The sequence below is a fragment of the Arcticibacter sp. genome, assembly GCF_053551015.1.
This window is the reverse complement of record NZ_JBMQOB010000022.1, coordinates 288,357-345,419: the sequence shown is the minus strand read 5'-3', so window position 1 is coordinate 345,419 and position 57,063 is coordinate 288,357. Positions and strand designations below refer to the sequence as shown.

The window sequence follows — 57,063 nt, the reverse complement described above, 5'->3', positions numbered from 1 at the left end:
TTGAACTTCAGTTTGAGAAAGGTGAACTTGTTGCAGTTAATGGCAGCAGATTCGAACACCCTGTGGATGCTATCCAGGCTATTCAGGAAATCGCAGCCCCTTTTGGAATTGGCCGCGATATTCATGTTGGAGATACCATTATCGGAATAAAAGGCCGTGTAGGTTTCGAAGCTGCTGCTCCAATGGTGATCATCAAGGCACACCATGCATTAGAAAAACATACTTTGACTAAGTGGCAGCTTAGCTGGAAAGATCAATTAGCTATGTTTTATGGTAACTGGATGCATGAAGGGCAGTTCCACGACCCAATTATGCGCGATATCGAGGCTTTTATGACCAGTGCTCAAAAGACAGTGAACGGCAAAGTATTTATTCAGCTGCTCCCTTATCGTTTTGTGGTTATTGGAATTGAGTCAGAAAATGATCTTATGAGCAGTAAGTTCGGAAGCTATGGAGAGATGAACGAAGGTTATACTGGGGAGGATGTTAAAGGCTTCTCTAAGATCTTCGGAAACCAGGTTTCTATCTGGCATAAAGTTAACGAAGGTATTTCTTAATTCTTCGATAGTGAGCGCAACGGACGGCCTTTGCAGGCTCGTTCTTCATTAAAGAATCATATAAATCTAGCTACATGCAGAAGATCAAAGCCGGAATTGTTGGCGGCGCTGGCTATACAGGAGGCGAATTACTTCGCCTCTTGATTAATCACCCTCATGTCGACATTCATTTCGTCCATAGTAACAGTAACGCAGGCAATCTGATATCTGACGTTCATACTGACCTTACCGGAGAGACATCTATCGCTTTTACAGATACATTGTCGCAGGATATAGACGTACTATTCCTTTGTGTGGGACATGGTGACGCAAAGAAGTTTCTCGATAAGAACTCAATAGACTCCAGAATTAAAATTATCGATCTGAGCCAGGATTTCAGGCTTGCTGCAAGTGCAAGTTACAGAGAAGGCTTTGTGTACGGCTTGCCTGAGCTGCAAAGGGAAAAGATAAAAGAGGCTCGAAACATTGCGAATCCAGGATGCTTTGCAACATGTATACAGCTTGCGTTGCTCCCATTAGCGGCTTCGGGAAATTTAAAAAACGAAGTTCATGTATCCGCAACTACCGGATCGACAGGAGCTGGACAAAGCTTGTCATTGACCTCGCACTTTAGCTGGCGAAATAATAATTCGTCCGTCTATAAACCTTTCGGGCATCAGCATCTCAATGAAATTACTGAGTCTCTGAGTCAGGCGGGTTCATCTATATCGAAAGAAGATATCAGCTTCATCCCTTACAGAGGAGATTTCACCAGGGGCATCATTGCTTCTTTGTATACTGATTCGGACTTGAGTCTGGAAGAGGCGACTGCAATTTTCTTCGACTATTATCAAGATCATCCCTTTACACATGTTCTTAAAAAGAATATAGATCTGAAACAGGTTGTGAATACAAACAAGTGTTTCGTGTATCTGGAAAAACACGGGAAGAAGCTACTCATAGTAAGTATTATTGATAATTTGCTGAAAGGTGCTTCCGGACAAGCCGTACAGAATATGAATTTGCTTTTTGGTTTTGAAGAGCAAGCAGGTTTAAGACTGAAAGCTACAGCTTTCTAGTAAGTTCTTTTGGAGTGATCCCAAAAGGATTGAACATAATATAAATCAAGATGAAACTATTTGATGTGTACCCCTTGAATCCGGTGGAGATTGTAAAGGGAGAAGGAAGTCTGGTCTGGGATAATAATGGACAGGAATTCCTTGATCTATACGGAGGACATGCCGTAATATCAATCGGACACAGTCATCCCCATTATGTTAAAAGGCTGACCGAGCAATTAAATAAAATAGGTTTTTACTCTAACTCTATACGTATCAGAGGACAGGAAGAATTGGCTGAGAAACTGGGAACGGTATCTCAAAAGGCGGATTACCAATTGTTTCTCTGTAATTCAGGCGCAGAAGCGAATGAAAATGCGCTAAAGCTAGCTTCTTTCTATAACGGAAGGAAGAAGGTAATTGCATTTAAGGGTGCTTTTCATGGTCGTACATCGCTGGCAGTTGCTGCTACAGACAATCCCAAGATTGTTGCTCCTGTAAATGAAACATCTAACATTATCTTTCTTCCTTTAAATGATGCGAATGCGCTCAATGAAGCATTCGCAGAATACGGCAATGACATATGTGCTGTAATTATCGAAGGCATTCAGGGAGTGGGTGGAATTAAGCCAGCTAGCCAGGAGTTTCTCCGCCTTATCAGAAACCTTTGTGATTCGCATAACTCAGTTTATATAGCTGACTCTGTACAATGTGGCTACGGAAGGACCGGAAGCTTCTACTCGCATGATTATGCGGGCGCGAATGCAGATATTTATACCATGGCGAAAGGGATGGGTAATGGCTTCCCTGTTGCGGGTATCTCTATAGCCCCTAAATTCAAGCCTTGGCATGGAATGCTTGGAACTACATTCGGGGGGAACCACCTGGCGTGTGCAGCGGCACTTTCTGTACTGGAGGTAATCCAGGACGAGAAGCTACTCGATAATGCGTCTGAAGTTGGTGCATACCTGATCGAAGAGCTTAACAAGTTTGAAAAAGTCAAGGAAGTAAGAGGCCGTGGCTTAATGATTGGAATAGATCTTCCAGAAGAACTTTCTCACGTAAAGAAGGATTTATTATTTAAACATCATATTTTTACTGGAGAGGCGAAGCCAAACGTGATTCGCTTGCTTCCTGCTCTTAATCTGAATAAAGCGCATGCAGACAGATTCCTGGAGGCATTCAGTAAAACTTTAAACTCTTAAAAGAAGCCACACAATAAAAATGAATTTATTTACTTCTGTTAACGACGTTTCCGATGTAAGTCAACTGGTCAAGGAAGCTCTCGATATTAAAGCCAATCCCTACGATAGTCAAAGCCTCGGAAAGAATAAGACCCTTGGGCTAATCTTCTTAAATCCTAGTCTGCGTACCCGGCTAAGCACCCAGAAAGCGGCGCTTAATCTGGGAATGAACGTGATGGTGATGAACATGGACAAGGAGGGCTGGGCGCTGGAAACCCGCGACGGAGTGATCATGAACGGGACAACAGTGGAGCATATTCGCGAGGCGGCAGCCGTTATCGGAGAGTATTGCGACATCCTCGGGATACGGTCCTTTCCGGGTTTAAAGGATAGAGAAGAGGATTATAGTGAAGATATCTTCAACAAGTTTATCAAATACAGCGGAATCCCCGTAGTAAGCCTTGAAAGTGCGACACGACATCCGCTTCAGAGCTTCGCAGATTTAATCACCATCGAGGAGCATAAGAAGACGAGCCGTCCGAAAGTTGTACTATCATGGGCTCCTCACATCAAGCCTTTACCTCAGGCAGTTCCCAATTCTTTTTCTGAATGGATGTGCCGTGCGCAGAAGGAAGGTTTACTCGACTTTGTGATTACACATCCTGAAGGATACGAGTTAGCTGAAGAGTTTACAAACGGAGCAGAGATCACTCATGATCAGGACGCAGCATTGAAGGACGCGGACTTTGTTTACGTGAAGAACTGGTCGAGCTATCAGGATTACGGAAAAATTATCTCTGATGGTGACGGCTGGATGCTTGACCTTGAGAGGTTGAAGATGACAAATTCAGCGAAGGTGATGCATTGTCTTCCCGTGCGCCGCGATCTAGAACTCTCATCAGAGATATTGGATAGCGAAGAATCACTGGTTATTCAGGAAGCAGGAAACCGTCTTTGGGCAGCTCAAACCGTTCTGAAGAACCTGCTATCATCTTTATAAATCAACCATAATGGACCTTAGTAAGAAATTATACGTTATTAAGATCGGCGGAAATGTTATAGATAACTCAGAGAACCTTCATTATTTTCTGAAAGACTTTTCCGCTCTCCCGGGAGATAAGATCCTCATCCATGGCGGAGGGAAGATAGCAACAGATCTTTCTCACACCATGGGAATTGAGCCCAAAATGATCGATGGAAGACGTATCACTGATATTGATACGCTGAGGGTAGTGACGATGGTATACGCGGGGCTCATTAACAAGAATATTGTTGCTCAATTGCAGCGCTATAGCTGCAATGCTATGGGACTGACAGGAGCCGATGGAAACTTGATAAAAGCAACCAAAAGACCAGTTAAAGATATCGATTATGGGTTTGTTGGAGATTTAACACCTGCCTCGGTTGATAGCGAAAAATTGAGTGCAATTCTCCAGACGGGAATTGTTCCTGTCTTTTCGGCCATCACGCATGATGGCGAGGGGCAGCTCCTCAATACGAATGCGGATACAATTGCTTCGACGCTGGCGATCGCCTTGTCAGGTCTCTACCAGGTAAGTCTCGTTTATTGTTTTGAAAAAAAGGGAGTGCTGTTAGATGTTGCTGATGATAATTCGGTACTGAGGGAAATCAGTTCATCTGAATTTGACAGGCTTAAATCTGATAATATAATCGCAGGCGGAATGCTGCCTAAACTTCAGAACGCTTTTCAGGCTATCAACAGTGGAGTAAGTGAAGTGTATATAGGCAAATCCGAAGAGCTCCAGATGTTGGAAAGCGAGCAATTTGGCACGCGTCTTTTTGCTTAATCTCAGTATTCATCATCAACAACATATCAAATGAAAAGTATAATTGGGAATATAGCCGTATTGGGGAGTGGTAACATAGGGCTGTCTCTAGCCTATGGGTTGGTAAAATCAAACTATCAGAGTGCCTCTTCTATTATCTTGACCCGTCGGAATATCTCAGGCCTTTCTGAACAAGCAGCTTTAGGATATCAGATCTCGGGAAATAATGCCGAGGCAGTTTCCAATTCCTCTATTATCATTCTGGCAGTTTTACCTCAGCAGCTGAACAACTTGCTTGCGGAGATTAAGCCAGTGATTGATGCGAGAAAGCATACCGTTATCTCTGTTATCTCAGGAGTATCATGCAATGATATTAAGGCCAAGCTTGGTCCGGATGTAGAGGTGGTACGTGCAATGCCGAACACCGCTATCTCTATTGGCCAGTCGATGACCTGTATAGCTTCAGAACATGCCACCCCAGAAAATGTAGAGTTAGTGAAAGCGATGTTTGAAACGGTTGGTTCAGTCGTTGTCATCAACGAAGAGCTGATGACATCTGCTACTGCACTCTGTGCATGCGGAATTGCTTTCTTTCTAAGAGCAATCCGGGCTGCATCGCAAGGGGGCGTGGAGATCGGTTTTCACGCTGAAGACGCCTTGAAAATGGCTGTGCAGACTGCTAAAGGTGCGGCAGATTTGCTTTTGCTACATGAGAGTCACCCCGAGAGTGAGATCGATAAGGTTACCTCGCCTAAAGGTTGTACCATTGCCGGATTAAATGAAATGGAGTATCACGGCTTCAGCTCTTCTCTGATTAAGGGGATAAAGCTTTCAGCACTGAAAGCCGGTGGCTTATACACAGAAGAAAAGGGATGATGAGCCAGCTTTCAGACGACAGTATCGAGCTACTCAGAGAATTGATCGCGACGCCTTCTCTCAGCCGGGAGGAAGATAAAACCGCTGCGTTAATCAAAGGCTTTTTTAACTCACATCATATTCCCTTCCGGGAGAAAGACAATAATGTCTGGGCCTACAATGCTGCGTTTGATCCTTCAAAACCAACCATTCTCCTGAATTCTCATCACGATACCGTAAAGCCTAATCCCGGATACACGCGTGACCCATTTGCTGCAGATATTGAAGACGGGAAACTCTACGGACTCGGTAGTAACGACGCTGGCGGTGCCCTGGTATCGCTGATTGCAACCTTCAGATACTTTTACGAAAAAACTGATCTCAAGTATAATCTTTGTCTGGCGGCGACAGCGGAGGAGGAAATCTCAGGACGCAACGGCATAGAATCAATTATCCCTGAACTGGGTCCTCTTGACTTTGCTATCGTAGGTGAACCTACCGAAATGCACCTGGCAATAGCTGAGAAGGGACTCATGGTGCTCGACTGTGTGGCGGTAGGTACTGCCGGACATGCAGCACGCGACGAAGGGGATAACGCCATATATAAAGCCATCCAGGATATCGAATGGTTTAGAACGTATCGTTTTCCTAAAGAATCGGAGCTATTTGGACCGATAAAGATGTCTGTGACCGTTATAAATGCCGGCTCTCAGCACAATGTGGTTCCCGCAACCTGCCATTATACTGTAGACGTTCGTCTTACGGATGCTTACCGGATGGAGGAAGTACTCGATATGATCAGAGAGCATGTATCAAGTGAGGTAACGCCCCGTTCCATGCGACTTAAGCCCTCATCCATTGATAAGAATCATCCTTTCGTGCTTGCCGGCTTGGAGATTGGAAGAACGACATACGGATCGCCGACCACTAGTGATCAGGCGCTCCTGGATATTCCCTCGCTAAAGATGGGACCAGGATTTTCGGGACGTTCTCATATGGCTGACGAGTTTATCTACGTTAAAGAAATCGAGGAAGCAATATCCATTTATATCAAATTACTGAACAAAATAATTACCAATGAAGCTTTGGCAAAAAGATAAAGAAGTAGCAGGATCAGTGGAACACTTCACTGTGGGGAAAGACCGCGAGTTAGATCAGTTCCTTGCTGAAGCTGACGTTCTGGGCTCACTGGCTCATACACGAATGCTGTCGAGCATAGGCCTGATGGATTCGGAAGACCTTGAAGCTGTACAAAAAGAACTTAAGGCTATATATCGGGAGATACTGCGGGGTGAGTTTAGAATCGAAGAAGGAGTTGAAGACGTTCATTCCCAGGTGGAACTTCTGCTAACTAAACGGATCGGAGATGCCGGAAAGAAGATCCACAGTGGCCGTTCAAGAAACGATCAGGTACTGGTTGATCTGAAGCTGTTCTTCCGCACAGAAATAAAGAATATCGTTAAAAATACCACTTCTCTTTTTGACTTACTCGTAAGTCTTAGTGAAGAGCATAAAGAGAAATTACTTCCGGGGTATACGCATCTTCAGATTGCTATGCCTTCCTCTTTCGGATTATGGTTCGGCGCTTACGCTGAAAGCTTGGTTGACGATATGGAGCTGATGCTTGCAGCATGGAAGGTGTGCAACAAGAATCCGCTGGGTTCTGCCGCTGGATACGGATCATCCTTCCCGTTAAACCGGACTATGACCACAGAGCTTCTTGGTTTTGACTCTCTCAACTTCAATGTAGTGTATGCCCAGATGGGCCGTGGCAAAACAGAGCGTATTCTTGCGCAGGCAATGTCGTCTGTTGCTGCTACCCTGGCTAAGCTGGCTATGGATGCCTGTCTGTTTATCAACCAAAACTTTGGCTTCATAAAGTTCCCTGACGAGCTGACTACTGGCTCCAGTATTATGCCTCATAAGAAGAACCCTGACGTATTCGAGCTTATTCGCTCCAGGTGCAATAAGATTCAGGCTCTGCCGAATGAAGTTGCACTCATGACGACCAATCTCCCCTCAGGCTATCACAGGGACCTGCAGCTTCTGAAAGAAAGCCTTTTTCCGGCGTTTATTTCACTAAACGAATGCCTCGAGATGACTACGTTTATGTTGAAGCACATTTCCATAAAAGACAATATCCTTGAGGATCCAAAGTACGCATACCTATTCAGCGTAGAAGCCGTTAATGAGGAGGTGCTTAAGGGACTACCTTTCCGGGAGGCTTATAAAAAAGTTGGACTTGAAATTGAAAGTGGTAGCTTCAAAGCACCTGCATCAGTGAAACATGTCCATGAAGGTAGCATTGGGAATTTATGTAACGATCAGATTGCTGATGCCTTCAGATCCGTTGTTTCTAATTTTAATTTCAAAAAAGTAGAAGACGCTGTAGATGCCCTGGTATCTTAATAGCATAAACAGAATAAAATGAGTGTATCACGTTTAGCACAAAAGTTAAAAGGTTCGGAGATCATCAAGATTGCTGGTGAGATCAATGAGCTGAAAAAACAAGGTCAAAAAATCGCTAACCTGACTATAGGTGACTTTGATCCTGCCCTGTTTCCGATTCCGGAAGTTTTGAAGGACAATATAAAACAAGCTTACGAAGATCATCAGACTAATTATCCCCCTGCTGATGGCATCCTTCCACTACGTCAGCAAGTAAGCAGTTATTTGTCGGAGTCTTACGGTCTGAACTTTAATACCAACGAAATTCTAATTTCCTGTGGTTCGCGTCCATTGATTTATGCCGCTTACCTGGCACTTGTTGATCCTGGAGATACCGTAATTTATGCCGCTCCATCATGGAATAACGACCATTATTGCTCACTTACTGGTGCGAAGGCTGTTCCGGTAACTACAAGTCCTGACAATAACTTCATGCCAACGGCAGATGATCTACGTCCTTATATCAAGGGGGCAAGCCTGATTGCACTTTGTTCTCCCCTCAATCCAACAGGAACAATGTTTTCAAAGAAGGATTTAGAAGAGATATGCGACCTGGTTCTTGAGGAAAATAACCGCCGGACTGCGGGTGAGAAGCCATTATACGTTATCTACGATCAGATCTATTCTATGCTGACTTTCGGTGAGCATGCACATTACGACCCGGTATCCCTCCGTCCAGAGATCAAAGATTATGTGGTGTACATTGATGGTGCTTCCAAATGCTTTGCCTCTACGGGCGTTCGTGTCGGTTGGGGGTTTGGTCCCGAACTGATCATCGACAAGATGAAAACCCTCGTCATGCATATGGGCGCCTGGGCTCCAAAGGCTGAACAATTTGCCATGGCCGCTTTTCTTCAGGATTCATCTGCTGTTCAGTCCTATCTGAGTTCTTTCAAGGTGAAAATCCAGGATAGCCTGAACGCGATCTATTATGGGTTCAAGCAATTCAAAGAAGAAGGCTTACAGGTAGACGTCATTGAGCCTATGGGGGCCATCTATCTCACCATCAAGATTGATTATACTGGTAAAAGAACGCCCGATGGTCAGATCTTACAGAATAGTGAAGACATCAATTTTTATCTGATAAAAGAGGCCAAAGCTGCATTTGTTCCTTTTTCTGCGTTTGGTGCAGATAGCTCTGTAAACTGGTTCAGATCTTCGATCGGGGCATGTTCCCTGAATGATATCCAGGAAATGCTTCCCAGGATAAAGGAGGCTCTCCTGAAGCTAACATAATCAATAACAAAAAATGCGGGTACTAACCCGCATTTTTTGTTATTGATTATGTTAATCCTTATCCCTCCAGGAGGAAGACGATAAATTCTTTCGGCCCGTGTGCTCCCAGCACCAATGTTTTCTCAATATCGGCTGTCCTGCTTGGACCCGTCACCGTCGATATCATAGAAGGAATATTGCCGTCATATTTTAGCTTCAGCTGTGTAAAAGCATCTTTTAAGTCCAGTACCAATTGAGAGGTATAGGCCACCACAATGTGGCAATGCGGATAAATACTCAGCCTTCTTCCGGCAGCCCCGGCATTTGATACCAAAACACTTCCATTACGGGCAATCAGAGACTCACACAACGTAATTCCCACCTCTGCACCCATAAAGTCTGTATCGGTGCTGTAAAACGGAAATTCGAAGTGTGTAAGTAACTCCTGCAGCGGCTGCTCCCAGCAGTATATCTTACGCCAGCCCTTCTCATCTGCAAGAAGCAGCAGATTCTCCACAAACTGCATTTCATCCTCGCAGAATATAAATTTACCCGCCACAAGGCTCAGCTGCTCAGCGAACAAGACGTCAAGGTAGCCGGTATAATCTTCATATAATGGAGCTTCTTCGAGGTTGGGGTGAGGATTATCGCGTTTTTCAAGCAAAGCCTTCCTTACTTTTTTGAGCATTTTTTCTTTAGAGGTAGTCTCTTTCATTCTTATCCGTAGTGAGGCCAGTAAAAACCGAAGATATGCATTATCCGTATGAAAAAAAAAGCTCCGTTTCTGCGGAGCTTTGAAAATTAGTTATTAGGATCGCTTTTCTGAAGAGGTTCAGTAGAATCTCCGAACGGTTCCGGATGCAGATTCTCAGCAGCAACTTTCTGATTGCCCGTATCATCGCCATTCACGAACTCATCGTATGTAGTCCTGTGGTTAAATGGCCTTTTCCCTAAGATCTCTTCCAGATCACTTTGGAACAGAATTTCTTTTTCAAGAAGTTTAGAAGCAAGCTTCTCCAAACCGTCACGTTTCTCAATTAGTAAGGCTTTGGTACGATCATAAGCTGACTTGATGAGAGAACGAACTTCAGTGTCAATTAACTCACCTGTTCTCTCAGAATAAGGCTTTGTAAACTGATCCTGTTGGTTAAACGAAATATTCCCAACCTTGTCATTCATTCCGTATATCGAGACCATCCCATATGCCAGATTGGTAATTCGCTCCAGGTCATTCTGTGCTCCTGTAGAGATCTTTCCAAACACAATATCTTCAGCAACACGGCCACCCAGTGTCATACACATGCTGTCTGTCAGTTGTTCTGTGGTATATAAGAATTGCTCCTTCGGAAGATACTGCGCATAGCCTAATGCAGCTACTCCACGTGGAACAATTGATACTTTTACCAGAGGATCAGCATGTTCGAGGAACCAGCCTGCAATTGCGTGACCCGCTTCGTGGTAAGCAACGATCTTTTTCTCTTCAGGTGATATGATCTTATTTTTCTTTTCCAATCCACCGATAACACGGTCGATAGCATCCTGGAAGTCGTGCATGTCAACCGCTTCCTTATTTCTCCGGGCAGCGATAAGTGCTGCCTCATTACATACGTTAGCTATCTCAGCACCTGCAAAGCCCGGGGTCTGTGCAGAAAGCTTTTTCGGATCAACTTCTTCAGCAAGTTTAATAGGCTGAAGGTGAACCTTGAATATCTGCTCACGTCCAACGAGGTCTGGCTTATCAATAGAAATTTGTCTGTCAAAACGTCCGGGACGAAGCAATGCTGAATCCAAAACGTCCGGCCTGTTAGTCGCAGCCAGGATAATAATACCTGAGTCGGTGCCGAACCCGTCCATCTCCACCAAGAGCTGATTCAACGTGTTCTCACGCTCGTCATTACCTCCCACAATATTGTTCTTACCTCTGGCACGTCCGATAGCATCGATCTCATCAATAAAGATTATACATGGAGCCTTGTCCTTTGCCTGTTTGAATAAGTCTCTTACTCTCGACGCACCTACTCCCACAAACATCTCAACAAAGTCAGAACCTGAAAGTGAAAAGAAAGGTACTTGTGCTTCGCCGGCAACCGCCTTAGCTAATAAGGTCTTTCCTGTTCCCGGAGAACCAACGAGCAGTGCTCCCTTAGGAATTTTTCCTCCGAGATTGGTGTATTTCTTTGGATTCTTAAGGAAATCAACAATCTCCATGACCTCAAGTTTCGCTTCTTCCAATCCGGCTACGTCATTAAACGTCACAGAAACCTGGGCCTCCTTGTCGAATAATGTTGCTTTAGATTTCCCGATATTGAAAATCTGTCCACCAGCACCACCACCGGCACCACCTCCCATTCTGCGCATGATAAATACCCAGAATCCGATAAGAAGCAGTACAGGAAGTATGATTGACATGAACCAGCTGGCCCAGAAGTTTTCTCTGGTATCGAAGTTTACAGGAGTGCGCTGATCTGCTGGCAAGTCCTTCTCAGCCTCTTTAATCTTTGCCTGAAGTCCATCGAATGACCCGTCCGTAAATTGAAACTGCGGACCTGCAGCGTTTCCCATATTCAGATTGTCCTGATTCTGGACATCCTTATACTTGGGATCCTTTAACCTGTCTTTCTTGATATATACCTCAGCTACAACCAGGTCATTGCTCTTATAAGCAACAATCTTCTCCACGTCCCTCGGGCGCAGATATTCAGTTTCAAACTGCTGATAGCTGATCTTTTTGATCGTCTGGTTGTTGAAAAACCATTGAACTACAAAAAGTAGCAGGATAATCCCGGCATATACCCACATGATATTAAAGCGCGGTGGTTTGGGAACCATCTTCTTCCCTGTCTTCTTGATAAAACCTTTTTTATTATCGGTATTTACGTCTTTCATTCTCAGTAATATTATTAAAGTAGTTTTTATGCACTCTGATAGTGCACTGTCTCAGCATCTCCCCACAGATCTTCAATACCGTAATACTCACGTTTATCAGTTTTGAAAACATGAACCACGACATCTACATAGTCCAGGAGAATCCATTCGCCATATTCAAGACCCTCAACCCGGGCCGGCCATTCTCCTGTAACCTTATAAACCTCTTCTTCGATACTTCTGGTGATTGCCCTAACCTGGGTGCTTGACTCTGCATGGCAGATGACGAAATAATCCGCCACAGAACTATGAATATTTCTTAAATCCAGTCTCACAATCTCGTTTCCTTTTTTTTCCTGAATGCCGAATATAGCTAGCTCAGAAATGTAAGCGGATTCATTACGTCCTTGGTTTTTTATCATTAAAAAAAATTATGTTTGGCTAAAATTAGTCAATTAACGCTTTGCAAAATAACACATTTTCAGGATTATTTGTCGGTCAAAATATTGTCTCATTAAAGCGCATTGATTCTACAAATGATTATCTAAAGAAACAATTGGCAAAATCTAAGCCACTGCCAGAAGGAACTGTTATTATGGCAGAAGAGCAGTTTGCGGGCCGTGGGCAGTTCGACAATAAATGGATAAGCCAGGCAGGTAAAAATTTAACATTCAGCATTCTATTTTCTCCTTCGTTTCTACAGCTTTCACAGCAGTTTTATCTCAACATGGCTGTAAGCTTAGCTATTAACGATGTTCTGTGCTCTTTTATTGGCTCAGAAACTAAGATTAAGTGGCCAAATGATGTATTTTTTGGCGACCGCAAGCTAGGAGGAGTCCTTATTGAGAATATGGTGCGCGGTAAACAATGGAAACATGCGATTGTTGGTATTGGATTGAATGTAAACCAGGACGTGTTTGTTGACGGTATCAAGAATATTACCTCTATGTCTGTCGTTGCCGGTAAGCAGTTTAGCCTTACTGACATGCTGAAGCAGTTTTGTGCCGCAATAGAGAAGAGATACTGTCAGCTTAAAAACGCCGAATTTGAGCCCTTACACATGGAATATCAATCTAGCCTTTACCGTTTGAACACCCTATCCAAATTTGAAAGAGACGGAAAAGCCTTTCTCGGAGAGATCACGGGAGTGCTGGAAAGCGGCTTGCTAGAGCTCAGAACAGAGGAGGGTATAGATCATTTCGGTTTCCGCGAGCTTAAATATATTTGACTTATTATCGCAAAAAATTTTACAATGCCAAAAAAAGATCAAAACTTTGGGCGAATTTAGGATACAATGATGGAGAAGAATACAATTAAGAATATCGGGGTATTTACCTCAGGAGGTGATGCACCCGGAATGAACGCGGCAATCCGCTCAGTTGTGAGAACCTCGCTGTTCTATGATATTCAGGTAACGGGTATCATGAGGGGGTTTGAAGGCCTTATTAGTGGTGAGTTCATCCCGATGAACAGAAAGTCCGTTGCTAACATCATCCAGCGTGGCGGAACTATCCTAAAAACTGCCAGAAGCGATGCGTTCTATACCAAAGAAGGTCGTCAGCAGGCATATGATAATCTGAAGAAAAACAACATCGACGCCCTTGTTGCAATAGGCGGGGAAGGTACTTTTACGGGTGCCAATATATTCGCTAAAGAGTTCGATATTCCCGTTATCGGCATGCCTGGAACGATAGATAACGATTTGATCGGTACAGATTTTACCATCGGATATGATACAGCCATCAATACCGTTATCGATGCTGTTGATAAGATCAGGGATACCGCTGAGTCTCACGACAGGCTGTTTATCGTGGAAGTAATGGGAAAAGACTCCGGACTGATAGCCCTTAGAAGCGGTATCGGTGTAGGTGCTGAAGCAATCCTCATACCTGAGTCGCGTACCAATATCGATCAGTTGTTCACCAGGCTGGCAAGTGGCCGTAAGGACAAGTCCTCTAAGATTATTATTGTTGCAGAAGGCGATGAGATCGGTGGATTTGAAATTGCCGAACTGATCAAACAGAGGTTCCCGAATTACGACACCAGACTTTCTATTCTTGGACATATCCAACGTGGAGGAAGACCTAGCTGTATGGATCGTGTATTGGCAAGCCGGCTTGGAGTTGCAGCGGTTGAAGCCCTGCTCAATGGAAGAAAAAGTATGATGGTTGGTCTTGTAAACCATAATATTCACTATACGCCGTTCTATAATGCCGTTAAGCATCTTTCAGAAGCAGACCCAAGACTTCTTAAGATTGTAAATATACTTTCACTATAGCCGCCAGATAGGTTAACTACTAATGGAATCAGTTAAGCAGCATTTTCTGGAGGCCCAATCGGTCCTAAGTACTTTTTTAAACGACGATACCAACTTTCAGAAAATTGAAGCTGCAGGACGTTTGTTATCCGATGCGATGGCATCGGGTAACAAGGTATTGTCTTGTGGCAATGGGGGGTCTATGTGTGACGCGATGCATTTTGCTGAAGAACTGAGCGGTCGCTACAGACACGATCGTAAAGCTCTTGCAGCGCTCTCCATTTCAGATCCTTCACACATCTCCTGTGTGGCCAATGATTATGGTTATGCCTACATCTTCTCGCGAATGGTCGAAGCCATAGGTAGCCGGGGCGACGTCCTGCTGGCGATCAGTACCAGTGGGAATTCAGAGAATGTTTTGAACGCAGTTCATGCTGCGAAAGAGCGGGGAATGAAGGTGATCGGACTCACCGGAAAGGATGGAGGTAAGATAGCCAGTCTCTGTGATGTAGAAATCCGCGCACCGAAATCGGAGTTCGCCGACCGGGTGCAGGAGATCCACATCAAAGTCATCCACTCGTTGATCGATTTTGTCGAGCGCCATCTATAGCATCGTTTTCCTGCTGAAGCATATAGCTTTTGTCAACAATCTTATGTAGCACTCCGTCCAGTTGAAGAGCCAGGTTCCTGACATGGTTAATGATCTCAGCGTTGAACGGATCATGCGGTTGCAATGCGTTAAACATAGGTACAATCCCCATCAATGAGGCAACAGGCCCGCGAATATCATGTGAAGCGAGTTCCACAATCTCTCTTAATTCTTCATTTTGCTTCTGCGTGCGTAATGCTTCGTCTAATGCCTCCTGTACATCTCGTCCCTGGCTTACTACCCCAATAATCCGGTCATCAAGATAGATAGGATACATCTTGATCTCGTGCGTATTTGCTGAGTCAAAGATCTTTGTCTTGAAAACAACCACCTCACCGGCAAGTGCTCTGTCGAAGAACAATTTCCATCTGTCTACGCTCGACTGATCGACTACAGGAATAAGAATTGAGCGGCCGAGTTCAACATCGACGTTATACTTGCTCTTGAGCATGTTTCTGAATGCTTTGTTAGCGGAAAGCAGCCTGTATTCCCGGTCAATAGACCAGATGATGTTGTCAATGTTATCGATCGAAGCATCCAGGTTTGTCTTGGCAATGATCATCTCTTCCCGCGCCTTCATCATCTCCGTTACGTTGTGTACCATAATGATCTCACATTCGCGGTGATTGTAGATAATCCCATGACCCGATATGATCACGTCCAGAATCTTTCCATCTTTGGTACGGTGTTTCCATCCCTCGGTCCGGCTATGCTTCTTCTCCACATCACGAACCGCTTCCAAAAGCCGCGGTACATCGTCGGGTGGTCGGATATCGGTAATTTTCATGGAAAGAAATTCCTCCTCCGTATATCCGTACTCCGTAATAGCTGTATTGTTCACGGCAAGGAAGGCCAGCGTCTCCCGGTCATATATCCATAAAGGATTAGGATTGTTTAAGAAAAGGTACCTGTATGTATATTCAGAATGCTTCAGTTCAAGTTCTGCCTGTTTCTTCTCTGTAATGTCGGTCGTGATGCCGGAAACTGCAAACAGTTGCCCCCTTGAATCCAGCACAGGAGACTTTCGGTCGCTGATCCATCGGATCTTGCCGTCTACAACGATCCGGAATTCAAGCTCAATGCTTTCCTTCTGATACAAACGCTGCGTTTCCCGGTACACATAGTCATAGTCGTCCGGATGAACCGTTGTTCGCCACTTGAAAGGCTGGGCCTCCAGCTCCTCTGGGGAGGCGTTGAATATTTCATTATATCGCCGGTTGACATAGATGTGTTTCTGCCGGATAACATCGAAGCTTGAAATAGCATCTTTTAAATTATCCAAAACTGCTGCCAGTGTCTCAAATTCGCGCGAATCCATACCTTATATTGTTAGTTCCTCTGACTTAACTTTTCCCTAATACCTATTAATCACTATTCTTATACAGAGCAAACAGCTATAATGCGCCTGGCTGAGGTTTCTTTTTTTGGTTAGTTCTACTGTAGCCAGGCCTTGTAGCCTAAAAAACAACGTAATATGTTTTAAATATAGTCTTATATTACTATCTTTGCGACCCCGCAGAAGGATACTCCGGGAACTATGTTGTATACATAAATATAAATTAAAAAAATGGCAACTAAAATTAGATTGCAAAGACATGGTAAAAAAGGTAAGCCTTTTTATTATGTAGTAGTGGCAGATTCACGTGCACCAAGAGATGGACGTTTTATCGAACGTGTAGGTTCTTACAACCCAAACACCAACCCTGCGACAATTGACCTGAACTTTGAAAAAGCATTAGACTGGATCAACAAAGGCGCTCAGCCTACTGATACCGTTCGTACACTTCTTTCAGATAAAGGTGTTCTTTATATGAAACACCTGAACGGTGGTGTAAAGAAAGGTGCTTTAACCGCTGAACAAGCTGAAGCTAAATTCAACGAGTGGGTTCAAAGCAAAGAAGAGAAAGCCCTTGGTAAAAAAGAGAGCTCAACTCAGACTAAAGAAGCTGCTAAAAAAGCTGCTCTAGTTGCTGAAGCGAAGAAAAAGGAAGAAAGAGCTGCTGCAATAGCTGCTAAAAATACTCCTCCTGCAGAAGAAGTAGCTGAAGAAGTAGTTTCTGAAGAGACTGCATCTGAAGAAGCTCCTGAAAGCGCTGAATAGTTTTTCTTTTAAAAACATCAAATGTCATTTTGACAGACAGAATCGCGTACAACGTGGAACTGTCTGTTGAAGTGACATTTTCATTTCAAGACTATGACCTTAGAAGAAAGCTTTTACATCGGATATATTACCAAAACCAAAGGTCTCAAAGGTGAAGTGCAGGTGTACTTCGAGTTTGATGATTACGAAGATCTCGAACTCGATTCCGTATTCATCGAAATAAACAAGAAGCTCATTCCCTTTTTTGTTTCAACCTATAAGCTGCATGCAAACTCTACCGGCTATTTCTACTTCGAAGATATCGACGTGATAGAGAAGGCTGAGAAGCTCCTGAAAAAGAAGCTCTATCTGCCTCTTTCCAAGAAGCCCGAAAGAGAAGATGATGAATTCTATTATACCGATCTCAAAGGTTATATCGCCTATGATGAGAAACTCGGAGAACTCGGAGAGATCATCGAGGTGCATGAGTATCCGCAGCAATTCATCGCCGTAGTATCATATAAGTTCAGAGAGATCATGTTCCCTTTGAATGATGACCTGATCGAATCAATTGACGAAGATGAATCTGCTCTTCATGTGAAGTTGCCCGACGGGCTGCTGGACGTTTATCTAAGCTAAGAATAATGAGATTCGATATCATATCAGTGCTTCCCGGTTTGCTCGAAAGCCCTTTTGCCCATTCCATCTTGCAGCGTGCACAGAAGAAAGGCATAGCTGAGATTTACGTGCATAACCTACGGGACTACTCTAGCAACAAGCACAAGAATGTAGATGATTACCCATACGGGGGAGGAAGCGGCATGGTTATGTCCATTGAGCCTTTTGCTGCCTGTATTGAGAAGCTGCAGGCTGAACGGAAGTACGACGAGGTGATTTTTATGACGCCCGACGGTGAGACTTTAAATCAGACCATTGCCAACCAGCTGTCTTTAGGAGAGAACATCATGATCCTGTGCGGTCACTATAAAGGTATTGATCAGAGAATTCGGGATTTGTTCGTGACTAAGGAGATTTCTATAGGTGACTATGTCCTCTCTGGTGGTGAACTTCCCGCAGCTGTACTCGTTGACTCTATCGTGCGCCTTATTCCCGGCGTTCTGTCTGACGAAACTTCTGCATTGTCTGATTCCTTTCAGGGTGAGTTGCTCGATGCACCCATTTATACCCGCCCGGCGGAGTGGAGGGGTATTCGCGTCCCCGATATACTCTTGAGCGGCGACCAGGCAAAGATCAACAACTGGAGGCATGAAAGAGCTTTAGAACGTACAATGAAGCGTCGTCCCGATCTTTTGGAATGAACAGGGATCTAAAAACCGAAATATCTTATGATCAGTCATATACTATTCGGAGCTAAGGAAAATGACTGATTTGAATTTTTTGCAATTATTTGAAAATCATTCTTTCAAATGTTAATTATTATACCTAATATTGCACTCCGAAAAAAGGGGCGGATATTAAGGTTTAATGCCGTTTAATAAATAAAATCATGGATTTAGTTAAATTTGTTGAAGAGCAGGCTGTAGCCAGGAAAGAAGTGCCTGCATTCAAATCTGGCGATACAGTAAGCGTTCACTATAAAATCCGCGAAGGAAATAAAGAGCGTATCCAGATCTATCAGGGAGTTGTTCTTCAACGCAATAGCGTTGGTAACAACGAAACCTTCACTGTAAGAAAAATGTCTAATGGTGTTGGTGTTGAGCGTATATTCCCAATCAACTCACCTAACATTGCAAAAATAGAGGTTCACAACGTTGGTAAAGTTCGCAGAGCCAAATTGTTCTACCTACGTGCATTAACTGGTAAGGCTGCTAGAATCAAATCTAAGAGAGTAGCTAAGTAATTCACTTAAAGAAATTGTAAATCCCGATCATCTCCTTGATGATCGGGATTTTTTTTGTCCTATCATCTCGTCCGGATTCTCTATCATCCCTTAAAAAGAAAAAGGCTTAAAAGAGCAAACTGCGCTGTTTGCTCTTTTAAGCCTTTTTAAGAACTTCTGATTTGAGAGCCTGGTGGAATTCACCCAGCTCTTGTGTTGCGTTTATATTGCTCCTGTGAGCTTCTGAGGTCGGAATGTCTCCCGGTGCTCTGAATGTCTTTTAACCTTCTACTTCAGTTGTTTTAGTAACGTCTGCCAACACGGTGATTCCACCGGTTACAACCTGTCCCAGGCTCACCTTAACATCCGTTCCAAGCGGAAGATAAACATCCACCCGGGAACCGAATTTGATGAATCCGAATTGTTCACCCTGCTGTACCTGATCGCCTTCTTTTACATACCACACAATCCTCCGCGCCAAAGCGCCGGCAATTTGTCTGTATAGTATTTCAATGCCGGTTTCATGTTCAACTACCGTTGTCGTACGCTCGTTATCTGTAGACGACTTCGGGTCCCAGGCTACCAAATATTTTCCGGGATGATATTTGAAATACTTCACGATACCCGAAATTGGATTACGGTTAACGTGCACATTAATAGGCGACATGAAAATAGATACCTGTAAACGACGGTCCTGGAAGTATTCATTTTCCTGCGTTTCCTCTATTACAACGACTTTCCCATCGGCAGGGCATATAATATGCTCGGTATTTACAATGGTCCTTCTTGTTGGATGCCTGAAGAACTGCAGCACCGTAACAAAGATCAAAACCGACAGGATATAGATAATCCACTTCAATATGCTTAGATCCGGCCAGTAATAGTGAGCAACGGCGTTCATTATAAAAATCAGCAGAATGGAAAGCGCTATTGACGTATAGCCTTCTTTGTGGATTGTCATTTAAACTCAATTTTAACCGCAAATATGCTAAAAATGTAATTAAGTTTCCGACGGAACAGAAATTGCCCGGTAGATATCCCTCAAGTTCCTTCCCAAACCTTTATAATCAAGACCATAACCTACTACGAATTCATTGTTTATCTCAAATCCTACATAGGCAATCTCATCAAATTCGCGCTGCAAAGAATCTGGTTTAATAAGAAGTGTGGCTACCGCGACAGAGGCTGGTTGCTGTTCTCTCACCTGTTCCAGCAGGTAGGATAAGGTGATGCCGGTATCGACGATGTCTTCAACAATAATCACGTCCCTGCCTTTTAGGTCAATCTCCAGGCCGATCATTTTCTTAACAGTTCCGGAAGTGGATTCTCCTCCATGGTAAGATGATAGCTTCACAAATGCGATCTCAACAGGTATGCTCACTTCCTTCATGAGGTCTGCCATGAACAAAAAGCTGCCGTTTAATACCGCGATAACTACAGGCAGCTTACCGTCATAATCAACATTCATCTGGATCGCCAGTAGCCGGGTCCGCTTCTTTATCTGTTCATATTCAAGAAAGCAGGTAAATTCTTTGTCTTCTATTTCAATCTTCATGTGGTTATTTTGACTTCATTCTACGATAGAAACGGTATTTAGTTACCTGCCTCTTTTGCCTGCCGCTTCAACTCCCTCTTCAATCTCCTCTTCTCGGACCTTGTCAGAGTAGTATCCTTGTTTATCTCTTTCGTCCGGTCTGCAACAGTTTTTACTGTATCTGCTTTCTGGATCTTGAATATGTCCCGCAGCAGGTCTCCTCCTTCCATGTCATCCTCCGCCTCAAAAAGTGAGTCAACTTCTACAGAGTCGACAACCGGTGCCTTGGGCCGTAAGGCCTCTCTTACGCGTACCCCATAAAAGCCGTAAGCGTTTGTATCCCGCGATGTATATCCCCGCTGGGCCATCAGGTTGCCGATAAGCTTGAAATATCCCCGCAGACTCGTTCGCAGACTTCCATCATGGGTAAAGTAATATAAAGAAGACTTAGGCTTCGGTACTATGCTGGCGAGGTAGATTCCTTCCCCAATCGTAAGTTCAGAAGGATGCTTGCTGAAGTAGTAGCGCGCAGCCTCACCAATGCCGTATACGTTGCGGCCCCATTCAATAATATTGAGGTACACTTCAAACATTCTTTTCTTCGTCGAGATCCGGTTATTTTCAATGAGCCACACAATTAGCATCTCCTCAATTTTTCGTGCAAGGGTCTTTTGCCTGATGAGGAATACGTTTTTTACCAGCTGCATCGATATCGTACTCCCGCCTCTCTTAAAGGCCTTTTCCTTAAAGTTCGTGGCAATGGAACGCTTGATAGACATCTCCACGAAGCCATTATGTGAGTAGAAGGATGGATCCTCTGCCGTAAGAAGGGCATTCCGCAAATTAGGTGATATCTGGTCTATAGGTGTATAATCGGGGTTCTCAGGCCCTACTATGATGTCGCGCATCGGCTTGCCATACTCATAAGGCGTGTACACAAATGGGCTGTTTATCTTCGCCAGGTTGGTCTTGCCCCATTTGACGATCTTAAAGCCTGAAGGGTTCATCGACGAGCTAAACTGGACGCTGTCCGGTCTGCGCGTGTCCAGGAAGAAAGCCATCTCATACCGAAGCTTACCCTCTACCTGGATTCCTTCAAGCGACTCGAATAAGCCGATTGGAAAAGAGTTGAAAAATTCCTGAGCATCCATATCGCCGGTTTTCAGCTTTAGGGCATAGCTCTTGTTCTTTCCCATGGTGTACTTGATATACGGATTGGCTTGAATATTCTTCAGGTGGATCACAGAAGAGCTGTCAATCGCCAGAAAATCCTTACCGATCAGCACATCTGCATCTATCGATCCGCTGGGCACAATGATATCATTCGCCGCGATCCGCGGATGGTTAATCAGCAGGTTCCTGATCGCCCATGAGCCGTAGATATGAAACTCGTCACCCTTTTTCCGGGTGTTCTTCAGCTGTGTGTACACCGTATCGAAGTTGATCTTGCCGCCCAGCTTCTTCTCCAGCATCGGAAGCTCCACCTTCTTATTGTCGGCGTAAAGCTTAATGTCCAGCTTCTTGTCGTCTGCATCCACCTCCCCGTCTACGTGCCATACAGACTCATTTCCGTTTACCAGAATGGTCGACTTCAGCTCTCCGCCATCAATACTTGCGGAAGTGGTATGGAACGACAGCTGTTCTTCATCCCTGATAATGCTCAGCCGGAAGTTCTTCACGTCCATTTCATCAGGAATCTTATACAGAAGCTGATTGAGCAGGTTATTTGCCAGTTCCGCATAGTCGGCTTTCCCCTTCTCTTCGGAGGTTCGTTTCTTCTTCCGGAAGAGGAAATCGTAATTGCGTACCGTATCCCGTTTGATAAGCTGGATTTTCGCATTATTCACCTGAAGGCCTAACAACTTGATGTCTCCAAACAGCAGAGGCATCAGTTTTACCCCCACATGCAGATCCTGCACCGAGAGCAGACTGTCCCTGTTTTCCGGAACAATAGAAACGTCCGTAAAAGCGATGGTCCGCAGTCCTTCAAACCGTGGATTCTTAATAGTGAGGTTTAAATTATAGTCTCTTTTTGCCTTTTCTTTCGCTCTGGCAACAACCTGTTGTAGGAGACTTTCCCTTTTGGAGTAGGCGATGGCGCCAAGGATTCCGGCAATGACCAGCAGGATGAGCAGAACAATACCGGTGATCTTCAAGTACTTTCTATAATTCGTAGGAATACGCATGTATCCGGACATATTTAAAATTTAGACACTTTTAGAAAACGTCAATCCAAACGATTAGTTTCTAAAGTGTAAATATCTGTAAAAACATAAAGAAACAGGCAGTTAAGCGGGCAGGTTTCATTAATTTTGTTTTTTAATATTCATCAGATGATTACAAAGGAAAAGGTATTACATGCCTTAAGTCATGTCGAAGAGCCAGATCTTAAAAAAGATCTGGTAACCCTGAACATGATTGAAGATATAATTATTGAAGGCGACCATCTTACATTCACGGTTATTCTTACAACTCCTGCATGTCCGCTTAAAGGCCTAATCGAAAATGCCTGCCGCAACGCGATCATGCACTTTATAAGCCCGGATGTTAAGGTGGACGTAAAGATGACTTCCCGCGTAACCGCTCAGAAGAATCAGCCACTCAGCAATATCAGCAACATCATTGTTGTCGCATCAGGGAAAGGTGGTGTAGGAAAGTCTACGGTATCAGCCAATATCGCCTTAGGACTGGCGAAGAAGGGTGCCCGCGTAGGACTTATCGACGCAGACATATACGGACCGTCTATTCCCATTATGTTTGGTGTAGAAGATGCAAAGCCCGAAGCTATTCAAACGCCTGAAGGCAAGACCCGCATTCAGCCAATTGAGAAATACGGAATAAAGCTCTTGTCTATAGGCTTCTTTACCGATCCGGAGCAACCTATTCCATGGAGAGGACCTATGGCATCAAACGCCGTGAAGCAGCTGTTCAATGATGCTGATTGGGGCGATCTCGACTATCTCGTGGTTGACCTTCCTCCAGGTACCGGCGACATCCATATTACCCTGGCACAAACCTATCCGGTTGCCGGAGCAGTGATCGTCACTACCCCTCAGAAAGTAGCTCTTGCAGATACGAAGAAAGGAATCGGCATGTTCATGATGAACGCCATCAATGTTCCGGTACTCGGAATTGTTGAAAATATGTCCTATTTCACGCCTGCGGAACTTCCTGAAAATAAATATTATATCTTTGGAAAAGGCGGCGGAAAGTCCCTTTCCGATAAATTTGATGTTCCGTTCCTGGGAGAGATCCCATTGGTACAATCCATCAGTGAAGCAGGCGACGGTGGTGAACCGGTGATCATGCAGGATGAAAACCCAATGTCAGCAGCCTTCCTGGAAGTGGCTGAACGGGTGGCACAGCAGGTTGCCATACATAACGCAAAGCCAGCTTCGGTGTAATTGGAGATTATTGTGTAATTTTATAAAAATATTATTATGGATTTGTTGCAAAGAGTGGAAAGTGCGTTAGATAGCATTCGGCCGTATCTGGAAGCAGACGGTGGCAATGTCTCAGTGGAAGAAATAACTCCTGAAAATATCGTGAAGCTTCGCTTGTTAGGTGCATGTGGTTCTTGCCCCATGAGTCTGATGACTTTAAAGGCCGGTATCGAACAGGCGATAAAAAGATCTGTTCCTGAGATCGAAGGAATCGAGGCGGTTAACCTGACAGATATGGACGACCCCAATGCCGTGATGCCGAACGTATCACGATAAACCGTATATCCTTAATCAAAAAAGCGAATCATGTAACATGTTTCGCTTTTTTGGTTTTTAACAGAATTTAACTAAATAGTAGCATAATTATTGATAGGTTTACGCTGATGAGACTATTAATCACTGCATGGATTTTGATATTTATCACTGGTTTTGCAGAAGCCCAGGAGAAGCCTCTTGTGCAATTTTCAGGTATAATATATAACGTCGATTCCAATGTAGTGGTTCCCTATGTTACCGTTACCAACAAAACAAACAGGAACAAAACCGTTTCAGCAAACTTTCAGGGCTATTTCTCTTTCGTTGCTTCTCAGGGCGACACAGTTGTTTTCAGTGCTGTAGGTTACCGGCGCGAAGCGCTGGTCATTCCCGACATGGAAGGAGAGAAGAGTTATACAGTTGTCGTCAAAATGAAGCCTGTAGTGGTAAACCTCCCTATGGTATCAGTATTGCCCTGGGCCAGTGTCGATGAGTTTACTAAAGAGTTCATGTCAATGAAGTTTGCAGACGATGACCTGGAAATTGCCAAAAAGAACGTTGCCCGTTCTTCATTATTAGCTATGGCGCGTGACCTTCCCCGCGACGGGCAGGAGATGAGAGGCGTTAACTTCCAGAACAATCATATCGCGCTGACCAACAAGGCCATTAATCAGCGGATGGCTAATCCGCTCTTAAATCCATTTGCCTGGGGTTCCTTTATTCAGCAAATCATCAACGGAGATAAGAACAAGGGCAACTAGACCTTACCTCTTCTTGCCTTTTGGAGCCTGAGGGAACTTCATCTTGTAATCGACCTTAACAGCTCCTTTCTTGATAGCCTCAAATCTGCTGTTCAGCATGGCTCTTCTAAGCGGACTCAGTTTATCGGTAAAAAGCTTTCCTTCGATGTGATCATACTCATGTTGGATCACACGTGCACCCATGCCATCAAATGTTTCCTCATGATGTACCCAGTTCTCGTCGTAATAAGAGATCACCACTGTATCCAGGCGTCTTACATCCTCCCGGATATCGGGAATGCTCAGGCAGCCTTCGTTGAAATCCCATAACACTCCTTTTTCCTCCAGGATCTCGGCGTTAATAAACACCTTTTTGAAACTCTCGTAGCCGGGCTCCTCCTTGTCCGAAAGATCAATCACAAACAGGCGGATAGGTAGTCCAACCTGAGGGGCTGCCAGTCCTACGCCGCTCGCATTATACATGGTCTCGAACATGTTCGAGATAAGATCCTGCAGCTCAGGGTAATCCTTAGGGATATCCTCAGCCTTTTTCCTCAGGACAGGATCACCGTATGCTACTATTGGTAATTTCATACTATAAAATTAATAAATTATTCAGCCTCGTTCGGCACAAAAGTAAGTGTGCTGATCTTGGCCGGATCAAAGATTTCATTTGCTATCTCGAGGATATGGGCGGGACTAATGGCATTAATCCTGGCGAAAATCTCTTCGAGGGATTCTGCACGACGATGATCGATCAGGCTTTTACACATGCCGATAATAAGGCCCATTCTGTTATCCTCACCCAGGGCGATCTGCCCATTGATTTTCTTCTTCGCACGATCGAGTGTCAGCTCGCTCATCTTATTCTCGCGCAATAACCTCAGCTGCTTGTGTACCAGCTTCAATGCGCGGTCAGACTTTTCAGCGTCGGTGCCAAAGTAAATAGAGAAGATCCCACTGTCACACATGGGTGTGTAGTTCGACTCAATGGTGTAGGCGATACCGTACTTTTCGCGAATGGTCAGGTTGAGCAAAGAACTCATTCCATTGCCACCCAGGATGTTATTTAAAAGCAGTAGTCCTGTTTTCTTCTCATCATATATGGAATAGGCCTGGTTGCCGATCACGCAATGCGTTTGCGCGATAGCTTTCTCTACAGAGCGTGTTACGGGACTATACTGCGGAGCGGTCCTCTCAGGCTTATTCAGGTTTGCGGGAACTTTATCAAACAAAGTCGTAAATAGCCTGCTGATCTCCTTCGATGTGTAGTTGCCGTTCACCCCGATCACGATCTCTTCGGTATTGTAGTTCGCCTTCAGGAAGGAAAATATATCCTCTTGTTCAAAGGCAGCCACCGACTCCGGTGTTCCCAGGATATTGCGTCCTAATGCATGACCGGAGAAAAGAAGATCCTCAAAGTCATCCTGAATAGCCTCTTCAGGCTGGTCCTGGTAAGATGCAATTTCATCCAGGACGACACCCTTTTCCTTATCCATCTCCTTTATAGGAAACAAGGAATGAAATACCAGATCCTCAAACAAGTCCAGCGCCTTCCGCAAATAGGGATTTAGAATAGATGCGTGGATACACGTGTATTCCTTGGTCGTGTAGGCGTTTAAATCACCTCCTACAGCTTCCAGGTAGTTCAGAATCTGTCCCGTGCTCCGCTTCTCCGTCTTTTTAAACAACAGATGCTCGATGAAATGTGCCAGGCCATCCTTGCCTTCCGGCTCATCTCTCGACCCGGTATTGATGACAATGCAGGCATGTGATACAGAAGAAGTAGAAGGCTTAAATAATAAGCGAATGCCGTTTGGCAATGTGAAGACCTCGTAATCCATTTAAAAGGCAAAGGTAAGAAAATAAAATGCCTAGTCTTTCATTTTCAGTTTGCAGGCTCGCTGAAACTTGTCAAACCTGGGTAAGGAAACAGCCCTCACGTACGAATCAAAGGGATTCTCGCTAGTATAGTTCTGATGATACTCCTCCGCCCGGTAAAAGGCCTTCAGAGGAGCCACCTCGGTCACGATAGGCATTTCAAATTTGGGTGTCCACTTCTTTATGGCCTCGATGGCCAGCTTTTCCTGCTCTTCGTTCGCATAGAAGATGGCTGATCGGTAGGATGGTCCCTCATCCGGCCCCTGCCTGTTTAATGTAGTGGGATCATGAGAGCTGAAGAAAGCTTCGAGCAGCTGCTCATAGCTGATCACTTTAGGGTTGTAATACACCAGCACGGTCTCAGCATGTCCCGTCGTTTCTCTGCATACTTCCTCATAGGTAGGATTTTTAGTATGCCCTCCGGCATAGCCCGACACGGCAGAATCAATGCCCGCCAACTCTTCGAAAATATGTTCTGAACACCAGAAGCATCCTTCCGCGAATGCTGCTATAGACCTGGTCTTTTCCCCCTTTATGTTTACTTCTTTCGTTCCCTTTTGCTGCCCCGATAAGTTGCATGCCATTAGCATGCACATCGTGAAGCTTGCAATTACCAGTTTAATGCTGTTCATGTATTCATTAACGTAAACAGGATCAAAACATTATCCGGCCCATCCATCCCGGTCGAGGCTTCTGTAATGGATGGCTTCCGCCAGATGCTCAATCCGGATATCTTCAGATCCTGCCAGGTCTGCAATGGTGCGCGAAACTTTCAGAATGCGGTCATACGCGCGAGCCGAAAGCCCCAGCTTCTCCATCGCCCGCTTCAGAAGTAATTGCCCCGCCTCGTTAATCCGGCAGATCTCCCGCACCATCTTGGAGCTCATCTGCGCATTGCAATAAACATCCCGGCTCTCACCGAAACGGAGACTCTGCAGTTCCCGTGCCTGGATCACCCGATCGCGTATGTCGGCACTGCTCTCCGACTTGTATTCTGAAGAGAGATCGGTGAAGTTTACGGGCGTGACCTCCACATGAAGGTCAATACGGTCGAGCAGTGGTCCTGATACTTTGCTCAGATACTTCTGGACAGCGCCGGGCGGGCAGCTGCATTCTTTCTCAGGATGGTTGTAAAAGCCGCAGGGGCAAGGGTTCATCGAGGCAATGAGCATGAAGCTTGCGGGATAGTCGACCGATAGTCTGGCCCTCGAAACCGTCACCCTCCGCTCTTCCAGCGGCTGACGCATCACCTCCAGCACGGAGCGCTTAAACTCGGGCAACTCATCGAGGAAAAGTACACCATTATGCGACAGCGATATTTCACCAGGCTGTGGGTTTGCTCCTCCACCTACCAGTGCTACGTCGCTGATCGTGTGGTGTGGCGATCGGAAGGGTCTTGCCGTCATGAGGGAGTCGGCCGCAGCCAGCTTGCCAGCCACAGAGTGTATCTTGGTGGTTTCCAGAGCCTCCTGCAGGTTCAGCGGCGGAAGGATGCTCGGCAACCTCTTGGCCAGCATGGTCTTACCTGAGCCCGGCGGACCGATCAAAATAGCATTATGCCCACCTGCAGCAGCAATTTCCAGCGCCCGCTTAATGTTCTCCTGACCCTTCACATCTGAGAAATCAGTAGGATAATTGGATATATTCGAGTAGAACTCATCCCGGGTGTCGACAATCGTTGGCTTTATATTCTGAGTACCCTTGAAGAACTCAAGTACTTCGGTCAGGGTCTTTACACCCAAGACTTCAATATCATTCACAATGGCCGCCTCCCTGGCATTGCACAGCGGAACGATGAGCCCCTTGAAGCCTTCTTTCCTCGCCTGTATGGACACCGGCAAAGCACCTTTCACAGGCTGTATCGTGCCATCAAGCGACAGCTCGCCCAGGATCATATATTCGCTGATGCGCGTGGCGTCGATCTGTTCCGAAGCGCAGAGGATAGCCACCGCAATGGCCAGGTCAAAAGATGAACCTTCCTTGCGAATGTCGGCAGGCGCCATATTCACCAGGATCTTCTGTCTCGGCATGCGGTAACCGGAAGTGCATATCGCGCTTTCAATCCGCAACAGGCTTTCTCGTACTGCAGTATCCGGCAGTCCCACAATATAATAGCGGGTGCCGCTTGTGATGTTTACTTCAATGGTAATGGCGGTTGCCTCTATTCCAAAGACGGCACTTGAAAAGGTTTTGATGGGCATCGGCTAATTGGATAAGCCTCGTAAATCTACGCGCTTGCATCTGCATGAAAAGTGACAGCTGTCACAATGAAGAAGAATTTTAATTTTCCTCTGCAGGCGCTATACGCAGCCCCACATCTGTGACTTCCGGGAGCGGATTGTCACGCATATTCTGTTCAATTTCAAAAATATAGGTCCCCTTTGCCGGGAATTTATAGCCCTTCCTGAAGATCAGCTGGTAAGAGTAGAAGTTGCCTGCTCCGCTTCCCAGCCATTCACCGTCCGGATAAGCAAGCTTGAACTCCTTGCGCTCTGTGATCTTCTCATAGCCGGTCGCCGACTGGTGTATGAGGACAAACATATTGGAGTACTTATATTCCGACGTATGGCGCAAGTTCAGATAGAGATTATAGGCCTTCGACGGATCCTCAACGATCACCGGAACACGGATCTTGTCCGCATAAGACCATGAGCGATTGTCGACGGGTAAGTTCACATCGACAATCGCATTCTCCTGGCAGCTTTGCAAGCCTATACATAGCAAAAGTATTGCGGTAAATAAATGCCGGTACTTATTCTGCATTGGGTTTAGGCTTGTTGCTGGGTTTATTCCTTCTGAAATGGCGGTTTCCCTGAGGCTTCTTGTTTCCGGGTTCCCCCTTTTCAGCCTGGGCCGCGGCATTCTGCTCACGTTTCTGACTGTTTGCAGCCTGAGTAGCAGCATGCTGTTCACGCCTCTGATTCCTTGCTTCTGGATTAGCAGGTGTGTTTTGCTCTTTTCTCTGATTGTTTGCAGCAGGCGCACCTGGGTTCTGCTCCCTTCTGGAATTGTTCGCTGGCTGAGGAGCAGCAGCATTCTGCTCTCTTCTCTGGTTGTTTCCGGCCGGACGAGGAGGTCTCGCAGGCTGAGCTGCAGTTGCCGGAGCCACAGCAGCACCCTCCGGTTTCGGCTTGCCCTTATTCGTACGTTTTTTCTTCTTTTTATTGTTCTGGCGTTCATCCAGACGGGTAATGCTATCCTGGCCCACTACGTTCTCGTAGTCGAATACCTTGGTAGGCTGAACCGGTTCAAGGTCTGCTGCCTCGTCTTTAAGGTCCTCAGGCTTAATACCCTCTTTATTTAATTTCTGAATTTCCTTTACCCTTGAGATCTCGATCGGAATCCAGTTCTCCTGGTTAGGGTAGCTGAACCACATCAGCTTCCTGAAAATATCGGTCTTTTGCAGACGTGCCATTCCAATAACCGTTTCCAACCTGTCTACGTCATCCGGAATGTCTTTCAGTGCATCCATATAGGTATCCAGCTCATAGTTTAGACAACATTTGAGCTTACCGCACTGACCCGCCAATTTCAGGGTGTTCAAAGAAAGGTTCTGATAACGTGCGGCAGAGGTAGACACCGTTTTGAAGTCCGTCAGCCAGGTGCTGCAGCATAATTCGCGGCCGCATGATCCCAGTCCACCTAATCTGCTGGCTTCCTGTCTCATTCCGATCTGGCGCATCTCAATACGAATGCGGAAACTTTCCGCCATCTTCTTGATCAGCTCACGAAAATCAACACGCCCTTCGGCAGTATAGTAAAAAGTAGCTTTGGTTTTTTCACCCTGGTAGTCTACATCACTGATCTTCATAGAAAGACCGAGATTCAGCGCAAGAGTACGTGCCTTGTGCATCGTCTCCCATTCCATGTCTTTGGCAGCCTTCCATTTGTCTACATCAGCAGGCGTCGCTCTTCTGATCACCTTACGTGTAATATCGTCCAGCTTCTGGTGCTTCTTTTTGATCTGCATCCTGACCAGTTCGCCGGTAAGCGAAACATGGCCTATGTCGTAACCGCCGGTAGTTGTTTCCACAACAACCAGGTCGCCCATTTCCAGGTACGCATGCTCATGGTTAATGTAAAAATCCTTTCTTGATCCTTTGAACTTAACTTCGATGATATTGAAAGGCTTATAGTTAGTTGGGAGGTCCATATGGGCCAACCAATCGTAAACATCTAATTTGCTGCATCCGCCCGTGAGGCACGAGCCATTACTTTTGCAACCTGCCGGCGTGCAGCCACCGCCAGTTGAACATGATCCACATCCCATTTATTGATATATATAGTGAGTCCCCTTGGGGAGCGTATTAAACTTCAGAATTCTCGTAAATTGCAAAGATACGTCTAAAAATAAAATTTTAGGGTTCGCATTACGCTCAATATGATAATGGGCCTTCTCGATTTCCGAAATCAGGGCCTCCGTTTTGTTTAAGTCGACAGAACGACTGAACTTGACAACAAATTCTTTTTCGTTCTCTGGCAGATGGATCAGGTTTTCGGCACCTGAAAGTACCATCATGACTTCCCGCAGCAATTTCGACCCGTAACGCAGGAAGTTCTTTTGGTTCTCCCTCCCCCATTTCGAAGCCGACTCCGAAAATTCAATGAGTTGAAGTCCCTTGTTCCCGAAGCTGTTCCTCAGCCATTCCGTAAAGCGGCCAAAGGTATTGTCGTTTTCCTCGCGGCTCAGCTGAATAGCCATCTGTACACTTCCCTCGCTGAGATAGGAGATCCTCTCCGCCTGCAGTGCCGGTACATGTACCTTGTCAATGAGGTGTTGTCTCACATCTTCATCGCTCAGACGGTTGATCTTAAGCAATTGCGTTCTCGACAGGATGGTGTTCAGGATCTGATCCTGATTCTGTGCCACAAGCAGGAAGAGCGTTTTCTGAGGAGGTTCCTCGATTATCTTCAGTAAGGTGTTTCCCTCTTTATCCAGATATTCGGGCAGCCACATGATGAGTACCTTGAATTCCGATTCAAAGGGCTTCATGCTGAGTTTCCGGATGATCTGGTGGCACTCGGCGATGTTGATATTCGCCTGTTTATTATCTGCGTCAAGCTGCAGGCGCCACTCATCCAGGTTCAGATAAGGGTTCCTGATGAAAGCCTCCCGCCACTCTTCGATGAAGGAGAGTGCGGTATCTTCCTTATGCTTGGCGAAAAAAGGATAGGAAAAATGAAGGTCCGGATGGATCAGCCGGTTGTACTTCCTGCACGAGGAGCACTCCCCGCAACTGTCTTCGGGCTGGCGGTTTTCGCATGAAATATACTGCGCATAGGCAACAGCGAGGGCGAGGCTTCCGGATCCTTCCGGGCCGAGAAATAAACGTGCGTGACTTATCCTTTGCTCTGCAACGGTTCGAATCAACTGACGCTTAATGTCTTTCTGTCCTACAATTTCACTAAACAGCATCGTGCAAATTAAGAAATAGATATGAAATATGAGAATATCCCGGAGCCTTTAAAAATCGATAGCTTTGTGCGATGGGTAGAATAATAGCATTTGATTACGGTACCAAGAGAGTTGGGGTAGCCGTTACCGACCCTTTGCAGATCATTGCAACCGGATTAACGACCATCCACCCCAAGGACGTAGTGGATTTCCTGAAGAACTATATGCAAACGGAACAAGTGGAGCTCTTTGTGGTAGGTGAACCTCGCCAGATGGATGGGACGGCTTCGCAATCGGCACCACACGTAAAAGGCTTTATTACCATTCTCAAAAAAGCATTTCCCGCCATACCTGTCGAAAAGATCGATGAGCGCTTTACCTCTAAGATGGCCTCGGCTGCGATAGCACAGAGCGGACTGAAAAAGAGCGACCGTCAGAGCAAAAGTTTGATCGATACGGTTTCGGCTACTATTATCCTCCAGTCCTGGATGGAACAAAGGTACCTCCGAAGGGACTAATGGCGGGTAGATATCAGGTAGCAGTCTCTGACCACGTTATAGGTGAAGCCAGGGTCATCCCACGGTGATGCCACGTTGCAGCCACCTTTTTGCGTAAGAACGTGGCTGCAACGTGGGTGTAAGGTGGCAGGAATGCAGCTGCATGGATAAGGCTACCCTAAGGTGGTATGTTGCATGAGATCCCTTATAGTATCAGCAGGGATAGCCAATGGTTGTCGTGGTGATGTCCGGTTGTGGCAAAACTCATTAGTAATAAAGCATTTGTCGTATTACTGTTTGCAAAATCTAGAATTATCACTATATTTGCCTAAATCGAAAGAGGGGGCAGTATGTCCCCTCTTTTCTTTTACCGGTAGTTATGAATATAGAGCAAAGGGTACGAGAATTAGTTGAAGAGAAAATAGCTGACCGTCCGGATCTCTTTATAGTCGATATAAAGATGCACCCGAATGGAAGGCTCATCATTCTGATGGACGGAGATAATGGCATCGGAATAGCAGATTGTGCTGCGGTAAGCAGAACAGTAGGATTTCATCTGGAAGAGGAAAATGTAATTGAGCAGGCTTATCATCTGGAGGTTTCATCTCCGGGTCTTGATTATCCGCTCAGCACACCTAGGCAGTACCAGAAGAATGTTGGTCGCAGCCTCTCCGTTAAACTTGCAGAAGAGCCTAATAAAAGAGAAGGCAAGCTTCTGGAAGTACAAGAAGAGGGTATTTTAATTGAAGAAAGCATAAAGGAAAAAGGTAAGAAAGCCGTTCTGGAACAGAACTTCATTCCCTTTGACCAGATAACAGAAACAAAGGTTTTAATTTCATTTAAGTAGAAATGAGCAATATCAATTTAATTGATTCTTTTCAGGAATTTAAAGAATTTAAGAACATTGACCGTCCTACCGTCATCAGTGTATTGGAAGAAGTGTTCAGGAGTATGATCCGTAAAAAGTACGGAACGGATGAGAACTGTGACGTGATTGTGAACCCGGATAATGGTGACCTTGAAATCTGGAGAACCCGTACTGTAATGGAAGACGGTTTTTCAGAAGATGATGACCTGGAAATTGAGTTGGCAGATGCACACAAGATTGATCCGGAGCTGGAAGTTGGCGACGACTTTATTGAGCAGATCCAGTTGGAGACATTTGGCCGTCGTGCTATTCTGGCAGCCAGACAAACTCTGGTTTCAAAAGTTCTTGAATTAGAGAAAGATGAGATCTTCCGTAAGTATAAAGACCGCGTTGGTGAAATCATAACCGGCGAAGTTTATCAGGTATGGAAGAAAGAAACGCTGGTTCTTGATGATGAAGGCAATGAATTGTTGCTTCCAAAAACGGAGCAGATTCCTGCTGATTACTTCAAGAAGGGTGATACTGTAAGAGCCGTGGTTCTAAAGGTGGATATGATGAACACCAATCCAAAGATCATCATTTCACGTACTGCACCTGATTTCCTTCAGCGCCTGTTTGAACTGGAAGTTCCTGAGATCTTCGACGGATTGATTACGATCAAGAAGATCGTTCGTGAGCCGGGAGAAAGAGCAAAGGTTGCGGTAGAATCTTACGACGATCGTATCGATCCGGTAGGTGCCTGCGTAGGTATGAAAGGTTCACGTATTCATGGTATCGTAAGAGAACTGAAAAATGAGAACATTGACGTGATCAATTTCACCAACAATGCGTCTCTATACATTCAGCGTGCATTAAGTCCGGCTAAGATCACAACGATCAAGCTTGATGATGCCGATAAGCGTGCTGCTGTATATCTGAAACCAGATCAGGTTTCTCTCGCCATCGGACGTGGCGGACACAATATCAAACTGGCCGGTAAACTTACTGGTTATGAGATCGATGTGTACCGTGAGGCTGATGCTGATGACGAAGATGTGGATCTGGAGGAATTCTCAGATGAAATTGATGGCTGGATTATTGATGAGTTCAAACGGGTAGGTCTTGATACTGCAAAATCTGTGCTTGAGTTAAGCGTAGAAGAGCTGGTAAAGCGTACCGATCTGGAAGATAGTACAGTGAAAGAAGTGTTAAGTATATTAAGAGCGGAATTTGAATAAGTAAGACTGTTTCGGGTTCCTTCTATTAAATACGGGATAAATGTCGTATTTTTGTTAAAATTTTTGTTGAGGTAATTTTTTTAAATGTCAGAAGGTAAAAGTATAAATTTACTAAAAGCTGCAAAGGAGCTTAATATTGGTTTGTCTACTGCGGTAGAATCTTTGAGCAAAAAAGGCTTTAAGGTTGATGCAAAGCCCAATACAAAGCTTTCAGAAGAAATGTATGGTGCTTTGTTGCAGGAGCATAAGGGCGACAAGATCGTCCGTGAGGAAGCAATGCAAATTGCTATAGGTAAAATACGTCGTGACGATGTTGCATCGCCGGCGCCAGAAAGACAGGAACCTCGTAGAGAGAAGGAATTCGAACAGGAAGAAATTCTTATAAAGAATACAGGATCATCGTTTGGGCATACCCCAGCTGCGGAGAGACCGAAAGAGGCCCCTGCAGAAAAACCTGCACCAGAAGCACCGAAAGAAGAGAAACAGATCTCGGGCGTGAAGGTGGTTGGTAAGATCGATCTTGATTCATTAAACCGCAGACCGAAGCAGGAAGCGAAAGCACCTGAGGCTGCAAAGCCAGAGCCTGCACCGGCAGCTCCGGAACCAGCTGCACCAAAACAGGCAGCTCCGGAAGTGGTGAAGGAAGAAGTTAAACAGGAAACGCCTGTAGTCGAAGCTCCGGCAGTGAAAGAAGAGCCTAAGGCTGCTGCTCCGGCAGAAGAGGTGAAAGCGAAAGCCGAGCCGGTTGTCAGTCCTGCACCTGTTGAGAAACAGGCAGAAGCTGCTCCTGCTCCAGAGGCTGCTGCACCGGTTAAAGAAGAAAATAAGGAAGTAGCACAACCCGCTGCTTCTGCTACTCAGAATATGGAAACTCCAGCTGCTCCTCCCGTAGAGCAACGTGCCAAGGCAGAAGATGCCCCGGAAGACGAAGTCATCCGAGCAAGAGCGCAAAGACTTACCGGACCAAACGTGATCGGTAAAATTGACTTGTCTGCACAACAGCCGCCGCGCCGTAAGGATCAGCCTGTTGCGTCTTCGTCAAGTGCTGCCAACAACGATCATAAGCGTAAAAGGAAACGTAAGGATGCCCCTGGCCAGCAAGGACAGGGACAGCAGGGAACCGGACAGCCTCGTGCTGCCAGTCCAGCTCCAGCGCCGCATACTGGTCCGAGACCAGATTTCCGCGGAGGTGCAAGAAATCAGGGAGGTGCCAGACCAGACTTTAGAGGAGGTTCAAGAAATCATGGAGCTTCTTCTGGTCCTAAAGAGGAACCAACAGAAAAAGAAATCCAGGATCAGATTAAAGCAACACTTGCCCGCTTAAGTGGTGCAGGTAAATCAGGTAAGTTTGCTCAGCGGGCTAAGTTCCGCCGTCAGAAACGTGATGACGTTGCTCAATCAGCCGAAGAGGCAGCAATGGAAAAAGAGCTGCAGTCTAAGGTGCTTAAGGTTACTGAATTTGTTACGGCAAATGAATTAGCCAGCATGATGGATGTTCAGGTGACGCAGATCATCTCAACTTGTATGAGTTTGGGTATGTTCGTGTCGATCAACCAGCGTTTGGATGCAGAAACCCTGACTATCGTTGCTGATGAGTTCGGATATAATGTAGAATTTATTAAGCCAGAGGATGAAGAAGCCAGTCTGGAGATCGAAGACGATCCGGCTGATCTGATCCCTCGTGCTCCTATCGTTACGGTAATGGGTCACGTGGATCACGGTAAGACTTCATTGCTTGACTTTATTCGTAAGACAAACGTAATCGGTGGTGAAGCTGGTGGTATTACCCAGCACATTGGTGCTTATGCGGTATCACTGGAAGACGGCCGTAAGGTAACATTCCTGGATACACCGGGTCACGAAGCCTTTACAGCGATGCGTGCCCGTGGTGCGCAGATCACTGATATTGCAATCATCGTGATTGCGGCAGACGATAGTGTGATGCCTCAGACACGTGAAGCGATCAATCACGCTCAGGCTGCAGGTGTTCCGATTGTATTTGCCTTCAGTAAGGTAGATAAGCCTGGTGCCAATACCGAGCGGGTGCGTGAGCAGCTTTCTCAGATGAACATTCTGGTTGAAGACTGGGGTGGTAAATATCAGAGTCAGGAGATTTCAGGTAAAACTGGATTGAATGTGGATCTGCTATTAGAGAAAGTATTGCTGGAAGCAGAATTGCTTGATCTGAAAGCTAATCCAAATAAGAGAGCAACAGGTACAGTTATCGAGGCGGCCCTTGATAAGGGACGTGGTATTGTTACAACTGTTTTAATACAGGCTGGTACGCTGAAAGTCGGAGATCCAATCCTGGCAGGAAGCTATAGCGGTCGTGTAAAAGCCTTGACCAATGAGCGCGGACAGCGCGTGACTGAAGCAGGACCATCAACACCGGTTCAGGTGTTGGGTATGTCAGGTGCTCCTACTGCGGGTGACAAGTTCAACGCAATGGAGAGCGAAAGTGAAGCACGTGACATCGCAAACAAACGTCTGCAGTTACAACGTGAGCAGGGTCTTCGTACTCAGAAACACATTACCCTTGATGAAATTGGTCGTCGTTTGGCAATCGGAAACTTCAAGGAACTGAATATCATCGTGAAAGGTGACGTGGATGGATCTATTGAGGCGTTATCCGACTCTTTATTGAAGTTGTCTACCGAGCAGATCCAGGTGAACATCATTCACAAGTCAGTAGGTCAGATTTCCGAATCAGACGTATTGCTGGCTTCTGCTTCTGATGCGATCATCATCGGTTTCCAGGTTCGCCCGTCTGCAAGTGCGCGTAAGCTCGCTGAGCAGGAAGCAATCGACATCCGTCTGTACTCGATCATCTATGATGCTATCAACGAAGTGAAGGCTGCGATGGAAGGTATGCTTGCTCCTGAGTTTGAAGAGAAGATCGTAGCGAACGTAGAGATCCGCGAGACCTTTAAGATCAGCAAGGTTGGTACTATCGCAGGATGTATGGTTCTCGACGGTAAGATCACCAGAAACAGCAAGGTTCGTATCGTTCGTGATGGTGTGGTGGTTTACACAGGTGAGCTGGCTTCATTGAAACGTTATAAAGATGACGTGAAAGAAGTTACCAAAGGCTACGAGTGTGGTCTGAACATCCAGAACTTTAATGATATCAAAGAAGGCGATATCGTTGAGGCTTACGAAAATGTTGAAGTAAAGAGAAAACTGTAAGGTAATTCCTTTATAGAATTCATATATACAGGCGGCCCTTTAAGGCCGCCTTTTTTGTGTAGTAAAAATATTGAGCATGAATATTTTGATAGTCAGTGATTCGAAGATCCCGGCTTTCCTATATGGTGGTACAGAACGGATTATCTGGTGGTTGGGTAAGGAACTGGTGGCATTAGGACATCAGGTCACTTATCTGGTGAAAGCAGGATCAGAATGCCCGTTCGCAAAGGTGATCATTCGGAATGCTGCTGTTCCTATAGAAGAGCAGGTGCCGGAGGAGACAGACGTGGTGCACTTTCAGCATGCGGTTGAGGACTTCACGGCACGACCCTATATCGCTACTATCCATGGGAATTATGGAGCAGACACAGTCTTTCCGGTCAACTCAGTATTTATCTCGAAGAATCATGCAGAGCGGCATCAGGCCAGCGCTTACGTGTACAACGGCATAGATGCAGCGGAATATGGCCTTCCTGATTTTCGTGTAAAACGCGACTATTTCCACTTCCTGGGAAAGGCTGCCTGGCGGATTAAGAATGTGAAGGGAGCTATAGCCGTCGCCTCAGCTGCCGGTGAGAGGCTGGAGGTGCTGGGAGGGTCCAGGTTGAACCTGAAGATGGGCTTTCGTTTTACCCCTAATCTGAATGTCAGGTTCAGGGGGATGGTAGGCGGTGAGGTAAAGAACGCCTATTTGAAAGCTTCGAAAGGCTTGATCTTTCCTGTTCGTTGGCATGAGCCATTCGGTTTAGCTTTGGTGGAGAGTCTCTATTTCGGATGCCCGGTGTTTGGAACGCCTTATGGATCGCTGCCGGAAATCGTGACTGATGGAGTGGGTGTGCTGACTAACTCTGCCCGAGAACTTACGGAAGCCGTAAGGAACGTAAATATGTTTGATCGCAAGGCTTGTTACGAGTATGTATGTGACCGCTTTCTCGCAAATTCCATGGCGAGGGGATATTTGCAGATGTATGAACGGGTGTTAAACGGCGAGCAGCTGAATGTAATTAGGCCCGTATTGCGGCGTGCAGAAGGAGAAGAAAGGTTCCTGCCTTGGGTAGATAGGTAAGTATTAATTTAATAAGATGTCAGGTAAGTTACTTTTAGGATCATATTTAATAGAAAGGAGGTTGCCGAAGAACTATCGGGACGGTGAACTGAACTTTTGCAAGCAGGAGTTCTCTTATAGGACGCTCGACATAAGCCTTGTTGAATGTAAGAATAGTTTTGTCAACTATAAAGGTTTTGCCTACGATGGCTACTTCCGGATAAATGCCCAGTCGCTGCTTAGTCCAGACTACTATCGGGGACACTTTACCCTAAAACATTATCTCAAGAAGGTCCTGCTGAAGAAGAAACGAAATTTACCTTCCAATAGCAAGTATTTGCTTGCATTTGACGAATGGGGAAGCGCGCATTACCATTGGTTCTGTGACACTCTTCCGCGGATCTATAGCGTCAGAAATATCTTAAATGACTACTATCTTTTACTTCCAGCGCACTCTGCTTATATAGAGTGCGTTGCTCTGGAGACATTAAGATTGCTTGACTTGACTCCGAAGGGCATTGAATATGTCAAGTACGGAGAGCTACTGCGTGTTGAAAGTCTTACTTTGGTGACAAGGGCCGGTATGCCAGGCTATACTAATGACGGGTTGATGAAACTACTCTCAGAAGAGATCCTGAGCGCGATGAATCTGAAGGGTATCACGACATCGAAAAAATTATATATCTCCAGAGAGGGTGCCGATTTTAGAAAAGTACTGAATGAGAAGGAGGTGCAGCAGGTTGTAAAGAGTTTTGGGTACGAAGTGATCAAATATGAAGAAATGAGCATTAGGGAGCAGATAGAGATTACCGCTCATGCCCACGCAATTGTTTCGATACACGGTGCGGGATTGACTAACATGATGTTCATGCAACCAGGTAGCAACGTGCTCGAGTTTAGAAGAGACCGGATATATCATAATCAGTGTTTCTGGCACCTAGCAGATGCTTTGAATCATAACTATTTCTATCTATTCGGTGAACCAGATAACGAATCTTTAGCACTTGAAGCAGACGGATGTAATTTGACCATTGATACTTCCAAATTGGCTAAAGTATTAGAGCTCATCGGGTAAATGGCAGCGCTACGGAATTCGGGAGCATACCGCACAAATCGTCAATTCTCCTGCATAGCCAGCGAGTACTGGTTTGTTTGTGATGTATAGTAGAAATACTTTTGGAGGACCAGTAAGGAGATAAGATCTTCGCGCTCTGAATTCATGAATTGCCGGATGTATTCGTTCGCATGGTGAATGATGGCCTGCGCCTCTTCGGGGCGGTCGATGAAGTACTGTAACCTTTCGGTAAGGTCTGAATAATCATCCTTAATCTGAATGTAGTGATAGTCTGGTATCAGGGTGCCTTCCATAAACCAAGTTTCGTACTTCGGTTTAGGCATTACAGCAATAGAGTTGGACGACATGATCCACTTCAGGTTCGTGGCTACGTCGTTCCCTTCGAGACTAAGAATGAATTTGTAGTCCAGGTGATCAAGCATCGAGATACGGGGTTTCAACCATTGGAGGTTTCCGGCGTTTGTGTTTACCTGGCCAAGGTCGCATAGAGGATGATCGAAGTACATTTCCATGAACCTCATTCGATGCGGCTGACTGATGTGAGCCCGGCCAATGAGCATATCTTTTTTGTCAGAGTACTTTTTGCGGTCTTTTAAGAAGAAGAAGTGGCGTTTTTTATCGAGTTTCAGTATGACCGCATTGGTGTTGTCTCCGTTGACCGGTCGGCTTTTTTGGATGGATGGCACATTTGCGACGGTGGTGACATCACCGAACAGAAAACTGGCTTTGAAGTTGGGATTGAAATAGCGGCTGTATTCGAGGGTGTCAACACGATATGCGCTGTTTGTCTTGATCAACGGAATGTCTTTCAAAAAGTGTTCTAGGCGCTTAGGCTGAGTAAACGTACTTAGTTTGTTGTAGTAGTTAACTCGTTTAGTAATATAGGATCTGTCACACTTATTTAGTGTAGATATTTTCCCAGGTAAGGCATTTCTGAACAAAGATGCGGGAAGGGCCTGCCTAAGATAGTGCCCGGCATAATAGAATATCTTATTTCTTCTGATCTTGTGAATGAGCTCCTGAAAAACCATGGCAACAAAGGTAGTGCAAGTTTCAGCAGTACACAAGTGAGGCGAAGGAGCCGGAGGCTTTACTGCAAATGGATTTCTGGGGAGCATTAATAGAAAGGAAAGGCACTCCTTTAGTAGGTTTCATTCGAGGATAATTATATTTGAGTTTTGGTATCGCTTTTATCGCGGATATCGTACTTTATATTGATCTATTCACTTGAATTAACGACCTGTTTGTGGCCAAGCTTCTGAATCTAAAAACGTTTACTGACAAACGTGGAAATCTTACCGTTATTGAGAAAATCATTCCTTTCGATATTAAGCGCATCTTTTATATTTACGGAGTGGACGATTCGGTGAGAGGCGGACACCGCCATCATCGTACCATACAAGCTGCTATTTGCATCCGGGGAAAGTGCACAATTTTTAATGATGACAGCACGGATCAGGAAGAATTTCAACTTGACTCTCCTGATAAGTGCTTATTGCTTGAGCCGGAAGATTGGCATCAAATGCATAGCTTCAGCGAAGACGCCATATTGATGGTATTGGCATCAGAGTTTTTTGACGCAGGAGATTATATATACGAGCCTTACAGATGATCGAGTACGAGAGCCTTAAATTATTGAATGAGCCGTTTATGGCTGACTACAAACGTAGCTTTGCTGACACGCTGGAAAGCGGCTGGTTTATTTTGGGTAGGAACGTTTCAACGTTTGAGTCTGAATTTGCATCGTATTGTGGATCTGCTTACTGTTCCGGACTTGCATCGGGATTAGACGCGCTGATTCTTGCATTACGGTGCTTTGATTTTCCTCTGGGGAGTGAAGTAATCGTTCCCTCTAATACCTATATTGCAACGATTCTTGCAGTCTATCATAACGGCCTTGTCCCGATACTCGTAGAACCGGATATTCGTACTTATAATATCGATCCTTCTAAAATAGAAGAGGCGATTACACCCAGGACACGTGCTATTCTTGTTGTACATCTCTACGGAAAGTCATGTAATATGGATCCCATAATGGAGCTTTCTGCGAAGCATGACCTCAGGGTTGTAGAAGACTGTGCGCAATCGCATGGGGCTACTTACAATGGCAAAATGACTGGCACATTTGGGGATTTTGGAGCCTTCAGCTTTTATCCGACCAAGAATCTGGGAGCCTTGGGAGATGCAGGCGCGATTACCACAGCTAATCCGGATCTGAATGAGAAAGTTGTAGCATTGCGGAACTATGGTTCAAGGGAAAAGTACGTAAACGACTATATTGGAACGAATTCCAGATTAGATGAGATTCAAGCAGGTTTTTTATCTGTAAAGCTTAAAGCTTTGAATTTAATCAATAGCCATAAACGGAAGCTCGCTTCGTTGTATCAGGCGCGGTTGAGTTCCGAATTCATCAAGCCGGTAGTAGAGCCGGATTATTTTGATGTGTACCATATATATAATATAAGGCATCCAGAGCGAGATCGATTACGTTCTTATTTATTAGAACACGATATTAAGACGGAGATCCACTATCCCATACCTCCACATCAGCAGAAAGCGTTTAAAGGTAAGCTAGAAGGGAGCTACCCTATTTCAGAAGAAATTCATAGGACCACGTTAAGTCTGCCCATTTCTTTCTGTCACAGGGAGGAAGAGATCGAGAAAGTCATTGAGGTGATGAATAGTTATTAGCAGCAGCAAATGCTATCTTTCTTTGGCAAAGATGCTAGCCAATCTCCATCGTGTTTTGCTAATAGTTTTTCTCTTACGCGTCTCAGGAAAAAGGTCATTGAAATGAACGTAGTAAAATAGTATCAGTGGAAGAAGATATTTGTTCTTCATGCTATACACCTTGTAGTGTTTAGCCAGGAATTTTCTATCCTCATCCTCCAAAAGGCGGTACTTCAAAAAATTGCTGAGATTGGTTATAGTAGAATGACGATTCAGGAAAGCGCGCGTTATTTTATTATCAATCACCTGCCTTTCCTGTTGCTGTATAACAGAGTTTCTGTGTAATCTATAAAGCGTAAGATGTTTATCTAAATAGGCTATCTTTTTATGATACAAAGCAATGAAGCCCATCCACCAGTCATAATAACCATCTGTAGGAATAGGCAGAGCGAAATCCAGGAATTCTTTTCTGAATAACATGGTATGACCAGTCACGAAGTTATTCAACCCTATTGATTTAAAGGATCGTCGCTCGAGAGAGAAATTTTCAAGAAGAGAGTCGTTCAGTTTGTGATCACATTCGTCTATGTGCAGAGAATTGGAAAATATCAGCCAGTTGTTTCCAATCGAATTTATTAACTCTGCGATCTTTTCTGGAAGCCAAATGTCATCCTGATCACTTAATGCGATAAACTCACCTGTAGCGAGTGACATAGCCTTCTCAAAGTTTTTGTTAAAACCCAAATTAACAGGGTTTAAATAAAAACGTATTTTTGAGTTGTTTGCTGCGATGCTAGAGACGATATCTACCGTGTTGTCAGTAGATTGGTCATCCACAATAATCAGCTCAATATTTTTATGCGTTTGATTGAGAATACTTATAATTTGCTTCTCAATGAATTTGCTTCCATTAAAGCAAGGCATCACGACAGAAACCTTTTGCTCACTTATCATAAGAGGTGCTGAATTTGAAGAGCCTGAAGATTGTCAAAGATCATGGGCCCACTTTTTAAATATTATTTAGAGGTTTCGGGTAGATGTCTTAATCCATATTTTCTCAAGGCCTCTATATAGAGCTTGATGTAAACGAAAGGACTCATTTTTAACAACTTCGAATTTTTAAGTACGGCTTTAATGTCTTTTAATGAGTAGTTGAGCTTCGCCAATTCGGCAGCAGCGTTTCTGAAAAAAGTTTTTTCACAGTAAATCATTTCTTTCTTATTGAATCCTTTCCTGTTTAATGGAAGACTTTCTTTCCATTTTTTGTGAAGAGCGAACGTCGCTTCTGCCCAAGATCTGTCGAATTTGCCCTCCGAAAAATGTTCGATTAAAACATCAAAGATGACTGCAACTTTGTATTCTTTATTGATACTTAAAGATATATCCAAATCGTAACAATGGAAGCCAGGAAAGGTGTATTCATCAAAGGGATACTTTTCAATTACTTTTTTTCTAGAGCAAAGCCACACCCCGTCCAATACAGCAACTTCCTGAACCGTCGAAGCATCGGGATTGCTGTAGAAGTGAGCAGAGGTCTTTCTCTCATATTTAAAAGACTGCACTAGCGAACCATAGTCGATGGTGTCGGGTGTTACCCCATAGGGTGCCCATCCCGAAAATACACTAGACTTGTAAGACGATCCGATCACACCTATGAGCCCTAGGCTTTCATCTTTATCAAAATGATCAATTACTTTTTCCCCCCAATTCAAGGTTTTGATGTGGATGTCTTCGTGCATAAAGCACAGCAGATCGAATTTCGATTTTTTGGCACCTATATTATATACCTGACATATTCCTTTTTCAGCGTTCCTATTGTCGATAGCGATAACTTCATGGGGAATGCCAATCGTAGCTTGTATGTTTTTTTTTATTTGATCTAAATGGTTGCTGCTTACAGAAGATATTATGATGGAAAGCATTCGAATTACAAATTTGTGAGCTAAGTGTAAAAACCTACCGATGGTGATTAACTTAGCATTAAGTAATAGGTTATACGTCCTACAGTGGAGAAACGCTACAAAGCTCAACTAGTTCGAGTTTTTGTCGAAGCGGACTCATGGAGCTGTGTGATAATCTTATCTTTGTTGGCGACGGATTACGAGTAATTAAACAATGCAGCTAGTTCGAATTATTATTCCCCTTTATAAAGAACTAAATGCAGTTGAGCTAGTTTCGATTAAGCAATGCTTTTCTATTATGGGTCGATACCCGGTTACTGTAGTATGCCCACCTCAATTGGATCTTCGTCAGATACGGGATCTCGCAAAGCTTTGCCGGAAGGAAATTTCTGTTGAGCTTTTTGAGGCAAAATATTTTCTGGACGTTAATGGATACAACAAGCTTATGCTGAGTGCATCCTTTTATGAACGGTTTGAAGACAGCAAATACCTGCTTATATATCAGACAGATTCATTCGTGTTCAAGGATGATCTGAAACATTGGTGTAGCCTTAAGTATGACTATATTGCAGCTCCCTGGCCATTTGATGTAACGAGCTGGATAGATGTATATCCTAAGGAGATTAAGCGTTACTACAAAATTTTTGGCAGGAAAGGTATATCGAGAATAGGAAATGGAGGGCTTTCGTTGAGAAATACGCGATCGTTCATCCGCAATCTGAGGTTTTTCAAACGCGCAGTAGAAGAATGGAATTTAAATGAGGACATGTTTTACAGCCATTATGTTAACACACTGAATCCTTTCTTTAGAATTCCCAAGGTAGAGGTAGCTGCCAGGTTTGCATTTGATGTGGATCCCGAAGGTTTTTTCAGGATGAATAATCAAGAATTACCTTTCGGATGTCACGGCTGGCATAGGGATGACGAGGATTATAAAGGGAACCTAAGCTTTTACAAACAATTTGTAGAGGGCTACGGGTATTGTATCGATTGAGGTCAACAACACGTATTTTGACAGATGAGCAGCATACCAATTATTTTTGTACATAGGGGTGACGCACCTTACTTAAAACATGTTTTTGCGCACACCCATGCATTCAACAACGACTCTAATATCTTTTTATTAGGAGATGAGGCGAATAGTGGACATGCTTACGTAAACCATATCAGGATGGATGACTATGCTGAGCGAGCAAAGGAGTTTGAAAAGGTCTACAAGCATATGTCGTCTAATAGCTATGATTTTGAGTTATTCTGTTTTCAACGATGGTTTATCATCAATGACTTTGTTCAGACCCATGATATTGAAAATTTTTTGTGCCTGGACTCTGATGCGCTGCTATTCTGTGGTGTTGATAAGACTTTCGAGAATTTTAAACAATACGATTTTACTATCAGCCAGGGTCATTCTCCGCACTTTACGCTTTTTAGTAGAAGCTCTTTAGATAGGTTTTGTAATTACCTCACAGAGTTGTACACGAAGCCGGAATATATCGAAAGATCTCTGCGGAATTTTCGTGTTTTTCAGGAAGAAAAACGGCAAGGAGGTATATGCGATATGTTTGCTTTTTCATTTTATACCGATGATATATCCAATAATGTGAGAGAATTATCCCAACTATCAGAGGACATGTATTTTGACAGCAACATCAACGAGGCTGATGGATTTGAATGTGACCGGAACCGGAAGCGAATCTACTGGAAGAATAACCTACCCTATGGTAGAATTTCAGATACTGGCGAATACGTGAGGTTCTATGGGCTTCATTTCCAGGGAGCGGCTAAATCCAGTATCCAGAAATACATATTGAATAAGAATTTAAGACGTCCAGGATTCACATCATCCTTAAAGCGGCTTTTGGGGAGCAATGGCAGCTCTAAATAGTATTTGTAATGATCAATTTCTGCACCTTATTTAATTCAGCCTACCTGTCAAGAGGGCTCGCGATGTACCAGTCCCTTTTACGCCATTGTGACGATTTTCATCTTTATATTTTTGCCTTTGATGAAGGGTGTCTGCAGACGTTGAGAGATTTAAAACTGGAACATGCTTCAATCATTTCACTTGAGGAGTTTGAAGATGATGCGCTGTTGGCAGTGAAGCCAGAACGTACTGCCGGCGAGTATTGCTGGACTTGTACGTCTTCCACAATCTGGTACTGTATTCATGAGTATGGCCTGGAAAGCTGCACGTACATAGATGCAGACCTTTTGTTCTTCAGTAATCCTAAGGTGCTGATCGATGAGATGGGGACTTCATCTGTGTTGATCACTGAACATCGGTATACGCCGCGCTACGATCAATCCGATCTCAGTGGAATCTATTGTGTACAGTTTATTACATTTAAACGAGATGAATGGGGATTGGCTGCTCTATCGTGGTGGCGAAATGCATGTTTGGAATGGTGTTTTAAACGCTTCGAAGACGGGAAATTTGGAGATCAGAAGTATCTCGACGATTGGACAACACGCTTTGAAGGCGTGCACGAGTTGAATCATCCCGGTGGAGGTGTCGCTCCCTGGAATGTTCAGCAATATAGCTTTCTAAAACGCGATAAACGTGTCATGTTGCGGGAAATTGCTTCCGATAATATAGCGGATGTTATCTTTTATCATTTTCATGCGTTTAAATATGCGCAAGGGAATGTCTTTCACCTTACAGAGGATCAGTACGATATAGCGGATGACGCCGTTCAGTTTCTCTATAAGCCATATGCCCAAGCGATATTAGAAGCGGAAAATTTGATCACGTCCGTATCCTCCCAGGCTATTTTTCATGAGCCTCTGTTTAATCTTGATTGGGTTAACAGAGTGTACGGGCGTAAATTTTCCTTTATGTTGACGGGACGCTATAAGAACTATTTCAGAAGGCGTAAATTACTATCTCAATAACATCAGATTTAAACAAGAAAGATGATTAAATATCTTCGGAATAAATTTCAGAATAGGTCTAAGCAGCAATATGGTTGGTTCGGTCGATATAGCTCATGGCAAGAGGCACGTGCTGTTACCGACGGATACGAGAAAGACAATATTCTTGAGAAGACAAAATCAGCATTGTTAAAGATTAGATCGGGAGATGCGATTTATGAACGGGATTCCGTTCTTTTTGATAAAAAGGAGTATCCATTTCCACTGATTACTTTTTTGCAGCACAGCGCCCTCGAAAAAGGTGCTCCGTTGAATGTTCTGGACTTCGGTGGATCATTGGGGAGCTCTTATTTTCAGGTAAAGGAGTTTCTGAATGATCGTGTCTGTGATACATGGAACGTAGTGGAACAACCTCACTATGTAGATTGCGGTAAGCGCTATTTTGAAGATGAACAGCTGCGGTTTTTTAATACTATAGAAGACTGCGCTGCAGTGAAAAATGTTGATTTAGTTGTTTTGTCTGGCGTGGTTCAATATTTGGATAAGCCCCATGAATTTTTAGGAAAGCTGGCTTCAATGAACTTCCCTTACATCATTTTTGACCGTACAGCGTTTATCCATGAGGAGGGTGACAGACTAACGATTCAACGGGTCTGGCCATCAGTGTATGAAGCCTCCTACCCCTCCTGGTTCTTCAATGAAGCTGAGTTCTTGGCTCATTTCAGAGATACGTACGACAAACGGGCTGAGTTCAGTACTTACGTCGAAGGAGAGTCGATCATCGAGATCGACCAGGAGCCTCTAGGCTATGATAAGGGCTTCTACCTGGTGAAGAAAGCCTGAGGCTTACCCTTTCAACCAGTGTTTTATTCTGTTCTTCAGCTTATTCTGCAGGTTCTTTCTCTTATCGATTTGGAACTCTAAATTCAGAACCTTGGTGTCAGCCTTACGTGATGGCAGAATACATCGAGGATGGTTAATTTCTTCGTCAAGCTGTCCGTGGGGAATATCTGCAAAGAGGTCAGGCGTGTGGGTGTGTGTAGCATCAGGTCTGAATCCGATGTTTGAAATCAAGTTTGCGTTAGGAACTATACTCAACCCATTGTTGAAGAAGTTGATCAACTTCAGCTGGTAATCCCATGTATCGATCTTGCCGGCTTTCAGTTCTTTGAATAAGTGTAGATATTCTGCTGTTACTATTGGCTCGCTGAAAACCGTTTGAATAGTTTCCTCCACGTCGGTTTCTGAATATCCGTTTAATTCGGCATCATATAGCTGCCATACACGCTTCCAGCTTGCCCATCCCCATACTTCAAGGTTGTTCGAGAAGTAGTAACTCGCTGCTCCCCATTTTTTACCAGCCTGGAAGTTGCACCCGACAATCTGTGTTACGCGTGTATCATGCCGATACCTTTGAAGAAGAAGGTCGCAGAACCTGAAGAAGTCACTTGCGGGGAGGCAATCATCTTCCAATATGATACCCTCATCTTCCTGATCAAAGAACCAGCTTATGGCAGTGGATACAGCGTATTTGCAACCTAAATTCTTATCCTGAAAACGTGTTTTGACTTCGCAGTCCCAGTCGATCGTGTTTATAATGGACCGAGTCTCATTGCAAAGCGCATGTTCTCCTTCCCGATTGGTTCTTGGCCCATCCGCTGCAACATATAGCCTTGTTGGGCGTGCCTCACGGATCCTTTCAAAGACCAGCGATGTGGTATCCGGCCGGTTGAAAATCAGGAATAATATGGCAGATGATGTTTGATATTGCATACTAGAAGTTTACTGTTTTTTCCTAAGTGCTTTCCATTTGTACCTCAAATAGATGAGCGGGCTGCAATACTTTCTGATAATACCCGGAAAGTCCTGATCGAACAAGGGGTCAGGCGTATTCTGAGAGATACCGTCCTTAGCAAAATTTGCGATAATATGGGGGTAGTACAGTTTTTTAAAGGACGGATCACTCCAGCACTGGATATTCAACAGGTGATCACCACCTGTGGGATATTTTTCTGAATAAAAATATTTGTTAAATACCGCACGGGGATAGAGGATACCATGGTGGCATATACATTCCTTGGTTAATCTGTATAGGCTGTATTCTCCTCCCAGAATCATATCGCCCCAAGTGCACTGTCCATAATAGATCGTGTCAGAATCAGTGAGCAGATCTGCCATTCGGGAAAAGTCAGGATAAAGTGTATCATCTGCTCCAAGAAAGTATATCCAATCACCTTTTGCATGGGCCAACGCTTTATTCATAGCATGGAAAATACCATTATCAGGCTCGCTCACCCAATATGCGATCTGATCATCGAACTCTTCCAAGATCGAAATAGTGCCATCTGTGCTGGCGCCGTCAATAATAATATGTTCTATGCGGGGGTATGCCTGATTCTGGATACTCTCAATACATTGACGAATATGTTCAGCGGCATTAAAGGTAACCGTTATGACGCTGATGAGGGGTTGCTTGATTTTCTTCGGGCTATCCATGGCTTATTTCCAAAAGCAGATATGGCTTATTCTGAAAACGTCTGCATCTCTACCAAACGTCTGTAGACGCCGTTAGTTGCCATGAGTTCCGGGTGCGTTCCCTTCTCAATTAAGCGCCCGGAGTCTAATACAAGGATTAAATCAGCGTCCTGTATCGTGCTTAACCGGTGGGCGATTACAAGCGTTGTTCTGTTTTTCATGAGATTATTGAGAGCCTCCTGCACTAGCTTCTCTGATTCGGTATCCAAGGCAGAGGTTGCTTCATCCAGTAGCATAATGGGTGGATTTTTCAGAACCGCACGAGCGATGTTGATGCGTTGTTTCTGTCCGCCTGACAGTTTGATCCCGCGGTCGCCAATATTGGTTTGGTAGCCGTTTTCGGTGTTCATGATGAAGTCGTGCGCGTTTGCGATTCGTGCGGCAGCCTCAACGGCTTCAGGGGTAGCGTCAGGCTTTCCGAAGGCGATATTGTTAAAGATAGAATCGTTGAATAAGATGGATTCCTGGTTTACGAAGCCTAGCTGTGCTCTCAGGGAATCCATTTTGATCTTTTTGATGTCGATGCCATCAAAGTAGATAGCGCCGCGTTGTGGCTCGATGAAGCGGGGAATAAGGTCCATCAGCGTCGATTTTCCACCTCCCGAGGGTCCTACAAGTGCCACAGTTTTTCCTCTCGGGATCTCTACGGATACGTGATCTAGGATAACCCGTTCGCCATAACTGAATACAACATTATCAAGGGTTATCTTCTCCTTAAATTCGGCTATTTTAACCGCGTCCGGTGCATCCTGAATGGCTGGTTTCATATCAATCAGTTCGAGAATACGCTCTCCCGCTGCTAAACCAAGGTTAACTCCAGTAAAAGAGTCAGAAAGCGCTTTGGCTGGACGGGTTAACTGGGAGAAAATTCCGATGTAGGCGATAAACATAGGAGCAGTGAAATCAACATCTCCGCTCAGAACCATGTTGCCTCCATAAAGAACAATGAATACTACCATTAGTACTCCGAGAAATTCAGATATTGGTGAGGCTAGCTGCTGCTTCTTAGCAATTTGTCGCCCTATTTCCGAGAAGTTTTCATTTTCACTATTGAACTTTTCTTTGATAAAAGAGGACGCGTTAAAAGCTTTCATGATCTTTACGCCAGTCAGAGCTTCTTCTAAATTACTGACCATTACACCAAAAGATGACTGAGAGTTGTTTGCGACGTTCTTCAAACTTTTCACCAAACGGGCGATGAAAATAGCTGATATGGGTATAAAAAGTATTGAAAAAAAAGTCAATTTATAGGATATTGCAAACAAGGTTACCAGGTAAGCGATAAGCTGGAAGGGCTCACGGAAGATTACCTGCAGCGTGCCTGTGACAGTAAACTGAACAACCTGAACATCATTAGTGATTTTAGACAGGATGTCTCCTTTTCTCTCGTTATTGAAAAAGCCGAGATGCATATCCATCACGTTATTGAATACTGCTCTGCGGATATTCAGCAATGTATGAATTCTAAGGTTCTCCATGATCCGCTGCGATATGTATTTAAAAACATTACTGAGGAGGACCGACGACACGATTATGACGCAAATGAATTGCAAAGCACCATACGTTCCGTAGATACGGTTGATTTCCTGTGAGTAGTAGTTGAAGTTTCCCATCATATTCCAAAGACTGTCCGGCTTGGTATATACTTCAGAACTACCGCTGGTATTAAACAGAAAGGTAAGTAGGGGGACGATAAGGGCTAAGTTCAGTGTGTTGAACAGCACCGCGAGCAAAGTGGTGAGTATATAGGGGATTGCAAATTTCTCAATGGGTCTTGCAAAGGATAATAATCGAAAATATGTCTTCATCTAAAGAGTTAATCTGCAAAAATATTAAAAATGACTGGATTCAGAAGCTTAATCCTGTTGATAGGCATCTCTTTAGCTGATTTCAGTGCGACATTTGTTCTTCTTTATACGCGCCCGGGACCTTAATTTTTTAATGCAGTATCGAACATAGACCACATATCCCAGGTATCGCCTAATTAGTAGTCCATGATCTTTAACGAAGTTCTCGTCTCTCTTTAAAGAAGATGCTCCTGACATTGAAAAGTTTGCTATTACAAGTGGGAAGAATTTGAACTTAAATCTTTTGTCGGACCATAGTTGGAAGTTTAGTACCCAATCTGCTGCCAGAGGATATCGGAGGTTGTAATCGTAATATTCGAAAACGGTTCTCGAATAAATAATGGCCTGATGGCAAATCGATTCCTTAGAAAGCCGATAAGCAGAATACTTTTTTCGGCTTGTTGCTTCTCCATCATAGCTCATGTCCCCATAGTATATACAAAATTGACTATCCAATTTTGCGCGCATCTGCGAAAAGCCGGGCAAAAGCTGATCATCAGCGCCTAAAAAGTATAGGTAATCGCCCCTGGAAATCTTAACAGCTTTATTCATTGCGTCGTATATTCCTTTGTCGGCTGCGCTTTCCCAATAAGTAATGTGCTCCTGATATTCCTTTATGATGTCTACTGTTGAATCGGTACTTAAGCCATCGAAGATTAAAAGTTCTATATTTTGATCCTGTTGTTCTATGATCGACTGCAGACAATTCCGCAGACAAGACTCTGCGTTTAAGGTTACGACGATAATACTGATCAGGGGAGTAGCAGCAGGATTTCTGTTCAAAGTCATTTCGATACAATATCAGGTTTATACGTGTTGGGATTATAAAACGATACAAAGTGAATGGTGAGGTTCTTTTGTCTTAATAAGTATATTTGCAGCAAATGTATTCCTCCAGCAATCCATTCATTAATGCAAGAAAAGCCGCTTACTGTTATTGATGTCATCGTGCCTTCCTTTCGGATGGAAGAGCAAATACTTCTCGGAATATTTAAATTGAAACAACCAGTTGGCTTTAAAGTCAATTATCTGTTGGTTTGCGATAATCCTTTCGTAAAGATTCCTCCTGCTATTCACTCTCTTGCAGAAGAAGGGAAGATCAACTTGATTATAAATGAGGTTAACAGGGGTTCCTCTTTCACCCGGAACAGAGGAATAGTTAGTAGTAAAGGAGATTGGATGTTGTTCCTGGATGATGATATAGTTCCATCGCCAGATTTACTCATCACATATTCTGAAGCGCTACAGGTCAATCCCGATGTCATAGGCTTCGTCGGTCTCACGCAGTTTCCGGAGCCGTTTAATATGGTTACAAATGCTCTCATGTTGAATGGCTCGATGGCGCACTTTCATATGAGCAAGGTCAAAAATGAACAGCCATGGGCCCCAACTGCCAATTTGATGCTCAACAGGAGATTATTAGGAGCCCTTCGGTTTCGGGAGGAATTGAATAGCGGAGGTGAGGATGTAGAGCTTCTGGTGCGGTTCAGTCAGAAAAATGGAATGTTGTACAAGAGCCTTGCAAAAGCAGTTGTTTACCATCCTTGGTGGGATAATGGGGGTAGCCAAATGAAAAGAATGTTTCGATATGGGCATGGGAATGCAACCATCTTGAAATTACCTCATATATGGAAGTTCAGTCATCTCGACTTCTCAAACACCATTGAAAGTGTTTTTCTTGTGATACTACTTCTCCCCGTGTGCTTAGCTATGGGGCTTAGTCTCCAGATTCCTTTAAAACTCCTCCTAGCAGTTTTGCTCGCTGAACTTCTGACAAATACGATTCGTTCAATAAAGGCGGCGAAAAAGTTCTCTCCTGCGTTGATCTGGCAGATGATATTGCACAAGAACGCGCAGGAAGTTGGATTCTTTTGGGCTTTGCTGAAGAGTGGAAGGTGGCTGTCGATGTGCAGAGCGATTGATTTCGGCTTTAAGAAACCTCACCCGAGTCCTTTCAGGCTCAATCGCTGGAAGATTGTTAAACTGGTTATTGTTTTACTTCTACTATCGTTGCTAAGGTCATATTAAGCAGACAGCCGGAAGGGCAGCGTCTCTCCGACTATCTGATCTGCTATCTTAGGTGAAATTTCCGAGATTCGGGATACGGTTATGGTTGAGATACTGACTGATGCCCTGGCTGCAGTAGGTGATCTCTTCTCTCAGAGTCCTCAGCATGCGGTGATCGTTCTCCTGATGTTTTGATCTGCAATATTTAGTATGGGCGATATGGAGTACGGTGCCACCCATCTTAATTACCCGTTTCTTCACGCCGGCATTCAACATCCTGATGGCGAGCTCCTGATCTTCGCCGCCCCATCCTTCAAATTCCTCATTATAGCCGTTCACTCGAATGACGTCTTCTTTCCAGAATGCCATGTTGCAGCCACGGATGGAGTCGATATCCTTTTGATGATAGCGGTCTGCGAGGAGATTCCGAAGAAATTTAATTCGAAGACTATTGAAATGATTGCTGATCCCTGGTGTAAAGATATTGGCCGTGGTTTTTTGAGTAGACATCATAATGGAGGAAAGTTGATCATCCATCAAAACCCGACTTCCTGTTACGAATGATCCCTTTCTTGCAACTTCAATATGGTCTTTGATGAAATGCTTGTGCAGGATCAGATCTCCGTCGACCTGTATGATGTATGGGTATTGCGCCTTTGCAATGGCCTTGTTTCTGATCTTGGCCAGTTGAAAGCCTTCGTCTTTGTGCCAAACGTGTATCAGCGGAACTTTGAATGATTGCTGAAATCGTTTAATGAGGTCATATGTATCGCGTCTTGAACCGTCATCAGCGATGATGACCTCGTCAGGTAGGACAGACAGTCTCGATACGCTTAATAAGCATAAATTAAGAGCTTCTGCCCAGTTGTAGGTTGAGATAATTAATGATGTTTTAATTGCTTGTCTCATGTGAATTGCAGCTATACCCCTTAGCGCAGGATTTGATTTTGTTCTTGACTGTGTTCTCTAATATTTTGGTGTGAAAGGACTCGAGGTTCCTCGGACTCTCTTCATGGTGCAGATGATATTGTATTGCGCGGAGCTTTACAATTTTTTTAATAATGCTGTTGTTAATAAAGCGAGCAGCCAGCTCTTCGTCTTCGTGTCCCCATCCCTGAAGATCATTGTTATATCCATTTACCAGTACAAAATCTGACTTCCAGAATGCGAGGTTACTTCCCCGCACGCTTCTACTGCGCATTTCTTTCCGTATACCCAGATTCTTTGAGAAAGGTATTCTTAGCGCGTTTAGTCGGTGATATACACCAGCCGAAAAAAAGTGCAGGTCTGTTTTGCGGGAATGGATTAACTCCGCTGTCTTCCCTTTCGTTAGACGAGCTCTCGTGCCTCTAACAAATGAGGCCTTTTCTGCAATTTCAAGATGATCTCCAACGAAAGAAGGATGAAGGATGACATCGCCATCAACTTGTACAATATACACAGATGAACTCGCTTTTATAGCCTTATTTAAAATTTCTGTCTTTCTGAATCCCCTATCTCTATGCCATACATGTAATAGCGGAACAGGAAATGTTTCCTGAAATCTTTCAATTAGTTCCCTAGTTTCCTGTCCAGACCCGTCATCGGCTATTATTACCTCCTGAGGTAATAATACCTGATCAGCAACGCTGAGCAAGCACAGCTCCAAAGCCTCGGGCCAATTATATGTCGATATAATTAAAGAAGAAGACGGTAGTGGCATGTATGCGCAATTTGTAGTTTATTTCCACAGGTAAGAACAATACGGTTTGTTTATAGCAAACGCTACAAAGTGTTTGTATTCTTATGGCGGGAGTGTGTCTTATTATATATGAAGCTATTTGCTAAAAATTGAATCCTGAATAGTGATCAGTTGAAAGATCGGGAATTTACTTTGAAGATGCAAGTGACCTGTATTTAGGGCACTTCCCTAGCGTATTTACATGTCAAATAGTCTAATTCTGAGTAACTTATTTGTAACGATCGGAAATCTGTATGGAAAAACCTACTGCTTCAACTGACTGAACGGCATGCTCTTTACAAAAACATAGTTACAATTAGTCTCCCGATTATTTCTACCCTAAAAGGAAAAAATATTTACAATATCGTTTTGAGCACGCTGGTTATTTTATATATATTTGATTTTCAGTGTACTGTGGTTTAATCGCGGCTAAGAAGGGCCAAGTATTTCAAGCTAGTAGTCTGGATTTTTTGTCAGGTGTGTCAAACTAAATACGCAGAATGATGTTTTAGATGGACAAAGTGGTATAGAGTTTGACTATTTCGCTGTAACGAACTTATATTTATTTTTGTTAAAATTGCACAATTAAAAATTTGTTTAACCTTAAAACAAACTAGAAACATGAATTATTCTACAATTAAGAAAGTTGTTGCTGGTTCCTTGTTCTCAGTTGCTGCTTTAGCTGCTACTGCACAGGAAACTACTACAACTTCAACATCTGCTGCCACGGTGTTTGGCGGAAGATCTCAGTACAGAACATGGTCAATCGGTGTTAACGGCGGTGTTTTAGCACCAGTTATCCCTTTCGGAACCAATGATTACAATGACTGGGACGCTAACTTCGGTTACGGTCTTTTCATTAAGAAACAATTAGCTCCTTCTTTCGCATTGAAATTAGATGCGCACAGAGGTAAATTGAGCGGAACTTATGACACTAACGACGGAAGAACTCCTATCGCTGGAAGAACTCCTGAGTTTGAAACTGATTTAGACTACGCAGTATCTTTAAAAGGTGTTGTTAACGTTGGAACTGTTTCTTTCTTAAGCAGACAGAAAAATGTTGGATTCTTCATCCAGGCTGGTGCTGGTTTGACTGGTTACTCTCCTGATGCAAACGACAGAACTGAACTGTTCATCCCTGTAGGTGCTGGTGTTAACTTCAAATTAGGTGAAGTTGTTGCCTTCAACTTAGGTTACGACATGAACTTCCTTGATGCTGATAACTTAGACGGAACTTGGGCTAACGGTGCATCTAACAAAGACAAATGGTCTTACGGATATGCTGGTCTTGAGTTTACTTTAGGTAACAAATCAAAACCAAGCCTTCAGTGGTCAAACCCTGTTGCTTTAATGTATGATGAATTAAAAGATCCTACATTACGTCAGGAAGTTGAAGCTTTAAAGACTCGCGTAAGCACTTTAGAGAACACTGTAAACCAACTTTCTGCTGATGCTGACGGTGACGGAGTATCTGACAGATTCGACAAATGCCCAGGAACTCCTGCAGGTACAGTTGTTGACGGAGCAGGTTGCCCTCTAGTAATTCCTACTGCTGATTCAACTGCTGCTGGTCAGTACGGAACAATCCAGTTTGAATTTGAT

At 44.3% G+C, this 57,063-nt stretch carries 56 protein-coding genes (2 of these 56 running past the window's edge); 33 read left to right on the top strand and 23 right to left on the bottom strand.

What is annotated here, in order from left to right; translation table 11 throughout:
* From argG to ACO1NU_RS16750, 9 genes are all read left to right on the top strand, one after another.
* Positions 1-557: the final stretch of an argininosuccinate synthase gene (argG, locus tag ACO1NU_RS16790; protein ID WP_448819651.1), read on the top strand. It extends 640 nt beyond the left edge of the window; the window shows 557 of its 1,197 coding nt (coding positions 641-1,197); its start codon lies off the left edge, out of view; it ends in the stop codon at positions 555-557.
* 74 nt (positions 558-631) lie between these two features.
* Complete coding sequence (argC, locus tag ACO1NU_RS16785; protein WP_448819650.1) at positions 632-1,615, top strand: N-acetyl-gamma-glutamyl-phosphate reductase; 984 nt, start codon at positions 632-634, stop codon at positions 1,613-1,615.
* Positions 1,616-1,665: 50 nt separating this feature from the next.
* Complete coding sequence (locus ACO1NU_RS16780; RefSeq protein WP_448819649.1) at positions 1,666-2,799, top strand: aspartate aminotransferase family protein; 1,134 nt, start codon at positions 1,666-1,668, stop codon at positions 2,797-2,799.
* 19 nt (positions 2,800-2,818) lie between these two features.
* On the top strand, positions 2,819-3,778 hold the full coding sequence (locus ACO1NU_RS16775; RefSeq protein ID WP_448819648.1) for an acetylornithine carbamoyltransferase: 960 nt from the start codon (positions 2,819-2,821) through the stop codon (positions 3,776-3,778).
* 10 nt (positions 3,779-3,788) lie between these two features.
* Complete coding sequence (argB, locus tag ACO1NU_RS16770; protein ID WP_448819647.1) at positions 3,789-4,586, top strand: acetylglutamate kinase; 798 nt, start codon at positions 3,789-3,791, stop codon at positions 4,584-4,586.
* A 30-nt stretch (positions 4,587-4,616) separates the two neighbouring features.
* Positions 4,617-5,441 (top strand): pyrroline-5-carboxylate reductase, encoded by an 825-nt coding sequence (proC, locus tag ACO1NU_RS16765; protein WP_448819646.1) that lies wholly within the window; start codon positions 4,617-4,619, stop codon positions 5,439-5,441.
* Complete coding sequence (locus ACO1NU_RS16760; protein WP_448819645.1) at positions 5,438-6,520, top strand: M20 family metallo-hydrolase; 1,083 nt, start codon at positions 5,438-5,440, stop codon at positions 6,518-6,520. Before proC ends, ACO1NU_RS16760 begins: the two co-directional genes overlap by 4 nt.
* The gene (argH, locus tag ACO1NU_RS16755) at positions 6,498-7,829 is read left to right on the top strand and encodes an argininosuccinate lyase (RefSeq protein ID WP_448819644.1); all 1,332 of its coding nucleotides are present in this window, start codon (positions 6,498-6,500) and stop codon (positions 7,827-7,829) included. The genes ACO1NU_RS16760 and argH overlap by 23 nt, the downstream gene beginning before the upstream one ends.
* 18 nt (positions 7,830-7,847) lie before the next feature.
* Positions 7,848-9,104, top strand: a complete 1,257-nt coding sequence (locus ACO1NU_RS16750) for a pyridoxal phosphate-dependent aminotransferase (RefSeq protein ID WP_448819643.1) — start codon at positions 7,848-7,850, stop codon at positions 9,102-9,104.
* A gap of 58 nt (positions 9,105-9,162) precedes the next feature.
* Here ACO1NU_RS16750 and ACO1NU_RS16745 read toward each other — a convergent pair whose 3' ends face one another.
* From ACO1NU_RS16745 to rsfS, 3 genes are all read right to left on the bottom strand, one after another.
* On the bottom strand, positions 9,163-9,798 hold the full coding sequence (locus ACO1NU_RS16745; protein ID WP_448819642.1) for a LutC/YkgG family protein: 636 nt from the start codon (positions 9,796-9,798) through the stop codon (positions 9,163-9,165).
* Between the two features lie 86 nt (positions 9,799-9,884).
* Entirely contained in the window at positions 9,885-11,969 is a 2,085-nt protein-coding gene (gene ftsH, locus ACO1NU_RS16740) for an ATP-dependent zinc metalloprotease FtsH (protein WP_448819641.1), read from the bottom strand.
* Positions 11,970-11,995: 26 nt separating this feature from the next.
* Complete coding sequence (gene rsfS, locus ACO1NU_RS16735) at positions 11,996-12,370, bottom strand: ribosome silencing factor (protein WP_448819640.1); 375 nt, start codon at positions 12,368-12,370, stop codon at positions 11,996-11,998.
* A 41-nt stretch (positions 12,371-12,411) separates the two neighbouring features.
* Between rsfS and ACO1NU_RS16730 the strand changes: the two genes are divergently transcribed.
* The 3 genes from ACO1NU_RS16730 to lpcA all read left to right on the top strand — a co-directional run bounded on the left by ACO1NU_RS16730 (position 12,412) and on the right by lpcA (position 14,815).
* Positions 12,412-13,176, top strand: a complete 765-nt coding sequence (locus ACO1NU_RS16730; protein ID WP_448819639.1) for a biotin--[acetyl-CoA-carboxylase] ligase — start codon at positions 12,412-12,414, stop codon at positions 13,174-13,176.
* A 66-nt stretch (positions 13,177-13,242) separates the two neighbouring features.
* Entirely contained in the window at positions 13,243-14,226 is a 984-nt protein-coding gene (pfkA, locus tag ACO1NU_RS16725) for a 6-phosphofructokinase (RefSeq protein WP_448819638.1), read from the top strand.
* Between the two features lie 22 nt (positions 14,227-14,248).
* The gene (gene lpcA / locus ACO1NU_RS16720) at positions 14,249-14,815 is read left to right on the top strand and encodes a D-sedoheptulose 7-phosphate isomerase (RefSeq protein WP_448819637.1); all 567 of its coding nucleotides are present in this window, start codon (positions 14,249-14,251) and stop codon (positions 14,813-14,815) included.
* On the opposite strand, the gene ACO1NU_RS16715 is transcribed toward lpcA, so the two are convergent.
* Positions 14,775-16,172, bottom strand: a complete 1,398-nt coding sequence (locus ACO1NU_RS16715) for a PAS domain S-box protein (RefSeq protein WP_448819636.1) — start codon at positions 16,170-16,172, stop codon at positions 14,775-14,777. The genes lpcA and ACO1NU_RS16715 overlap by 41 nt on opposite strands.
* Positions 16,173-16,421: 249 nt before the next feature.
* Between ACO1NU_RS16715 and ACO1NU_RS16710 the strand changes: the two genes are divergently transcribed.
* The 4 genes from ACO1NU_RS16710 to rplS all read left to right on the top strand — a co-directional run bounded on the left by ACO1NU_RS16710 (position 16,422) and on the right by rplS (position 18,795).
* Positions 16,422-16,955, top strand: coding sequence for a 30S ribosomal protein S16 (locus ACO1NU_RS16710; protein ID WP_448819635.1), 534 nt, complete (start codon positions 16,422-16,424; stop codon positions 16,953-16,955).
* Positions 16,956-17,048: 93 nt separating this feature from the next.
* Positions 17,049-17,573 carry a ribosome maturation factor RimM gene (gene rimM / locus ACO1NU_RS16705; RefSeq protein WP_448819634.1) on the top strand — a complete coding sequence of 175 codons (525 nt, stop codon included), beginning with the start codon at positions 17,049-17,051 and terminating at the stop codon, positions 17,571-17,573.
* Between the two features lie 5 nt (positions 17,574-17,578).
* Positions 17,579-18,253, top strand: a complete 675-nt coding sequence (gene trmD, locus ACO1NU_RS16700) for a tRNA (guanosine(37)-N1)-methyltransferase TrmD (RefSeq protein ID WP_448819633.1) — start codon at positions 17,579-17,581, stop codon at positions 18,251-18,253.
* Between the two features lie 188 nt (positions 18,254-18,441).
* On the top strand, positions 18,442-18,795 hold the full coding sequence (gene rplS / locus ACO1NU_RS16695; protein ID WP_448819632.1) for a 50S ribosomal protein L19: 354 nt from the start codon (positions 18,442-18,444) through the stop codon (positions 18,793-18,795).
* A 259-nt stretch (positions 18,796-19,054) separates the two neighbouring features.
* Here rplS and ACO1NU_RS16690 read toward each other — a convergent pair whose 3' ends face one another.
* From ACO1NU_RS16690 to ACO1NU_RS16680, 3 genes are read right to left on the bottom strand one after another with little or no spacing between them, the layout of a single operon-like run.
* A complete protein-coding gene (locus ACO1NU_RS16690; RefSeq protein ID WP_448819631.1) occupies positions 19,055-19,735 on the bottom strand; it encodes a phosphatidylserine decarboxylase family protein in 681 nt (226 codons plus the stop codon).
* 39 nt (positions 19,736-19,774) lie between these two features.
* A complete protein-coding gene (hpt, locus tag ACO1NU_RS16685; protein WP_448819630.1) occupies positions 19,775-20,329 on the bottom strand; it encodes a hypoxanthine phosphoribosyltransferase in 555 nt (184 codons plus the stop codon).
* Positions 20,330-20,367: 38 nt separating this feature from the next.
* The gene (locus tag ACO1NU_RS16680; RefSeq protein WP_448819629.1) at positions 20,368-22,506 is read right to left on the bottom strand and encodes a transglycosylase domain-containing protein; all 2,139 of its coding nucleotides are present in this window, start codon (positions 22,504-22,506) and stop codon (positions 20,368-20,370) included.
* A gap of 135 nt (positions 22,507-22,641) precedes the next feature.
* Here ACO1NU_RS16680 and ACO1NU_RS16675 point away from each other — a divergent pair, with 135 nt between their 5' ends.
* The 3 genes from ACO1NU_RS16675 to ACO1NU_RS16665 all read left to right on the top strand — a co-directional run bounded on the left by ACO1NU_RS16675 (position 22,642) and on the right by ACO1NU_RS16665 (position 24,767).
* Positions 22,642-23,712 carry an Mrp/NBP35 family ATP-binding protein gene (locus ACO1NU_RS16675; protein ID WP_448819628.1) on the top strand — a complete coding sequence of 357 codons (1,071 nt, stop codon included), beginning with the start codon at positions 22,642-22,644 and terminating at the stop codon, positions 23,710-23,712.
* Positions 23,713-23,748: 36 nt separating this feature from the next.
* Positions 23,749-24,027: a NifU family protein gene (locus ACO1NU_RS16670; protein ID WP_448819627.1), complete on the top strand. Its 279-nt coding sequence runs from the start codon at positions 23,749-23,751 to the stop codon at positions 24,025-24,027.
* A gap of 107 nt (positions 24,028-24,134) precedes the next feature.
* Positions 24,135-24,767, top strand: coding sequence for a hypothetical protein (locus tag ACO1NU_RS16665; protein WP_448819626.1), 633 nt, complete (start codon positions 24,135-24,137; stop codon positions 24,765-24,767).
* A gap of 3 nt (positions 24,768-24,770) precedes the next feature.
* Here ACO1NU_RS16665 and def read toward each other — a convergent pair whose 3' ends face one another.
* The 7 genes from def to ACO1NU_RS16630 all read right to left on the bottom strand — a co-directional run bounded on the left by def (position 24,771) and on the right by ACO1NU_RS16630 (position 32,043).
* Positions 24,771-25,340, bottom strand: coding sequence for a peptide deformylase (def, locus tag ACO1NU_RS16660; protein ID WP_448819625.1), 570 nt, complete (start codon positions 25,338-25,340; stop codon positions 24,771-24,773).
* 17 nt (positions 25,341-25,357) lie between these two features.
* A complete protein-coding gene (locus ACO1NU_RS16655; protein WP_448819624.1) occupies positions 25,358-26,590 on the bottom strand; it encodes a M16 family metallopeptidase in 1,233 nt (410 codons plus the stop codon).
* 30 nt (positions 26,591-26,620) lie between these two features.
* Complete coding sequence (msrA, locus tag ACO1NU_RS16650; protein ID WP_448819623.1) at positions 26,621-27,259, bottom strand: peptide-methionine (S)-S-oxide reductase MsrA; 639 nt, start codon at positions 27,257-27,259, stop codon at positions 26,621-26,623.
* A gap of 30 nt (positions 27,260-27,289) precedes the next feature.
* Positions 27,290-28,828 (bottom strand): YifB family Mg chelatase-like AAA ATPase, encoded by a 1,539-nt coding sequence (locus tag ACO1NU_RS16645; RefSeq protein ID WP_448819622.1) that lies wholly within the window; start codon positions 28,826-28,828, stop codon positions 27,290-27,292.
* A 79-nt stretch (positions 28,829-28,907) separates the two neighbouring features.
* Positions 28,908-29,390, bottom strand: coding sequence for a gliding motility lipoprotein GldH (locus ACO1NU_RS16640; protein WP_448819621.1), 483 nt, complete (start codon positions 29,388-29,390; stop codon positions 28,908-28,910).
* Positions 29,380-30,897, bottom strand: a complete 1,518-nt coding sequence (ricT, locus tag ACO1NU_RS16635; RefSeq protein WP_448819620.1) for a regulatory iron-sulfur-containing complex subunit RicT — start codon at positions 30,895-30,897, stop codon at positions 29,380-29,382. The genes ACO1NU_RS16640 and ricT overlap by 11 nt, the downstream gene beginning before the upstream one ends.
* A complete protein-coding gene (locus ACO1NU_RS16630; protein ID WP_448819619.1) occupies positions 30,898-32,043 on the bottom strand; it encodes a DNA polymerase III subunit in 1,146 nt (381 codons plus the stop codon).
* A 71-nt stretch (positions 32,044-32,114) separates the two neighbouring features.
* Between ACO1NU_RS16630 and ruvX the strand changes: the two genes are divergently transcribed.
* The 6 genes from ruvX to ACO1NU_RS16600 all read left to right on the top strand — a co-directional run bounded on the left by ruvX (position 32,115) and on the right by ACO1NU_RS16600 (position 39,910).
* Positions 32,115-32,540, top strand: a complete 426-nt coding sequence (ruvX, locus tag ACO1NU_RS16625) for a Holliday junction resolvase RuvX (protein WP_448819618.1) — start codon at positions 32,115-32,117, stop codon at positions 32,538-32,540.
* Between the two features lie 358 nt (positions 32,541-32,898).
* Positions 32,899-33,366 (top strand): ribosome assembly cofactor RimP, encoded by a 468-nt coding sequence (gene rimP / locus ACO1NU_RS16620; RefSeq protein WP_448819617.1) that lies wholly within the window; start codon positions 32,899-32,901, stop codon positions 33,364-33,366.
* Positions 33,367-33,368: 2 nt separating this feature from the next.
* Complete coding sequence (gene nusA, locus ACO1NU_RS16615; RefSeq protein WP_448819616.1) at positions 33,369-34,604, top strand: transcription termination factor NusA; 1,236 nt, start codon at positions 33,369-33,371, stop codon at positions 34,602-34,604.
* Positions 34,605-34,688: 84 nt separating this feature from the next.
* Complete coding sequence (gene infB / locus ACO1NU_RS16610; protein WP_448819615.1) at positions 34,689-37,790, top strand: translation initiation factor IF-2; 3,102 nt, start codon at positions 34,689-34,691, stop codon at positions 37,788-37,790.
* A gap of 76 nt (positions 37,791-37,866) precedes the next feature.
* Entirely contained in the window at positions 37,867-38,856 is a 990-nt protein-coding gene (locus ACO1NU_RS16605; RefSeq protein ID WP_448819614.1) for a glycosyltransferase, read from the top strand.
* 16 nt (positions 38,857-38,872) lie between these two features.
* Complete coding sequence (locus tag ACO1NU_RS16600) at positions 38,873-39,910, top strand: glycosyltransferase family 61 protein (RefSeq protein WP_448819613.1); 1,038 nt, start codon at positions 38,873-38,875, stop codon at positions 39,908-39,910.
* Between the two features lie 41 nt (positions 39,911-39,951).
* Here ACO1NU_RS16600 and ACO1NU_RS16595 read toward each other — a convergent pair whose 3' ends face one another.
* Positions 39,952-40,941: a glycosyl transferase family 90 gene (locus ACO1NU_RS16595; protein ID WP_448819612.1), complete on the bottom strand. Its 990-nt coding sequence runs from the start codon at positions 40,939-40,941 to the stop codon at positions 39,952-39,954.
* A 215-nt stretch (positions 40,942-41,156) separates the two neighbouring features.
* Between ACO1NU_RS16595 and ACO1NU_RS16590 the strand changes: the two genes are divergently transcribed.
* Both ACO1NU_RS16590 and ACO1NU_RS16585 read left to right on the top strand, forming a co-directional pair.
* Positions 41,157-41,522 (top strand): sugar 3,4-ketoisomerase, encoded by a 366-nt coding sequence (locus ACO1NU_RS16590; protein WP_448819611.1) that lies wholly within the window; start codon positions 41,157-41,159, stop codon positions 41,520-41,522.
* Positions 41,519-42,601, top strand: a complete 1,083-nt coding sequence (locus ACO1NU_RS16585) for a DegT/DnrJ/EryC1/StrS family aminotransferase (protein WP_448819610.1) — start codon at positions 41,519-41,521, stop codon at positions 42,599-42,601. The genes ACO1NU_RS16590 and ACO1NU_RS16585 overlap by 4 nt, the downstream gene beginning before the upstream one ends.
* 12 nt (positions 42,602-42,613) lie before the next feature.
* Here the strand turns inward: ACO1NU_RS16585 and ACO1NU_RS16580 are convergent, their stop codons facing one another.
* Positions 42,614-43,534 carry a glycosyltransferase gene (locus ACO1NU_RS16580; RefSeq protein WP_448819609.1) on the bottom strand — a complete coding sequence of 307 codons (921 nt, stop codon included), beginning with the start codon at positions 43,532-43,534 and terminating at the stop codon, positions 42,614-42,616.
* A gap of 62 nt (positions 43,535-43,596) precedes the next feature.
* Positions 43,597-44,610 carry a glycosyltransferase gene (locus ACO1NU_RS16575; protein ID WP_448819608.1) on the bottom strand — a complete coding sequence of 338 codons (1,014 nt, stop codon included), beginning with the start codon at positions 44,608-44,610 and terminating at the stop codon, positions 43,597-43,599.
* 85 nt (positions 44,611-44,695) lie between these two features.
* Here ACO1NU_RS16575 and ACO1NU_RS16570 point away from each other — a divergent pair, with 85 nt between their 5' ends.
* From ACO1NU_RS16570 to ACO1NU_RS16555, 4 genes are read left to right on the top strand one after another with little or no spacing between them, the layout of a single operon-like run.
* A complete protein-coding gene (locus ACO1NU_RS16570) occupies positions 44,696-45,475 on the top strand; it encodes a DUF5672 family protein (protein ID WP_448819607.1) in 780 nt (259 codons plus the stop codon).
* 24 nt (positions 45,476-45,499) lie between these two features.
* Positions 45,500-46,366: a hypothetical protein gene (locus ACO1NU_RS16565; protein WP_448819606.1), complete on the top strand. Its 867-nt coding sequence runs from the start codon at positions 45,500-45,502 to the stop codon at positions 46,364-46,366.
* 8 nt (positions 46,367-46,374) lie between these two features.
* Positions 46,375-47,373, top strand: coding sequence for a glycosyl transferase (locus ACO1NU_RS16560; RefSeq protein ID WP_448819605.1), 999 nt, complete (start codon positions 46,375-46,377; stop codon positions 47,371-47,373).
* Between the two features lie 21 nt (positions 47,374-47,394).
* Positions 47,395-48,195: a TIGR04325 family methyltransferase gene (locus ACO1NU_RS16555; RefSeq protein ID WP_448819604.1), complete on the top strand. Its 801-nt coding sequence runs from the start codon at positions 47,395-47,397 to the stop codon at positions 48,193-48,195.
* A 3-nt stretch (positions 48,196-48,198) separates the two neighbouring features.
* Here ACO1NU_RS16555 and ACO1NU_RS16550 read toward each other — a convergent pair whose 3' ends face one another.
* From ACO1NU_RS16550 to ACO1NU_RS16535, 4 genes are all read right to left on the bottom strand, one after another.
* The gene (locus tag ACO1NU_RS16550; protein WP_448819603.1) at positions 48,199-49,125 is read right to left on the bottom strand and encodes a nucleotide-diphospho-sugar transferase; all 927 of its coding nucleotides are present in this window, start codon (positions 49,123-49,125) and stop codon (positions 48,199-48,201) included.
* Between the two features lie 9 nt (positions 49,126-49,134).
* Positions 49,135-49,848: a glycosyltransferase family 2 protein gene (locus ACO1NU_RS16545; protein ID WP_448819602.1), complete on the bottom strand. Its 714-nt coding sequence runs from the start codon at positions 49,846-49,848 to the stop codon at positions 49,135-49,137.
* A gap of 26 nt (positions 49,849-49,874) precedes the next feature.
* Entirely contained in the window at positions 49,875-51,695 is a 1,821-nt protein-coding gene (locus ACO1NU_RS16540; protein ID WP_448819601.1) for an ABC transporter ATP-binding protein, read from the bottom strand.
* A 72-nt stretch (positions 51,696-51,767) separates the two neighbouring features.
* Positions 51,768-52,523, bottom strand: a complete 756-nt coding sequence (locus tag ACO1NU_RS16535; RefSeq protein ID WP_448819600.1) for a glycosyltransferase family 2 protein — start codon at positions 52,521-52,523, stop codon at positions 51,768-51,770.
* Positions 52,524-52,646: 123 nt separating this feature from the next.
* On the opposite strand from ACO1NU_RS16535, the gene ACO1NU_RS16530 reads away from it, so the two are divergent.
* A complete protein-coding gene (locus tag ACO1NU_RS16530) occupies positions 52,647-53,762 on the top strand; it encodes a glycosyltransferase (protein WP_448819599.1) in 1,116 nt (371 codons plus the stop codon).
* A 48-nt stretch (positions 53,763-53,810) separates the two neighbouring features.
* On the opposite strand, the gene ACO1NU_RS16525 is transcribed toward ACO1NU_RS16530, so the two are convergent.
* Both ACO1NU_RS16525 and ACO1NU_RS16520 read right to left on the bottom strand, forming a co-directional pair.
* Entirely contained in the window at positions 53,811-54,650 is an 840-nt protein-coding gene (locus tag ACO1NU_RS16525) for a glycosyltransferase family 2 protein (protein ID WP_448819598.1), read from the bottom strand.
* Positions 54,634-55,443: a glycosyltransferase family 2 protein gene (locus tag ACO1NU_RS16520; RefSeq protein WP_448819597.1), complete on the bottom strand. Its 810-nt coding sequence runs from the start codon at positions 55,441-55,443 to the stop codon at positions 54,634-54,636. The genes ACO1NU_RS16525 and ACO1NU_RS16520 overlap by 17 nt, the downstream gene beginning before the upstream one ends.
* A 639-nt stretch (positions 55,444-56,082) precedes the next feature.
* Between ACO1NU_RS16520 and ACO1NU_RS16515 the strand changes: the two genes are divergently transcribed.
* A protein-coding gene (locus tag ACO1NU_RS16515) for an OmpA family protein (protein ID WP_448819596.1) crosses the window boundary here: on the top strand, positions 56,083-57,063 show its 5' portion. 291 nt of this gene lie beyond the right edge of the window; only the first 981 of its 1,272 coding nucleotides appear in the window; it begins with the start codon at positions 56,083-56,085; its stop codon lies off the right edge, out of view.

Excerpts from the sequence above, each read along its gene's own strand:
- argC (WP_448819650.1), top strand. The coding sequence starts at position 632 with ATGCAGAAGATCAAAGCCGGAATTGTTGGCGGCGCTGGCTATACAGGA.
- ACO1NU_RS16780 (WP_448819649.1), top strand. The coding sequence starts at position 1,666 with ATGAAACTATTTGATGTGTACCCCTTGAATCCGGTGGAGATTGTAAAG.
- ACO1NU_RS16775 (WP_448819648.1), top strand. The coding sequence starts at position 2,819 with ATGAATTTATTTACTTCTGTTAACGACGTTTCCGATGTAAGTCAACTG.
- argB (WP_448819647.1), top strand. The coding sequence starts at position 3,789 with ATGGACCTTAGTAAGAAATTATACGTTATTAAGATCGGCGGAAATGTT.
- proC (WP_448819646.1), top strand. The coding sequence starts at position 4,617 with ATGAAAAGTATAATTGGGAATATAGCCGTATTGGGGAGTGGTAACATA.
- ACO1NU_RS16760 (WP_448819645.1), top strand. The coding sequence starts at position 5,438 with ATGATGAGCCAGCTTTCAGACGACAGTATCGAGCTACTCAGAGAATTG.
- argH (WP_448819644.1), top strand. The coding sequence starts at position 6,498 with ATGAAGCTTTGGCAAAAAGATAAAGAAGTAGCAGGATCAGTGGAACAC.
- ACO1NU_RS16750 (WP_448819643.1), top strand. The coding sequence starts at position 7,848 with ATGAGTGTATCACGTTTAGCACAAAAGTTAAAAGGTTCGGAGATCATC.
- ACO1NU_RS16745 (WP_448819642.1), bottom strand. The coding sequence starts at position 9,798 with ATGAAAGAGACTACCTCTAAAGAAAAAATGCTCAAAAAAGTAAGGAAG.
- ftsH (WP_448819641.1), bottom strand. The coding sequence starts at position 11,969 with ATGAAAGACGTAAATACCGATAATAAAAAAGGTTTTATCAAGAAGACA.
- rsfS (WP_448819640.1), bottom strand. The coding sequence starts at position 12,370 with ATGATAAAAAACCAAGGACGTAATGAATCCGCTTACATTTCTGAGCTA.
- pfkA (WP_448819638.1), top strand. The coding sequence starts at position 13,243 with ATGATGGAGAAGAATACAATTAAGAATATCGGGGTATTTACCTCAGGA.
- lpcA (WP_448819637.1), top strand. The coding sequence starts at position 14,249 with ATGGAATCAGTTAAGCAGCATTTTCTGGAGGCCCAATCGGTCCTAAGT.
- ACO1NU_RS16715 (WP_448819636.1), bottom strand. The coding sequence starts at position 16,172 with ATGGATTCGCGCGAATTTGAGACACTGGCAGCAGTTTTGGATAATTTA.
- ACO1NU_RS16710 (WP_448819635.1), top strand. The coding sequence starts at position 16,422 with ATGGCAACTAAAATTAGATTGCAAAGACATGGTAAAAAAGGTAAGCCT.
- rimM (WP_448819634.1), top strand. The coding sequence starts at position 17,049 with ATGACCTTAGAAGAAAGCTTTTACATCGGATATATTACCAAAACCAAA.
- trmD (WP_448819633.1), top strand. The coding sequence starts at position 17,579 with ATGAGATTCGATATCATATCAGTGCTTCCCGGTTTGCTCGAAAGCCCT.
- rplS (WP_448819632.1), top strand. The coding sequence starts at position 18,442 with ATGGATTTAGTTAAATTTGTTGAAGAGCAGGCTGTAGCCAGGAAAGAA.
- ACO1NU_RS16690 (WP_448819631.1), bottom strand. The coding sequence starts at position 19,735 with ATGACAATCCACAAAGAAGGCTATACGTCAATAGCGCTTTCCATTCTG.
- hpt (WP_448819630.1), bottom strand. The coding sequence starts at position 20,329 with ATGAAGATTGAAATAGAAGACAAAGAATTTACCTGCTTTCTTGAATAT.
- ACO1NU_RS16680 (WP_448819629.1), bottom strand. The coding sequence starts at position 22,506 with ATGTCCGGATACATGCGTATTCCTACGAATTATAGAAAGTACTTGAAG.
- ACO1NU_RS16675 (WP_448819628.1), top strand. The coding sequence starts at position 22,642 with ATGATTACAAAGGAAAAGGTATTACATGCCTTAAGTCATGTCGAAGAG.
- ACO1NU_RS16670 (WP_448819627.1), top strand. The coding sequence starts at position 23,749 with ATGGATTTGTTGCAAAGAGTGGAAAGTGCGTTAGATAGCATTCGGCCG.
- ACO1NU_RS16665 (WP_448819626.1), top strand. The coding sequence starts at position 24,135 with ATGAGACTATTAATCACTGCATGGATTTTGATATTTATCACTGGTTTT.
- def (WP_448819625.1), bottom strand. The coding sequence starts at position 25,340 with ATGAAATTACCAATAGTAGCATACGGTGATCCTGTCCTGAGGAAAAAG.
- ACO1NU_RS16655 (WP_448819624.1), bottom strand. The coding sequence starts at position 26,590 with ATGGATTACGAGGTCTTCACATTGCCAAACGGCATTCGCTTATTATTT.
- msrA (WP_448819623.1), bottom strand. The coding sequence starts at position 27,259 with ATGAACAGCATTAAACTGGTAATTGCAAGCTTCACGATGTGCATGCTA.
- ACO1NU_RS16645 (WP_448819622.1), bottom strand. The coding sequence starts at position 28,828 with ATGCCCATCAAAACCTTTTCAAGTGCCGTCTTTGGAATAGAGGCAACC.
- ACO1NU_RS16640 (WP_448819621.1), bottom strand. The coding sequence starts at position 29,390 with ATGCAGAATAAGTACCGGCATTTATTTACCGCAATACTTTTGCTATGT.
- ricT (WP_448819620.1), bottom strand. The coding sequence starts at position 30,897 with ATGGGATGTGGATCATGTTCAACTGGCGGTGGCTGCACGCCGGCAGGT.
- ACO1NU_RS16630 (WP_448819619.1), bottom strand. The coding sequence starts at position 32,043 with ATGCTGTTTAGTGAAATTGTAGGACAGAAAGACATTAAGCGTCAGTTG.
- ruvX (WP_448819618.1), top strand. The coding sequence starts at position 32,115 with ATGGGTAGAATAATAGCATTTGATTACGGTACCAAGAGAGTTGGGGTA.
- rimP (WP_448819617.1), top strand. The coding sequence starts at position 32,899 with ATGAATATAGAGCAAAGGGTACGAGAATTAGTTGAAGAGAAAATAGCT.
- nusA (WP_448819616.1), top strand. The coding sequence starts at position 33,369 with ATGAGCAATATCAATTTAATTGATTCTTTTCAGGAATTTAAAGAATTT.
- infB (WP_448819615.1), top strand. The coding sequence starts at position 34,689 with ATGTCAGAAGGTAAAAGTATAAATTTACTAAAAGCTGCAAAGGAGCTT.
- ACO1NU_RS16605 (WP_448819614.1), top strand. The coding sequence starts at position 37,867 with ATGAATATTTTGATAGTCAGTGATTCGAAGATCCCGGCTTTCCTATAT.
- ACO1NU_RS16600 (WP_448819613.1), top strand. The coding sequence starts at position 38,873 with ATGTCAGGTAAGTTACTTTTAGGATCATATTTAATAGAAAGGAGGTTG.
- ACO1NU_RS16595 (WP_448819612.1), bottom strand. The coding sequence starts at position 40,941 with ATGGTTTTTCAGGAGCTCATTCACAAGATCAGAAGAAATAAGATATTC.
- ACO1NU_RS16585 (WP_448819610.1), top strand. The coding sequence starts at position 41,519 with ATGATCGAGTACGAGAGCCTTAAATTATTGAATGAGCCGTTTATGGCT.
- ACO1NU_RS16580 (WP_448819609.1), bottom strand. The coding sequence starts at position 43,534 with ATGATAAGTGAGCAAAAGGTTTCTGTCGTGATGCCTTGCTTTAATGGA.
- ACO1NU_RS16570 (WP_448819607.1), top strand. The coding sequence starts at position 44,696 with ATGCAGCTAGTTCGAATTATTATTCCCCTTTATAAAGAACTAAATGCA.
- ACO1NU_RS16565 (WP_448819606.1), top strand. The coding sequence starts at position 45,500 with ATGAGCAGCATACCAATTATTTTTGTACATAGGGGTGACGCACCTTAC.
- ACO1NU_RS16560 (WP_448819605.1), top strand. The coding sequence starts at position 46,375 with ATGATCAATTTCTGCACCTTATTTAATTCAGCCTACCTGTCAAGAGGG.
- ACO1NU_RS16555 (WP_448819604.1), top strand. The coding sequence starts at position 47,395 with ATGATTAAATATCTTCGGAATAAATTTCAGAATAGGTCTAAGCAGCAA.
- ACO1NU_RS16550 (WP_448819603.1), bottom strand. The coding sequence starts at position 49,125 with ATGCAATATCAAACATCATCTGCCATATTATTCCTGATTTTCAACCGG.
- ACO1NU_RS16545 (WP_448819602.1), bottom strand. The coding sequence starts at position 49,848 with ATGGATAGCCCGAAGAAAATCAAGCAACCCCTCATCAGCGTCATAACG.
- ACO1NU_RS16540 (WP_448819601.1), bottom strand. The coding sequence starts at position 51,695 with ATGAAGACATATTTTCGATTATTATCCTTTGCAAGACCCATTGAGAAA.
- ACO1NU_RS16535 (WP_448819600.1), bottom strand. The coding sequence starts at position 52,523 with ATGACTTTGAACAGAAATCCTGCTGCTACTCCCCTGATCAGTATTATC.
- ACO1NU_RS16530 (WP_448819599.1), top strand. The coding sequence starts at position 52,647 with ATGCAAGAAAAGCCGCTTACTGTTATTGATGTCATCGTGCCTTCCTTT.
- ACO1NU_RS16525 (WP_448819598.1), bottom strand. The coding sequence starts at position 54,650 with ATGAGACAAGCAATTAAAACATCATTAATTATCTCAACCTACAACTGG.
- ACO1NU_RS16520 (WP_448819597.1), bottom strand. The coding sequence starts at position 55,443 with ATGCCACTACCGTCTTCTTCTTTAATTATATCGACATATAATTGGCCC.